Source organism: Roseomonas sp. USHLN139, assembly GCF_037145735.1.
Lineage (GTDB): Bacteria > Pseudomonadota > Alphaproteobacteria > Acetobacterales > Acetobacteraceae > Pseudoroseomonas.
On record NZ_JBBCWY010000013.1, the window covers coordinates 55,445 to 109,174 of the forward strand.

Annotated in this window: 46 protein-coding genes (1 of these 46 running past the window's edge); 10 read left to right on the forward strand and 36 right to left on the reverse strand. The window is 72.7% G+C overall.

Features of this window, described 5'->3' with window-relative positions:
• From WFI16_RS23925 to WFI16_RS23935, 3 genes are all read right to left on the reverse strand, one after another.
• On the reverse strand, window positions 1–645 hold the 5' portion of the coding sequence (locus tag WFI16_RS23925; RefSeq protein ID WP_419900371.1) for a 2-dehydro-3-deoxygalactonokinase. 324 nt of this gene lie to the left of the window's left edge; 645 of the gene's 969 nt are visible here — the first part of the coding sequence; the start codon lies at window positions 643–645; its stop codon lies off the left edge, out of view.
• Window positions 646–841: 196 nt separating this feature from the next.
• Window positions 842–1,012 carry a hypothetical protein gene (locus WFI16_RS23930; protein WP_419900372.1) on the reverse strand — a complete coding sequence of 57 codons (171 nt, stop codon included), beginning with the start codon at window positions 1,010–1,012 and terminating at the stop codon, window positions 842–844.
• Between the two features lie 180 nt (window positions 1,013–1,192).
• On the reverse strand, window positions 1,193–2,839 hold the full coding sequence (locus tag WFI16_RS23935) for a globin-coupled sensor protein (RefSeq protein WP_419900373.1): 1,647 nt from the start codon (window positions 2,837–2,839) through the stop codon (window positions 1,193–1,195).
• A 182-nt stretch (window positions 2,840–3,021) separates the two neighbouring features.
• Between WFI16_RS23935 and WFI16_RS23940 the strand changes: the two genes are divergently transcribed.
• Window positions 3,022–4,365 carry an MFS transporter gene (locus tag WFI16_RS23940; protein ID WP_419900374.1) on the forward strand — a complete coding sequence of 448 codons (1,344 nt, stop codon included), beginning with the start codon at window positions 3,022–3,024 and terminating at the stop codon, window positions 4,363–4,365.
• Entirely contained in the window at window positions 4,362–5,000 is a 639-nt protein-coding gene (locus tag WFI16_RS23945; protein ID WP_419900375.1) for a YciI family protein, read from the forward strand. Before WFI16_RS23940 ends, WFI16_RS23945 begins: the two co-directional genes overlap by 4 nt.
• A 25-nt stretch (window positions 5,001–5,025) precedes the next feature.
• Here the strand turns inward: WFI16_RS23945 and WFI16_RS23950 are convergent, their stop codons facing one another.
• The 13 genes from WFI16_RS23950 to WFI16_RS24010 form a co-directional block, all read right to left on the reverse strand.
• Window positions 5,026–6,648, reverse strand: a complete 1,623-nt coding sequence (locus tag WFI16_RS23950; RefSeq protein ID WP_419900376.1) for an ABC transporter substrate-binding protein — start codon at window positions 6,646–6,648, stop codon at window positions 5,026–5,028.
• Window positions 6,635–9,592 carry an ATP-binding protein gene (locus WFI16_RS23955; RefSeq protein WP_419900377.1) on the reverse strand — a complete coding sequence of 986 codons (2,958 nt, stop codon included), beginning with the start codon at window positions 9,590–9,592 and terminating at the stop codon, window positions 6,635–6,637. Before WFI16_RS23955 ends, WFI16_RS23950 begins: the two co-directional genes overlap by 14 nt.
• Window positions 9,593–9,699: 107 nt before the next feature.
• On the reverse strand, window positions 9,700–10,599 hold the full coding sequence (locus WFI16_RS23960; RefSeq protein WP_419900378.1) for a DMT family transporter: 900 nt from the start codon (window positions 10,597–10,599) through the stop codon (window positions 9,700–9,702).
• Window positions 10,600–10,735: 136 nt separating this feature from the next.
• Window positions 10,736–11,725 (reverse strand): tripartite tricarboxylate transporter substrate binding protein, encoded by a 990-nt coding sequence (locus tag WFI16_RS23965; protein WP_419900379.1) that lies wholly within the window; start codon window positions 11,723–11,725, stop codon window positions 10,736–10,738.
• A gap of 126 nt (window positions 11,726–11,851) precedes the next feature.
• The gene (locus WFI16_RS23970) at window positions 11,852–13,360 is read right to left on the reverse strand and encodes a tripartite tricarboxylate transporter permease (protein WP_419900380.1); all 1,509 of its coding nucleotides are present in this window, start codon (window positions 13,358–13,360) and stop codon (window positions 11,852–11,854) included.
• A gap of 7 nt (window positions 13,361–13,367) precedes the next feature.
• Complete coding sequence (locus WFI16_RS23975) at window positions 13,368–13,853, reverse strand: tripartite tricarboxylate transporter TctB family protein (protein WP_419900381.1); 486 nt, start codon at window positions 13,851–13,853, stop codon at window positions 13,368–13,370.
• A 163-nt stretch (window positions 13,854–14,016) separates the two neighbouring features.
• Window positions 14,017–14,232, reverse strand: coding sequence for a hypothetical protein (locus WFI16_RS23980; protein ID WP_419900382.1), 216 nt, complete (start codon window positions 14,230–14,232; stop codon window positions 14,017–14,019).
• A gap of 42 nt (window positions 14,233–14,274) precedes the next feature.
• Window positions 14,275–14,628 carry a hypothetical protein gene (locus WFI16_RS23985; RefSeq protein WP_419900383.1) on the reverse strand — a complete coding sequence of 118 codons (354 nt, stop codon included), beginning with the start codon at window positions 14,626–14,628 and terminating at the stop codon, window positions 14,275–14,277.
• 109 nt (window positions 14,629–14,737) lie between these two features.
• Window positions 14,738–15,949 carry an MFS transporter gene (locus WFI16_RS23990; RefSeq protein WP_419900384.1) on the reverse strand — a complete coding sequence of 404 codons (1,212 nt, stop codon included), beginning with the start codon at window positions 15,947–15,949 and terminating at the stop codon, window positions 14,738–14,740.
• Between the two features lie 133 nt (window positions 15,950–16,082).
• Entirely contained in the window at window positions 16,083–16,859 is a 777-nt protein-coding gene (locus WFI16_RS23995) for a VOC family protein (RefSeq protein ID WP_419900385.1), read from the reverse strand.
• A 37-nt stretch (window positions 16,860–16,896) separates the two neighbouring features.
• Window positions 16,897–17,313 (reverse strand): DoxX family protein, encoded by a 417-nt coding sequence (locus WFI16_RS24000; RefSeq protein ID WP_419900386.1) that lies wholly within the window; start codon window positions 17,311–17,313, stop codon window positions 16,897–16,899.
• Between the two features lie 102 nt (window positions 17,314–17,415).
• A complete protein-coding gene (locus tag WFI16_RS24005; RefSeq protein WP_419900387.1) occupies window positions 17,416–18,315 on the reverse strand; it encodes a LysR family transcriptional regulator in 900 nt (299 codons plus the stop codon).
• A gap of 57 nt (window positions 18,316–18,372) precedes the next feature.
• Complete coding sequence (locus WFI16_RS24010; RefSeq protein ID WP_419900417.1) at window positions 18,373–19,356, reverse strand: SMP-30/gluconolactonase/LRE family protein; 984 nt, start codon at window positions 19,354–19,356, stop codon at window positions 18,373–18,375.
• A gap of 313 nt (window positions 19,357–19,669) precedes the next feature.
• Here WFI16_RS24010 and WFI16_RS24015 point away from each other — a divergent pair, with 313 nt between their 5' ends.
• The 3 genes from WFI16_RS24015 to WFI16_RS24025 all read left to right on the forward strand — a co-directional run bounded on the left by WFI16_RS24015 (window position 19,670) and on the right by WFI16_RS24025 (window position 23,887).
• Complete coding sequence (locus WFI16_RS24015; protein WP_419900388.1) at window positions 19,670–21,736, forward strand: methyl-accepting chemotaxis protein; 2,067 nt, start codon at window positions 19,670–19,672, stop codon at window positions 21,734–21,736.
• A 165-nt stretch (window positions 21,737–21,901) separates the two neighbouring features.
• Window positions 21,902–23,149, forward strand: a complete 1,248-nt coding sequence (locus tag WFI16_RS24020; protein WP_419900389.1) for an MFS transporter — start codon at window positions 21,902–21,904, stop codon at window positions 23,147–23,149.
• A gap of 90 nt (window positions 23,150–23,239) precedes the next feature.
• Window positions 23,240–23,887 carry an invasion associated locus B family protein gene (locus tag WFI16_RS24025; protein ID WP_419900390.1) on the forward strand — a complete coding sequence of 216 codons (648 nt, stop codon included), beginning with the start codon at window positions 23,240–23,242 and terminating at the stop codon, window positions 23,885–23,887.
• Between the two features lie 50 nt (window positions 23,888–23,937).
• Here the strand turns inward: WFI16_RS24025 and WFI16_RS24030 are convergent, their stop codons facing one another.
• From WFI16_RS24030 to WFI16_RS24040, 3 genes are all read right to left on the reverse strand, one after another.
• Window positions 23,938–27,330 carry a M10 family metallopeptidase gene (locus tag WFI16_RS24030; protein WP_419900391.1) on the reverse strand — a complete coding sequence of 1,131 codons (3,393 nt, stop codon included), beginning with the start codon at window positions 27,328–27,330 and terminating at the stop codon, window positions 23,938–23,940.
• A 188-nt stretch (window positions 27,331–27,518) separates the two neighbouring features.
• Window positions 27,519–28,592, reverse strand: coding sequence for an Ldh family oxidoreductase (locus WFI16_RS24035; protein ID WP_419900392.1), 1,074 nt, complete (start codon window positions 28,590–28,592; stop codon window positions 27,519–27,521).
• Window positions 28,593–28,660: 68 nt separating this feature from the next.
• Window positions 28,661–29,638, reverse strand: a complete 978-nt coding sequence (locus WFI16_RS24040) for a Bug family tripartite tricarboxylate transporter substrate binding protein (RefSeq protein ID WP_419900393.1) — start codon at window positions 29,636–29,638, stop codon at window positions 28,661–28,663.
• Between the two features lie 102 nt (window positions 29,639–29,740).
• Here WFI16_RS24040 and WFI16_RS24045 point away from each other — a divergent pair, with 102 nt between their 5' ends.
• Window positions 29,741–30,652 (forward strand): LysR family transcriptional regulator, encoded by a 912-nt coding sequence (locus WFI16_RS24045; RefSeq protein ID WP_419900394.1) that lies wholly within the window; start codon window positions 29,741–29,743, stop codon window positions 30,650–30,652.
• A 56-nt stretch (window positions 30,653–30,708) separates the two neighbouring features.
• Here the strand turns inward: WFI16_RS24045 and WFI16_RS24050 are convergent, their stop codons facing one another.
• Genes WFI16_RS24050 through atzF form a run of 9 tightly spaced genes read right to left on the reverse strand, consistent with a single transcriptional unit; the run spans window position 30,709 to window position 39,815 of the window.
• The gene (locus tag WFI16_RS24050) at window positions 30,709–31,932 is read right to left on the reverse strand and encodes a metal-dependent hydrolase family protein (protein WP_419900395.1); all 1,224 of its coding nucleotides are present in this window, start codon (window positions 31,930–31,932) and stop codon (window positions 30,709–30,711) included.
• A 56-nt stretch (window positions 31,933–31,988) separates the two neighbouring features.
• Window positions 31,989–32,453 (reverse strand): GAF domain-containing protein, encoded by a 465-nt coding sequence (locus WFI16_RS24055; RefSeq protein ID WP_419900396.1) that lies wholly within the window; start codon window positions 32,451–32,453, stop codon window positions 31,989–31,991.
• Complete coding sequence (locus tag WFI16_RS24060; RefSeq protein WP_419900397.1) at window positions 32,450–33,355, reverse strand: branched-chain amino acid ABC transporter permease; 906 nt, start codon at window positions 33,353–33,355, stop codon at window positions 32,450–32,452. Before WFI16_RS24060 ends, WFI16_RS24055 begins: the two co-directional genes overlap by 4 nt.
• Window positions 33,355–34,218, reverse strand: coding sequence for a branched-chain amino acid ABC transporter permease (locus WFI16_RS24065; RefSeq protein ID WP_419900398.1), 864 nt, complete (start codon window positions 34,216–34,218; stop codon window positions 33,355–33,357). The genes WFI16_RS24060 and WFI16_RS24065 overlap by 1 nt, the downstream gene beginning before the upstream one ends.
• A gap of 4 nt (window positions 34,219–34,222) precedes the next feature.
• Window positions 34,223–35,431 carry an ABC transporter substrate-binding protein gene (locus tag WFI16_RS24070; protein WP_419900399.1) on the reverse strand — a complete coding sequence of 403 codons (1,209 nt, stop codon included), beginning with the start codon at window positions 35,429–35,431 and terminating at the stop codon, window positions 34,223–34,225.
• Between the two features lie 37 nt (window positions 35,432–35,468).
• Window positions 35,469–36,179 (reverse strand): ABC transporter ATP-binding protein, encoded by a 711-nt coding sequence (locus tag WFI16_RS24075; protein WP_419900400.1) that lies wholly within the window; start codon window positions 36,177–36,179, stop codon window positions 35,469–35,471.
• Window positions 36,176–37,003 carry an ABC transporter ATP-binding protein gene (locus WFI16_RS24080; protein WP_419900401.1) on the reverse strand — a complete coding sequence of 276 codons (828 nt, stop codon included), beginning with the start codon at window positions 37,001–37,003 and terminating at the stop codon, window positions 36,176–36,178. Before WFI16_RS24080 ends, WFI16_RS24075 begins: the two co-directional genes overlap by 4 nt.
• Window positions 37,004–37,057: 54 nt before the next feature.
• Window positions 37,058–37,933, reverse strand: a complete 876-nt coding sequence (locus WFI16_RS24085; RefSeq protein WP_419900402.1) for an alpha/beta fold hydrolase — start codon at window positions 37,931–37,933, stop codon at window positions 37,058–37,060.
• Window positions 37,934–37,985: 52 nt separating this feature from the next.
• Window positions 37,986–39,815: an allophanate hydrolase gene (gene atzF, locus WFI16_RS24090; RefSeq protein ID WP_419900403.1), complete on the reverse strand. Its 1,830-nt coding sequence runs from the start codon at window positions 39,813–39,815 to the stop codon at window positions 37,986–37,988.
• Between the two features lie 123 nt (window positions 39,816–39,938).
• Between atzF and WFI16_RS24095 the strand changes: the two genes are divergently transcribed.
• A complete protein-coding gene (locus WFI16_RS24095) occupies window positions 39,939–41,438 on the forward strand; it encodes an amidohydrolase family protein (RefSeq protein WP_419900404.1) in 1,500 nt (499 codons plus the stop codon).
• On the opposite strand, the gene WFI16_RS24100 is transcribed toward WFI16_RS24095, so the two are convergent.
• The gene (locus tag WFI16_RS24100) at window positions 41,439–42,308 is read right to left on the reverse strand and encodes a LysR family transcriptional regulator (RefSeq protein WP_419900405.1); all 870 of its coding nucleotides are present in this window, start codon (window positions 42,306–42,308) and stop codon (window positions 41,439–41,441) included. It lies immediately after the preceding gene.
• Between the two features lie 114 nt (window positions 42,309–42,422).
• Between WFI16_RS24100 and WFI16_RS24105 the strand changes: the two genes are divergently transcribed.
• Window positions 42,423–43,601 carry an MFS transporter gene (locus WFI16_RS24105; protein WP_419900406.1) on the forward strand — a complete coding sequence of 393 codons (1,179 nt, stop codon included), beginning with the start codon at window positions 42,423–42,425 and terminating at the stop codon, window positions 43,599–43,601.
• Here the strand turns inward: WFI16_RS24105 and rbsK are convergent.
• The 7 genes from rbsK to deoC form a co-directional block, all read right to left on the reverse strand.
• Complete coding sequence (rbsK, locus tag WFI16_RS24110) at window positions 43,598–44,506, reverse strand: ribokinase (RefSeq protein WP_419900407.1); 909 nt, start codon at window positions 44,504–44,506, stop codon at window positions 43,598–43,600. The genes WFI16_RS24105 and rbsK overlap by 4 nt on opposite strands.
• 9 nt (window positions 44,507–44,515) lie before the next feature.
• Window positions 44,516–45,598: an aldose 1-epimerase family protein gene (locus WFI16_RS24115; protein WP_419900408.1), complete on the reverse strand. Its 1,083-nt coding sequence runs from the start codon at window positions 45,596–45,598 to the stop codon at window positions 44,516–44,518.
• Window positions 45,599–45,602: 4 nt separating this feature from the next.
• Complete coding sequence (locus WFI16_RS24120; protein WP_419900409.1) at window positions 45,603–46,595, reverse strand: ABC transporter permease; 993 nt, start codon at window positions 46,593–46,595, stop codon at window positions 45,603–45,605.
• 13 nt (window positions 46,596–46,608) lie between these two features.
• Complete coding sequence (locus WFI16_RS24125; protein ID WP_419900410.1) at window positions 46,609–47,601, reverse strand: ABC transporter permease; 993 nt, start codon at window positions 47,599–47,601, stop codon at window positions 46,609–46,611.
• Entirely contained in the window at window positions 47,598–49,094 is a 1,497-nt protein-coding gene (locus tag WFI16_RS24130; RefSeq protein ID WP_419900411.1) for a sugar ABC transporter ATP-binding protein, read from the reverse strand. The genes WFI16_RS24125 and WFI16_RS24130 overlap by 4 nt, the downstream gene beginning before the upstream one ends.
• A gap of 73 nt (window positions 49,095–49,167) precedes the next feature.
• Complete coding sequence (locus WFI16_RS24135) at window positions 49,168–50,235, reverse strand: autoinducer 2 ABC transporter substrate-binding protein (RefSeq protein ID WP_419900412.1); 1,068 nt, start codon at window positions 50,233–50,235, stop codon at window positions 49,168–49,170.
• Between the two features lie 62 nt (window positions 50,236–50,297).
• Window positions 50,298–50,978, reverse strand: coding sequence for a deoxyribose-phosphate aldolase (deoC, locus tag WFI16_RS24140; RefSeq protein ID WP_442970734.1), 681 nt, complete (start codon window positions 50,976–50,978; stop codon window positions 50,298–50,300).
• Between the two features lie 146 nt (window positions 50,979–51,124).
• Between deoC and WFI16_RS24145 the strand changes: the two genes are divergently transcribed.
• Both WFI16_RS24145 and WFI16_RS24150 read left to right on the forward strand, forming a co-directional pair.
• Window positions 51,125–51,919: a DeoR/GlpR family DNA-binding transcription regulator gene (locus WFI16_RS24145; RefSeq protein ID WP_419900414.1), complete on the forward strand. Its 795-nt coding sequence runs from the start codon at window positions 51,125–51,127 to the stop codon at window positions 51,917–51,919.
• A gap of 32 nt (window positions 51,920–51,951) precedes the next feature.
• Entirely contained in the window at window positions 51,952–53,577 is a 1,626-nt protein-coding gene (locus WFI16_RS24150; RefSeq protein ID WP_419900415.1) for an FGGY-family carbohydrate kinase, read from the forward strand.
• The last annotated feature ends 153 nt before the right edge of the window (window positions 53,578–53,730 follow it).

The following is a 53,730-nucleotide window of genomic DNA, read 5'->3' on the forward strand; positions in this document are numbered from 1 at the left end:
GCGGGCCAGCTGCAGGCCGCGGGCGAAGGCGGCGGCGGCCTCGTCCGGATGCCCCTCCTCGCCCGCCGGCATCAGCCGGCCGAGCAGGGAATGCTGCCGCAGCACCGCGAAGAGCTCGCCGGTCATGTAGGTGGCGAAGCGGATGATGCGGCCATCCTCCACCGCCACCCATTTGGAATGCGTCCCCGGCATCAGGAAATGGCCGCGCGCCGCCAGCCCCGGCTGCTGGGCCAGGGCGCCGGCGATCTGGATCTCCTCGCCGCGGATCACGTCGGGGGTGCCGCCGGGCGGGTCGGCCAGGACGCCGGGGGCAATCAGCAGCCCGATCCCCTGGCGGGTCATGACGCCGACCGCCTGGCCGGCCAGGCGCTGCAGATCGGCGGGGCAGGCGACATAGGGCGCCTCGCGCCAGCCCTGGCCGCTGCCGACCATGCCGCAGGCCACCACCGGCAGGGTGGGATCCTCCTGCAGCCAGGCGCCGCACAGCGCCTCGAAGGCCAGGTCGAAGCCCTCCGGCGCGGGCGCCGGCAGGTTGGTGATGCCATGCGGGCTGGCGCGGCTGTCCAGCACGGCCCCGCTGGCATCCATCAGGAAGCCGCGCAGGCTCGAGGTGCCCCAGTCCAGGGCGATCAGCGCAGGCGTCATCGGTCTCGTTGCCCTCCCGCAACACGCCTAGGGCGGGCGGCCGGCGGCTGTCAAACCATCCGGGGCGGCGGGCGGTGCCGGCCGGGAGCAGCGGGGTGGGAGCAGCGGGGTGGGCCGGGCGCAGGGCCCGGAGGGGGGACGGCCGGCACGGCCGTCCCGGAAGCCGGACGGGCGGTCGGGACCGCCCCTCCGCGCGTCAGGACGCCATGAAGCCCGAAAGCTTCTCGAAGGAGACGACCGGGGCGGCCTCCTCCGGGGCGGGCTTGTCCGGCGTGGCCGGGCGCGGGGCGGCGGCCTGACGGGTCGCATCCTCGTGCCGGGACGGCGCGGCAGCATCCCGGCGGTCGTCATGGGGGGGGTTGGCCATGGCACTTGCTCCGCGTTGTTGCCGCGGAAGTTAGGGATCCTGCCAACAATCGCCAGCCCGTGTGTTGCGGCGCAGCATTGCGCCCTGCACAAGGCTCCTACGTAATCTTCATGCGGCTTTCACCTTTTTGCTCCATGAAGCCGCCGCTTTTCCGCCACCTTCCCGATGCAGCCCGCGCCTTCAGGCGGCCTGCTGCCGGCTCAGCAGGGCGAGAAGCTGCTGCTGCTGCCGCTCATCCGGCATCAGGCGCAACACCAGAGCCGGGCCGCGGCGGCCGACACAGCTGGCCGCAATGTCCAGCCCTTCCACCTGCAGCCGGCCCTGCGCCCCGGCCGCCGCCGGGCTGGCGCCGCTGACCAGCGCGCCATTGTCCGAGAGATTGGTGACGCGCACCGCCTCCCCCTGGCCGCCCCCCGACAGCGTCAGCCGCGCCGGCAGGTCGACATCGACACGGTCGCCCTCGCGGCGGTCGACGCTCTTGGTCGAGGTGCGGACGACGCGGATCACCGTCTGGCGCAGCTGCCGCACCGCCTCGTCCAGCACGCCGGCGGTCTGCCGCACCGCTTCCGACTGGCGGTCGGCCTCGCCGGCGGCGGCGCGGACGTCGTCGGTGCGCTGCGACATGCGGCTGGCGGCGCCGGCCGTCTCGGCGACGCTGCGGGCGATGGCGGCGGTGGCGGAGCCCTGCGCCTCCACCGCCGCGGCGACGGCCGAGGTGGTGGTGTCGATCTCGCCGATCAGCCCGACCACCTGGCTGACCTCGTCGGCGGCCAGCTGCGTCGCCTGGCGGACGGCGGCGATCTGCCGGGTGATGTCGGCGGTTGATTGCGCGGTCTGCGTCGCCAGCTGCTTCACCTCGCCGGCGACCACGGCGAAGCCCTTGCCGGCATCGCCGGCGCGCGCCGCCTCGATCGTCGCGTTCAGCGCCAGCAGGTTGGTGCGCGCGGCAATGTCGGCGATGATCTCGGCGATCCTGCCGATCTGCGCCGCCTGCTGCGACATCGCCTCGATGCTGTTGCGGGCGTCGCGGCCGGCGACCACGGCGCGCTGCGCCGAGGCGGTGCTGCCGCTGACCTGGCGGACGATCTCGTGGATCGAGGTGGTGAGCTGCTCGGCGGCGGTGGCCACCGTCTCGGCGGTGTGCCGGGTCTGGTCGGCGGCCGCGGCGGCCTCGCCGGCATTCTGCCCGGTGCGCGCGGCGGTGGCGGCCATGGCCTTGGCGGTGCCGGACATGTCGGCGGTCAGCTTGCTGACCTTCTCCACCGCCAGCCCCGCCTCCCGCTCGATCGCCTCCGCCATGTTGTTCAGCGCGGCGGAGCGGCTCTTCTGCTCGGCGGCGGTATAGACCTCGAGCAGCAGTTCCAGGTCGAACCAGGCGCCCTTGTTCAGCGCGCTGCGGATCGCCGCCGCGTTGCGCGGGCCGCCGCGGCCGAACCAGCCGGATTTCGCCCGGCCGGCCTCGTCGATGCCGAGGTCGCGCAGGATGCCGTTCATCACCGAGGCATGGCAGATCGCCAGCGCATAACCGGGCACGCCATGGTCGTAGAACAGCGAGGCCAGGGTCTGCGCCGAATCGGTGAAGCCCGGCCCGAGATCGCCGGTGGCCACCCGGCACCAGTGCGACACCCGGGCGCGATGCACCTCCGGCGTGGTCAGCGCCGCCTGGATCTCCGGCCAGCCGGCGAATTCGACATGCAGCTCCTGCAGCAGCTGCGGCAGGCGCGTCCGGCCGTATTCCGCCATGCCCTTCAGCACCGCGACATCCTCGGGCGTCACCTTGAAGGTGGTCAGTCGCTTCTGCAGCTCGCCATCGTTGCGGAGGGGCATGCGGTCCTCGCCAGCACTGTCCGCGCCAGTATCGCCGCATAGTTTCAATGAGCCGTGAAAGCCGGCGGCCGAACCGGCCGGCGGGGGACAGGCTTGGCAGGGCAGAGGGGCTCGGCCATGCTGGCGCCGCCGCCCGGCCTCCCCTGGCCCGGCGGCGGGATGGGAAAGCCAGCAAATTGTCCGTGCCTCCGAGCCCCCAGGGGCAGACCCCAGGGCAGCCGCCAGGGGAGACTCAAGGGGAAACCCAGGGGACGACCCAGGGCCACGCCCCGCCCCGGCTGCCGCTCTGGGCCAGCGCGCTGGTCGCCACCCTCTTCGTGCAGACGGTCAGCTCCTTCAGCAGCATGGCGCTGCCGCTGCTGGGCCCGCCGCTGATGGCGCGCAGCGGCCTGGCGCCCGAGAGCATCGGCTATGTCTCCGCCCTGACCTCGGGCGGCATCTCCTGGTTCCTCGCCTGCGGCGGGCCGATGCTCGGGCATTTCGGCGCCATCCGCAGCCTGCAGATCGGCCTGGCCTGCATGGCCGCCGGCCTGCTGCTGATGGCGCAGCCGGTCGGGATGGTGGCGCTGCTCGGCGCGCTGGCGATCGGCTTCGGCTGCGGCCCGAACACGCCGGCCGGCAGCCAGATCCTGATCCGCACGGCGCCGCCGCGGCACCGCACGCTGATCTTCTCGATCAAGCAGGCCGGCGTGCCGCTGGGCGGGGCGCTGGCCGGCCTCGCCATCGCGCCGCTGGTGCAGCATCACGGGCTGCAGGCGGCGCTCTGGACCATCACCGGCATCACCCTGGCCTCGATCCTGCTGGTGCAGCCCTTCCGCCGGCGGCTCGATGGTGGGCCGGCGCCGGCGGTCGGCGCCGGCCCGGCATCGGGCGCCTGGGGCCGCGCGCTGTTCTCGCCCCGGGTGGTCTTCCGCTCGATCGGCGTGCTGCGCGCGCATCCCTCGCTGCCGCTGCTGACCGCGCTCGGCGCCTCCTATTCGGTGATGCAGGCCTGCCTGATGGCCTTCACCGCCACCTATGCCATCACCCGGCACGGCGCGACGCTGGCGGAAGCCGGCGGCATCGTCGCGGTGATGCAGTTCAGCAGCATGGTGGGCCGCGTGCTGATGGGCTGGGTCGCCGACCGCCGCGGCCGCGCGCTGCGCCACCTGGCCTTCCAGGCGCTGGCCTCGGCCGCCGCCGTGGCACTGCTGCTGGTGGCCGGCGGCGGCTTCCCCCTGTATGCCTGCGCGGCGCTGGTCGGCTTCACCGCGATCGGCTGGAACGGCGTGCACATCGCCGAGCTGGCCCGCGTCGCGCCGCTGCCGCTGGTCAGCGACGTCACCTCGGCGGCCAGCCTGTTCGGCTTCCTGGGCTCGATCACCGGTCCGCTGGCCTTCGCCTGGCTGGTCGGCTGGACCGGCAGCTACGAGCTCGCCTTCCTGACCGCCGCGCTGCAGCTGGCGCTGTTCGGCGTGATCAGCTTTCTGGTGCTGGGCCGCCAGGCGGGCGCCGCGGCGGCCGCGCGCAAGGGAGAGAGCGAATGAGCGAATGCCGTCTGGTCCTGGCCCGCGCGGCGGCCGATGCGGCAGCGCGCCTGGGCGCGCATCGCGCGGCACATCTGGCGCTGATCCAGCCGATGGCGGCCTCCGGCGCGCTGATCCTCGGCATCCCGCTGCTGGGCGAGAGCGGCGGCTACCGGGGCTCGCTGATGCTGGTCGCGCCGGAGGCGCTGGACGGCTACCTGGCGCAGGAACCCTTCCTTCGGCACGGCCTCTGGGACAGCCATGCCGTGCACCGCTTCCGCATCGCCCCGCTCCCCTATCGCCCGCTGCCGAAGGGGCCGGCGCCGGCGCAGCCGAGCCATGCCGTCGCCATCGCCTTCGACGGCACCGATGCGGCGGCGCCGTCCCGCCGCCTGGCGGTGCGCGAGGCGCATCTGGCCCGCGTCCGCCCGGCCGCCGAGGAGGGCCTGCTGACCGTCGGCGGCGCCATCCTGGACGCGGCCGGCGGCATGGCCGGCTCGGTCGCCGTCACCGCCCATGCCAGCCTGGCCGAGGCGCGGCGCTGGTGGTCGGAGGACCCCTATCTGACCGGCGGCGTCTGGCAGCGGGTCGAATGGCATGCCAGCCGCTTCGCGCCGCTGCCCTATCGGCCGCTGCCGGGGCCGCTACCGGGCTGATCGCGCGCGCCCGCTTCGCCCCGCCTCAGGGCGCCGGCCGCAGCGCGGTGCCAATGGTCAGCCCGTCGCGCCGCGCCGGGAAGGCCAGGCCGCGCCGCATCGCCCAGAGGTTGACGCCGTGCAGCAGCGGCAGGATCGCCGCATCCTGCACCACCGCCAGCCGCACCGCCTCGCGCCACAGCGCCTGGCGCGGCGCGCTCGCGGCGGTCTCGACGGCGCGGTCGATCAGCGCGTCCAGCGCCGGATTGGCATAGCCGCCGGGGTTGAAGCTGCCGCGGCCGCGCGCCCGGTCGCGGCTGGCCAGCATCGCGGTCAGGTAGCTCTGCGGCTCGCCCGACAGGCCGAGCCAGCCGGAGAGCGAGACGGCGAAGCGGCCCTGCACGAAGCGCGGCAGCCAGGCGGCGGTGGGCATCGCCTGCACCTCGGTGGCGACGCCGATCTGGCCCCACATCTGCGCCACCGCCTGCAGCGTCTCGGCATCGTTGACGAAGCGGTCCTGCGGGCCGGCCAGCGTCAGGCGGAAGCCGCGCGGCCAGCCGGCCTCGGCCAGCAGGCGGCGCGCCGCGGCGCGGTCGGGCGCCGGCGGCGGCAGGCCCGGATCGGCCGAGACGCTGTCGTCGGGCAGCAGCTGCCCGGTGGCGCTGGCCTCGCCCTGCATCACCTGGGCGACCAGCAGGCCGCGGTCGATGGCCAGCGACAGGGCGCGGCGCACCCGGACATCGGCCAGCGGGTTGCGCGCCGGCAGCGTGCCGTCGGCCTCGCGCAGGCCGTCGGGCACCGCCGCGCGCTGGTCGAGGGCGAGGTAGATCAGCCGCGGGCTGGGCGCGCGGGCCAGCGCCACGTCGTCGCGCGCGGCGAGGAGGGCCGCGTCGCGCGGCGGCACCGCCTCGATCAGGGCGACATCGCCGGCCAGCAGCGCCGCCACCCGCGCCGCATCGCCCGGGATCGCCCGCAGCGTCAGCCGCGGCCAGGCGGGGTGCTCGGCGGCGGAAGGGTGGGCGGCGGGTTGCCACCAGCCGGGCGCGGCCTCGAACACCGCCCCCTCGCCGGGGCGAAAGCCGGCCAGCCGCCAGGCGCCGCTGCCGAGCGCCGCGCTGCCATCGTTGAAGGCGGCGGTGGTGGCGCCGGCCAGGCGGGCGGGGATCACCAGCAGCGTCGTCATGTTGGTCGGCAGCAGCGGCACCGGCCCGTCGGTGCGCAGCCACAGGGTGCGCTCGTCGACCACCTCGACCGCGCGGATGTCGCGGAAGAAGGGGGTCAGCGGCGAGGGGCTGTTCGGCAGGCTGCGCGCCCGCTGCAGGCTGGCGGCGACATCGGCGGCGGTGACCGGGCTGCCGTCGTGGAAGCGCGCGGCCGGGTCCAGCTGGAAGGCCCAGCCGCTGCCATCCGGCAGCGGCGCCCAGTCGCGCGCCAGCGACGGGAGCAGCGCGCCCTCCGGCGACCAGTCGAGCAGCGGCTCGAAGACATGGCGCTGCAGCGCGAAGCTCGGGGCATGCGCCTGGTAGTGCGGGTCGAAGCTGGCCGGCGGCGCGGCCAGCCCGATGGTCGGCTCCGCCACCGCCTCCTGCGCCCGCGCCGCGCCGGCCAGCGCCGGCAGCAGGGCCGCGAGCAGGAGCAGGGCCGGCAGCCCGGCCCTAGGCATGGTCATCCGCCATGCCACCGGCACCCGCCAGCAGGGCGGTGGCGCGGTGGTGGTCGGCAGTGGCGGCGCCGCCCTCGATCGCCCGCAGCGCCCGGCGCAGCAGCGCCACCGCGCCCTGCGGCGCCAGGCCGCGCAGCGCCGCCGGCAGCCGGCCGCCAGCGAACTGCGCCAGCACGCTGCTGGCCAGGCGCAGCTCCCAGGCGGGCACCCGCTGGCGGCGGGCCAGCCGCAGCCCCTCGGCCAGGTCGGCGGCGACCAGCCCCGGCGCCGCCCCGGCCCGCGCCCGGATCTCCGCGCGCAGGCGCAGCAGCTCGGGCTCGTACCAGTGGTCATGGATGCCGCGGGTGCGCGCCAGGATCGCCTCGATCTCGCCCATCGCCTCGGCATGGCGGCCGGTCAGGCTGTAGCCCTCGGCCAGGCCGCCGCGGAACTGGCCGGAGCGCAGCGCCAGGGCGGTGGGCGACATGCCGGCCAGGGCGGCGGCCAGCCGCGCGGTGCCCTCGGCGGCCGAGCCACCTTCGGCGGCGGCGGTGCGGATCGCCTCCAGCCCGGCGAAGATCTCGCGCCGCGGCTGCCAGACGCCGCGCTGGCCGAGGCGCTCCTGCAGCGGCGCCAGCGCCGGCGCGGCATGGTGCAGCCCGCCGCAGAGCAGCGCCACCGGCAGCGCCGCGTGGAAGACGGCGAAGCCCAGCGAGAAGGGATGGTCGAGGCTCAGCGCATCCTCCACCGCCGCCCGGGCCAGGGCCAGGCCGCGATCCGGCTGGCCCTGCAGCCAGAGGATCTGCGCCAGCGTGCTGGTCGAGAGGATGCGCTGGTCGAAATAGTTCATCCGCCCGAGATGCGAGGCGACCGGGCGGCGGGTGTAGCGCGCCAGCATCCGCTCGGTCAGCCGCCGCGCCTCGGCCTGCTCGCCCATGTGGTGCAGCACGAAGCCGGCCAGCCGGTCGGCCATGGCGGCGTCGTTCGGATCGGGCGCCGTCGCCGCCTCGGCGCGGAAGCGCTCGGCCATCGCCAGGGCCGCGCGGAAATCCTGGTCCATCGCCACCACGGTCAGCCCGTTCAGCGCGCGCAGCCGGTGCTCCTGGTCGTCCAGCCGCTCGGCCAGCGCCAGGGTGCCCTGCCAGCCGCGCGCCTGCGCCGGCACGTCGCCCATCAGCAGCGCCACCGTGCCGAAGGCGGCGTGCAGCCGCATCGCCAGGTGCGGCGGCGTCGCCGGGGCGCGCGGCAGCATGGCCAGCGCCGCCTCCAGCCGGCGGCGGCTCTCCTCCACCAGGCCGAGCACCGCCCAGAGCGGCGCCGCGGCCACCGCCAGGGCCAGGCCGGTCTCGATCGCGCCGGGCTCCGCCGCGCCCTCGCCCAGCGTCCAGTCGAGGGCGGCGCGCAGATTGTCGAGCTGCGGCGCCAGCCGGCGGCGCAGCACCGCCGGCGGCTCGCTCTCCCAGAGCGGCCCGGCCGCCTCGAACAGCCCGCGCAGCCAGGCGGCGTGGCAGGCGGCCAGCCGCGGCAGGTCGCCGCTCTCGGCCAGCCGGCCCAGCAGATAGGCGCGCGTCACGTCGAGGCAGCGATAGCGCATCCCGGCCGGCCCCGGCTCGGCCAGGATGAAGGATTTTTCCACCAGGTCGGTGAGGTGGCCGACCGGGCCGGCCTCGGGGCCTGGGCCCTGATACAGCGCGTCCAGCGCCAGCGCCGCCTCCAGGCTGAACGGGCCGCGGAAGATGGCGAGCATGGCCAGGAAGCGCTGCTGCGCCGGATCGAGCAGCCGGTGGCTCCAGTCGAGTGTCGCGCGCAGCGTCTGGTGCCGCGGCAGCGCGGTGCGCGCCCCCTGCATCAGCAGGGAGAAACTTTCGTCGAGCCGGCCGGCCAGCCCCTCGATGCCGAGCTGCGCGGCGCGGCCGGCGGCGAGCTCCAGCGCCAGCGGGATGCCGTCCAGCCGGCGGCAGATCTCGGCCAGGGCCGGCGCCTCGGCATCGCGCAGCGGCGCGCGGGTGCCGGCGGCCTGCATGCGCTGCAGGAACAGCCGCGCCGCCGGGAACTGCTGCACCGTGGCGGCATCGAGGCCCGCCGGCGCCGGCGGCACGCCGAGCGAGGGCAGCCGGTAGCGCCATTCCCCCTCGATGCGCAGCGGCTCGCGGCTGGTGGCCAGGATGCGCAGCGCGGGCGCCTGGTGCAGCAGCGTCTCCGCCGCCGCCGCCGCCGCGTCGATCACCGCCTCGCAGCTGTCGAGCAGCAGCAGCAGCGGTCGCGCCTGCAGCGCGGCGGCGACGGCGCCGAGCAGCTCGCCGCCGGCCGCGCCGAGCTCCAGCGCCGCGGCCAGCCGGCTGGCCAGCCGCGCCGGATCGGCCAGGCTGCCGAGATCGACGAAGCAGACCTCGCCGCCGGCGGCGCGCGCCACGGCGAGGGCCAGCGTGGTCTTGCCGATGCCGCCCGGCCCGGTCAGCGTCACCAGCCGCTGCCGGCCGAGCTCGGCGGCCAGCGCGGCAATGGTGGCCTCCTGGCCGATCACCGGGGTCAGCCGCTCGGGCAGCGGCGGCAGCCGTGCCGCAATTTTCTCTGCGCCGGCCTTCTCTGCCGTGGCCTCGGCGGCGGTCGGCTCGGGCCCGGTCATGACCGGGGCGACGAAGCCATAGCCGCGGCCGGCGATGCTGAGGATGGCGCGCTCCATCCCCTGCCCGGCCGCCAGGGCGCGGCGCAGCGTCGCGACCTGGGCGCGGAGATTGCTTTCCTCGACCTGCTGGCCGGGCCAGATCTCGGCCATCAGCTGGCGCTTGTCGACCACCCGGCCGGGCTGGCGGGTCAGCGCCACCAGCAGCGCCAGCGCCCGGCTGCCGAGCGGCACCGGCTCGGCCGGCTCGCCACGGGTCAGCAGGTGGCGCGACGGCCAGAGGGCGAAGCCGCCGAAACGGAGGGGATGCGGCCCGGCCGCCGCGCCGTCATCCTGCCGCCGTTCCACCATCGTCTTCCAGCACCCGTGAACCGGCTCGCCCGGCCCCGGGGGGGCCGGCGCGGCGGCGCAATCTGCCACGCCCCCCTGCCCGCGGCAAACCGCGCGGCCGTCGCCTATTGCGGATGCACCGGCGGCACCCGGCGCCAGCCCTTCGGCCGGCGGATGCCCTCGCGCCGGAAGGTCAGCACGCCGGAGAACAGGATGATGCCGACGCCGAGCGCCATCACCGGCTCGAGATGGTCGCCGAAGACCAGGTAGCCGAAGAGGATCGCCCAGATCATCTGGCTGTACTGCGCCGGCGCCACCAGGCTGGCCGGGATCCGCGCCGAGGCCAGCATCACCAGGATATTGCCCGCCGCCGCCAGCAGCCCGTAGCCCAGCAGCCAGATCCATTGCAGCGGTGCCGGCCAGACGAAGCCGGGCAGCATCAGCAGGCCGGTGGCCAGGATCGGCCCGGCCAACCCGGCGCCATAGAGCGACAGCCGCGTCTCGCTCTGGCCAAAGGCGCGCAGCGTCACCACGGTGACGGCGCCCGACAGCCCGCCGACCACGGCGCCGAGATGGCCGAGATTGAGCTCGCGGAAGCCCGGCCGCAGCACCACCAGCACGCCGGCGAAGCCCAGCAGCACCGCGCCCCAGCGCCGCCAGCCGACCGGCTCCTTCAGGAAGACGACCGACAGGACGGTGACGAAGGTCGGCATCAGGAACAGCAGACAGAAGGCCTCGGCCATCGAGAGATGGGTGAAGGCGGTGACGCTGCCCAGGCTGCCGGTGGCGGCGGCCCCCGCCCGCACCCCCCACATGACGCGGTTGTTGGCACGGAAGAGGTCGCGGTAGCGCTCGCCGCGCCGCTTCACCCAGGGGATCGCCACCAGGCCGGAGAGCGCGCCGAAGAACACCGCCTCATAGGCGCTGAGCGAGCCCTCCAGCAGCTTCACCGAGGCATCGGAAACCGCGTAGGCCAGATAGGCGAGGAAGGCCAGCAGGATGCCCTGCGTCGGCGTGCGGTCCATGGCGAGGGCGTCCCGGGGCGGAAAGCGGCCGGTTTGACGCAGCGCAGCATGGAGCGCCAGGGGGCGCAGATGACAAGAAAAAGAAAGCCAGCGGCGGGGGAAGGAATTCCCCCGCGCCCCCTTCTCTTTCTGTCAGTTAAGCCTTCGCCAGGCCCGCGGCCTTCATCGCCACGCCCATCGCCGCATCGGTCTCGGCCATCACCCGGCCGAAGCCGGCGCCATCCGCCCAGTCCATGCCGAAGCCGCGCGCCTTCATGAACTCGGAATACTGCTCGGACTTGTAGACCTTCTCCAGCGCCTCGGTCAGGCGGGCCGAAATCTCCGCCGGCAGCTTCAGCGGGCCGCCGATGCCGCGCCACACCGCCGTCTGGTAGTCGACGCCCAGGCTCTCCTTCAGCGTCGGGATGTCGGGGAATTGCGGGTCGCGCTGCGGCGCCATGATCGCCAGGCTGCGCGCCCGGCCCGCATCCAGCATCGCCCGCGCCTCGGGGATCGAGCAGGGAACGATGTCGATGCCGCCCGCCACCAGATCCTGCATCCCCGGCGCCGCGCCGTTGGAGGGCACCCAGCGCACATGGTCGGGCTTCAGCCCCATCGCCTGCAGCCAGCCGACCAGCGCCAGGTGCCAGATGCCGCCCTGGCCGGTGCCGGAGGCCTTCAGCCGGCCCGGCGGGCTGGCCTTGATGCCCTCGGCCAGCGCCTTGATGTCCTTGTAGGGCGAGCTGGCGCTGACCTGCACCCCCGGCGCGTCGCGGTTGACCAGGCCGAGCGGGGTGTAGTTGGCATGGGTCAGCTCGGTCAGCCCCTGCCAGTGCATCATGGTGATCTCCACCGTGATGATGCCGATCGAATAGCCGTCCGGCTGGGCGCTGGCGATCGCCGCATGGCCGACCACGCCGGAGCCGCCGGTGCGGTTCACCACGTTCACCGGCTGGCCCAGCTCCTTCTCCAGCAGGGCGGCGACGATGCGGGCGGTGGCGTCGGTGCCGCCGCCGGCGCCCCAGGGGCAGATCAGCTGCAGCGGCCGCGCCGGCCAGCGCGGCTGCGCCAGGGCCGGCGCGGCGAGCGGCGCGGCGGCCAGACCGGCGCCGGCACCGAGCAGCGTGCGACGGGAGAATGGGGACATCGGGACCTTCCTTCCTGGACTTGTCTGTCGTTTTCGTTGCTCCGGCATGGATGCCGGTTCATCTCGGACTATGAACGAAAGCCGCGGCCGCAGCCAGCCTCCACCGGCCGGCCGCGGCCGCCGGCCTCATGCGGGGCGCCGCTGCGGCGGCCGGCCGGCGGCGCGGCGGCGCAGCAGCCAGGCCGCCACCGGCCAGAGCAGGGCGCCGGCGGTGATCGCCGCCAGCACGCCGGAGATCGGCCGCTCGATGAAGGGCAGCAGGCTGTTGTCGGACTTGATCAGCGAGGTGACGAAGCTCTGCTCGACCATCGAGCCCATGACGATGCCGAGCACCAGGGCGGCGACCGGATAGCCGTTGCGCTCCATGATGTAGCCGACCACGCCGAAGCAGGCGACCAGCAGCACCGCGAAGAGGTTGTTGCCGGTGGCGAAGGCGCCGACCGCGCAGAGCATCAGGATCACCGGCATGATCGAGGCGCGCGGCGCCCTGAGCACATGCGCCGCCAGCCGGATCATCATGATCCCCAGTGGAATCATGATGATGTTGGCTAGAATAAAAATGATGTAGAGGGCGTACATGCTCGACGCCCGCTCGGTGAACAGCGTCGGCCCCGGGTTCAGCCCCTTCATGTAGAGCACGCCGATGGCGATCGCGGTGATGGTGTCGCCCGGGATGCCGAACAGCAGCGCCGGCACCCAGCCGCTGGCCAGCGAGGCGTTGTTGCTGGCCCCCGCCTCGACCAGCCCCTCGGGGTGGCCGGTGCCGAACTTCTCCGGCGTCTTCGAGAAGCGCTTCGACATGGCGTAGCTGACCCAGGCGGCCATGTCGGCGCCGGCCCCCGGCAGCACGCCGATGATGATGCCGATGACATTGCCGCGCCACATCGGCCACTGGTAGATCTTGGTCAGCAGCCACTGGCCGGCCAGGATGCTGCCGAACTTCCGCTTCGGCAGCGGCGGCGGCTCGAAGGTGGCCAGCGCCCGCATCACCTCGGACAGCGCGAAGACGCCGACGAGCGCCGGCAGCGGCTCGATGCCGCCGAGCAGGTCGGGCATGCCGAAGGTAAAGCGCGGCGCGCCGGCCGGATTCTCCATGCCGATGCAGGAGACCAGCAGGCCGAGCAGCATCGAGGCGATCGCCTTGACCGGCGAGGAGCGCGCCACCAGCGTCGCGCACATCAGCCCGAGCACCGCCAGCCAGAAGTATTCATAGGACGAGAAATTCAGCGCCACCTCGGCCAGCAGCGGCGCCATCACCACCAGCGACAGCGTGCCGATGATGCCGCCGATCGCCGAGAACCACAGGCCGATGCCGAGCGCCATTTCCGCCTGGCCCTTGCGGGTCATGGCATAGGCCTCGTCGGTATAGGCGGCGGAGGCCGGCGTGCCCGGGATGCGCAGCAGGCAGCCCGGGATGTCGCCCGAGAAGATCGCCATGGCCGAGGCGGAGATGATGGTCGCCACCGCCGCGATCGGCGACAGGTAGAAGGTGACCGGCACCAGCAGCGCGGTCGCCATGGTGGCCGAGAGGCCGGGCAGCGAGCCCACCACCAGCCCGTAGATGGAGGAGGCCAGGATGGCGATCAGCACATCCATCTGGCCGACCAGGCGGAAGCCTTCGATCAGGTCGTTCATGGCGTGCTCACCAGGGCAGCGGCAGAAGGCCGTCGGGCAGCGGCACCCGCAGCAGCTTGACGAAGACGGTGGCGATGCCGAGCGGGGCGAGGACCGCCAGCGGCAGCGCCAGCCGCCAGCGCGCGCCCAGCGCGAGGGCGACCACCAGCACCATCGCCGCCGCCGTCGGCAGGAAGCCCAGCCAGTCGGCCACCAAGGTGTAGAAGACCAGCAGCAGCGGCGGGATGAAGGCGCGCAGCTCGGCGAAGCGCGGCGGCTGCGGCAGCTCCTCGCCGGGCGCGGCCGGGATGATGTCGTCGGGCGCCTCGAAGCTGTGGCCGATCCGCAGCAGGATCAGCAGCCCGCAGCCGACCAGCCCGAGGCCGATGATGGTGGGGAAGACGCTCGGCCCGACATCCTGGCCGGGCACGCCCGGCTGCAGGCTGGCGCCATAGACGGTGATGCCGCCGAGCGCCACCAGGAGGGCCCCGGTGACTCTGTCCGAAAGCTGCAATGCCTCAATCCTTCCCTGGCCCTCCGTGGTGCTGGCGAAGGCCTGGGCGGCCCCGCCGGCCCCGGTTGCGGGCTTCCTCTTTCTTGGCCCGGGAAGTGTGACGGCGCCGAAAGATTCCGGTCAAGCACTTGTCTGACAAGAAGACAGGAAGCGCTGACCCGGATCAGGCGGCGCGCGGCGCCTTCATGATGACGTAGCCGCCGCGCTCCAGCATGCGCAGCACGGCCTCCGCGGTGCGGTCGGCGGTGAACTCGCCCAGCGCCTTGCCGGGCGCGAGCGGGCGGAGATGGCCGCGCTCGTCATAGCGCAGGGCGAAGGAGATCTGGCCGGCGATCTCGGCGGGGTCGGCCAGGCGCAGTGGCACGCGGGGCTCGGACATCGGAGGGTTCCTCATGGTCGCGACGAAGCGGGTCGGGTCAGGTCAGGGCAGCGCCGAGCCCAGCACCGGCTGGATCACCTCGCCGCCGGCACAGGCCCGGCGCAGCGAGACATCGGCGGCGGCCTGGCCGCAGACGCCGCAGCGCAGCGTGCCGGCCAGGGCGCGGAGGGAGAGGTCGCCGCGCGCCGCCAGCAGCCCGGCCACCGGCAGCGGCCGGACCGGCGGACAGCCGGGATCGGCGCAGCGGAAGCGCAGCGACCAAGCGGTCCAGCGCGACAGCGGGCTGGCCAGCACCGGCCCGTGCGGCAGTTCCTTTGGCGGTTCCTTCGGCGGCCCCTTCGGGGGAACGGCCGGAACGGCGGTTGGCGCGACGGCCTGCGCAGAAGCCATGCTCATCATGTCCTCCTCGGCGGCGGCCACCCAGCCCGGGGCTGCCGGTGGCCCAGATCTACCACCTGGAACAGAACATGAACAAGTCGATTCCGACGCGGCCGGCCCGGGCGCCTCAGCCGCGCAGCAGGCGGGGCACCATCGGCAGGCCCATGGCGGCCGGCAGGGCGGCCATCAGCAGCAGCGGCAGGGTCCAGCCGAAGCCGGCGACCAGCAGCGCGAAGCCGAAGGGCGCGGCGAAGTAGCAGAAGAAGACCAGCAGGGTGACGCCGGAGGTGGCGTCGCTGATGCGGCTGGCGGGCGCGACGCGGGCGACCTCGGCCAGGGCGATGCCGTTCCAGCTGGCGGCGACGAAGCCGCAGGCGGCGGCCATGGCGCCGAGCAGCCAGGCCGGCGTGCCGACCGGGGCCAGCGCCAGCACCGCCGCCAGGGCCGAGCCGGCGAAAGCCTGCACCGCCAGCACCAGGCTGGGCCGGCCGCTGCGGTCGGCCAGCCAGCCCAGCAGCAGCCGGGCGGCGACGCCGCTGCCCTGCATCACGGCGAAGACCAGCCCGGCCTGGGTCAGCGGCAGCCCGTGCTTGGCCACCAGCCAGGTGACGACGAAGGCGAAGAGCGACCCCTGCAGGCAGGCGAAGGCGCCGCTCAGCAGCGCCAGCGGCAGCAGCAGCGGGTGCAGCGACAGGGCGGAGAAGGGCGCGGCCAGGTTGCTCGGCGCCAGCAGGGCGCGCGGGCCGATCGGCCGGGTGGCGTCGCGCCCGGCATCGAGGCCGGCGCGCCAGGGCTGCACCACGGCGCCGGCGGCCAGCCCGAAGACCAGGCCGAGCAGGCAGACCGCCTCCCAGCCGTGGCGCAGCGCCACCGCCGGCCCGACCAGCCCGGCGATCACCGCGCCGAGCGGCGCGCCGGCCTGCTTGACCGAGAAGATCAGCGTGCGGTGTTGCGGCGGCGCGGTGGCGGCCAGGATGCGGCTGCCGGCCGGCGGCGTCGGGCCATAGCCGATGCCGAGCAGCAGGGCGGCGGCGAACAGCACCGGCGCGGCGCCCAGCGCCGCCAGGCCGATCGCCAGCCCGGCCAGCGCCACGCCCAGCTGCAGCGTGCGCACCGGCCCCCAGCGCAGCAGCAGCGGCGCGCCGCAGGCGAGGAACAGGGCGGTGCCGAGCGAGCCCAGCCCGGCCAGGTAGCCGATGCTCTGGCCGGACAGCCCGAGCGCTTCCGTCATCACCGGCGCCACCACCGGCAGGGTCTGGCCCAGCGCGGCGGCGGCGGTCTGCATGGTCAGCGTGACGCCGAGCGCCGCCGGCCAGCGCGGCGTCCCCGGCGCGGTCACCCGGCCAACCAAGCTGGCGGCCGGGCCGCGGGCCGGCGGGGGCAGGCTTCGGGTAGCGCGGCGCGGCGGGGCGGGAGCATGCGGCGCAGCATGGGCCGCGCCCCCTGCCCCGGCAAGACAAGGCCGGCCGCGCTCAGCCGCGGCGGAGGGTGATGGCGGTGCCCCAGGGATCGCGATGCCGCTCGTCGCGGTCACCGATGATGGTGACCTCCGCCAGTCCGGTGCAGGGCCGGTCGCGCGGCCCGGCGCCGGCGCTGTTCCAGACATTGGCGGCCAGCTGGTGGTGGTAGCCATCGGCGCCGAAGAAGCTGCCGCCCGGATAGCGGGCGGTGACGCCGAAGCCGAGCGTGCCGGCATAGAAGGCCTCGGCCGCCGGGATGTCGCCGACCTGCAGATGCACATGGCCGATGGTCGTGCCCTCCGGCGCGCCGCGCCAGGCCGGGCCCTCGCCCGCCGCCAGCAGCGCCGGCAGGTCGAGCGGCTCGGTGCCCATCACCACCTGGCCGTCCTGCCAGCGCCAGGCGGCCTCGGGCCGGTCGGCATAGACCTCGATGCCATTGCCCTCGGGGTCGGCGAGATAGACCGCTTCGGACACCGCGTGGTCGGAGGCGCCGGCCAGGCGCTGCCCGGCCGCCGCGGCATGGCGCAGCCAGCGGCCGAGATCCGCGCGTTCGGGCAGCAGGAAGGCGGTGTGGAACAGCCCGGCCTCGCGGCGGCTGCTGCGGCGGGCGGCCGGGTCCTGGCGCAGCGTCAGGAAGGGCGTGGCGCCGGCGCCGAGGACGGCCTCGCCGCCGCCCTGGGCCAGCCGGGACAGGCCGATGACCTGCTGGTAGAAGCCGCTGACCCGGTCCAGGTCATGCACCACCAGGGTGACCTGGCCGATGCGCGGCGCGAAGAGGCGGTTGGCCATTGTCCTGTCCTTTCAGGCGGTTTCTGCAGGCTGTCTTTCAGGCGGGGCGGCGCAGCGGGGTCGGGCGCAGCGCATGGGCACCATCGCCGGTCAGGGCGAGCGCCACGAGGCCGGCGATCCAGAAGCCCAGGAATTCCCAGCCGCCCTTGGGGTTGGTGAAGAAGAAGCCGGCCGGGCCATGCACGGTGACGATGGCGCCGAGCAGCACCGGGATCATGGCGATCGCCGCCAGCCGCGGCCAGACGCCGAGGATCAGCGCCACGGCGCCCAGCACCTCCCAGCCGATGGTGACATAGGCGAGCCACCCCGGCAGGCCGAGCGAGGCGAAGAACCCCGCCGTGCCCGCGGGGGTGAAGACAAAGACCTTCAGCCCGGCATGGGCGAGGAACAGCCCGCCCAGCGCCAGGCGCAGCAGCAGGGCGGCATAGGGGGCGGTGCGGGGATCGGTGGTCATCGGCGGCGGCTCCAGGGGGCAGGGCTGCCGGCACCATGACCGCTGCCGCTCCGCGCGATCAGCCGGGCATTCCGGGGCTTACTTCTTCCGGATTGGAAGAAGTCACCAGCCCTGGTCCCAGGGCGGGGTCGCCGCGAAGGCCTTGGCCAGGAAATCGACCAGCACCCGCAGCTTCAGCGCCAGCTGCCGCGCCGGGGGGTAGAGGGCATGCAGGCCGAGCGGCGGCGGCTCGGCCGCGCGCAGCAGCGGCACCAGCCGGCCGTCGCGGAAGGCCGGGCCGGCGACGAAGCTGGGCAGGCGGGCGATGCCGAAGCCGGCCTCGGCGGCGCGGGCGCAGGCCTCGGCATTGGCGAAGCGCAGCCGGCCGGCCACCGCCAGGCTGACGCCGCCGGCGAAGCGCCAGTGCAGCGGGTCGCGCAGATTGCCGTCGATGATCAGCGCATGCCCGGCCAGCTCGGCGGGGGTCGCTGGCATGCCCCGCGCCGCGAGATAGCCCGGCGAGGCCGCGCAGACGATGCGGATGTCGCAGAGCCGGCGGGCGATCAGGCTGCTGTCCTCCGGCTGGCCGATACGCAGCGCGGCGTCGAAGCCCTCATCCACCAGGCTGACCGGCCGGTCGGCGAAATGCACGTCGAGCGCGATCGCCGGATAGGCGGCCGCGAAATCGAGCAGCCGCGGCGCCAGCTGCGCCGTGCCGAAGCTGATCGGCACCGACAGCCGCAGCCGCCCGGCCGGCGCGCCCGAGGCCTGGCGGATCGCGGTGTCCAGCGTGTCGAACTCGGCCAGCAGCGGCCGCAGCCGCTCGTAATAGGCCTGGCCGAGCTCGGTCGGCGCCAGCGCCCGCGTGCTGCGCTTGATCAGCTGCACGCCGAGCCGCGCCTCCAGCCGCGCCACCAGCTTGGAGGCCTGGCCGGAGCTGGTGCCGAGACGCGCGGCGGCGGCCGAGAAGCTGCCGGCCTCCAGCACCGCGACGAACATCCGGTCGCACTCCAGCCTGTCCATTTTTCTGTCGGTTCCGTCGCGCCGATGGCGCGACGGGTTCTAAGGGCCCGGCCGGGTTCAGACCAGCGCGGCGCCCTGGGTGTTGACGTAGAGGGCGTAGAGGGACTTGCTGGCCGCCATGAACAGCCGGTTGCGATGCCGGCCGCCGAAGCAGAGATTGGCGCAGCGCTCCGGCAGGGCGATATGGCCGATCGGCTTGCCGTCGCGGTTGAGGATGCGCACGCCGTCCAGCGCCTCGCTGCCCATGCCCCAGCCGCACCAGAGATTGCCGTCGACATCGACGCGGAAGCCGTCCGGCGTCTCGCCCTCGGCGCAGGTGAACAGCGCCCGGCCGGCACCGATCCCCTGCCCGTCCGGCGTGACGTCGAAGCTGCGGATGACGCGCGGCGTCAGCCCGCCCTCGATGACATAGAGCAGCTTCTCGTCCGGCGAGAAGGCCAGGCCATTCGGCCGGTTCATCCTGTCGCTGACCAGCGTCACCGCCCGCGTCGCGGGATCGATGCGGTAGAGGCTGGTGGGCAGCTCGACCGGCGCCGGCTCGCCCTCGTAATGGCCGAGGATACCGAAGGGCGGGTCGGTGAACCAGACCGAGCCGTCCGACTTCACCACCACGTCGTTCGGCGAATTCAGCCGCTTGCCGTCGAAGCTGTCGGCGAGGACGGTAATCGAGCCGTCGAACTCGGTGCGGGTGACGCGGCGGGTCAGGTGCTCGCAGCTGATAAGCCGGCCCTGGCGGTCGCGCGCATTGCCATTGGCGAAGTTGGACGGCTTGCGGAACTCCTCCACCGCGCCGCTCGCCTCGCTCCAGCGCAGCAGGCGGTTGTTCGGGATGTCGCTCCAGATCAGCGCGCGCTGGTCGCCCAGCCAGACCGGGCCTTCCGACCAGCGGGCGCCGGTCCAGAGCCGCTCCACCGCGCCGGCGGCCAGGCGATACCGGGCGAAGCTCGGGTCGAGCAGCCGGATCGCCGGGTCCGGATAGCGCTCGGCCGGCGCCCATTGCGCGCGGGCCGGCCCGGCGAGCAGCCCGGCCCCCAGGCCCATCCCGAGCCCCAGCCCGCCCCCCAGCAGCGCGCGGCGCCGCATCGGATCCTGCATGCATCCCTCCCTCGGTTTGGCATCCGGCCGCCGGCCGGCGCGCCGCAGCGGTAACATTGTATGACGTCATACATGAAGCAAATTCGGTCCCGCTCGCGGCGGTTATCTCGCAACTGCGAAATCGGTTAATTTTATGTCAGCAACCCCGCCCTAGTCCCGCGGCCCTGGACACAGCCTTCGAAACACAGCGCCCCCGCCAGCGGGGCAGGCCCAAAAGGGGATGGCCATGGCAGAGAGCAGGGAAAGGTCCGCGCGCGGCATGTCGGTTCGGGGCATCCTGGGTGCTGTGATCGGCGCGCTCGGCGTGCTGGGCGTCGCTGGCAGCGGCGCCGATGTCTGGGAGGGCTGGCGCCTGCGCGGCCAGGCCGAGCGCGTGGCGACGCTGTCGCGCATCGACGCCGCGCTGTTCGACACACTGAACGCCGCCCGCGTCGAGCGCGCCGCCATGCTGGCGGCGCTGGCCGGCCAGGGCCCGGCCGAGGCCGCCGCCACTGCCCGCATCGCCGAGTTGCGCGGCCGCGCCAATGCCGCCTTCGCCGAGGCGCAGCGGCGCATGGCCGGCGCCGGGCTGGACGCCGCGCTGACCGAGGCCCTGGCGGGCGCGCAATCCGCCATGACCGGGCTGCGCGGCCGTGTCGACATCGCACTCGCCGCCGCCAGCCGCGCGACCGAGGCCTCCGCCGCCGTGGCGCGGGAAAGCCAGGCCTATCTGGACGCGCTGACCCGCGCGGATGCGGCGCTGACCGACATCATCCTGCGCGCCAATCCGGGCATCGGCCAGCTGCTCGGCATGAAGCAGGCGGTCTGGTCGGCGCGCCTCGCCGCCGGCGGCATCGGCGGCATGTCCGAGGTGCTGCTGGCCGCCCGTCGCGCGCCCAGCCCGGCCGAAATCGCCACCGCCGCCGAGCTGCGCGGCCAGACCGCCGCGATGTGGGCCCAGGCGCAGGCCATCGCCGCCCGCCCCGAGATGCCGCAGAGCCTGCGCGACGCCCTGGCGCCGCTGGCCGAGCGCTTCCCGGCCGGCTTCATGGCCCGCCAGCGCGCCGTCGCCGAGGACCTGGCCGCCGGCCGCCCGGCCATGCCGCTGGCCGAGTTCCAGCGCGCCAGCGCCGGCGACGTCACCGCCGTCGCCGAGGTTTCCCTTCTTGCCCTGCGCGAGCTGGTGGCGCGCGCCGATGCCGAGGCGGCCTCCGCCACCGCCAGCCTGGCGCTGTCGGCCCTCGTCCTGCTGGCGGCGCTGGCCCTGATGCTGGGCGGGCTGCTGCTGGTCAGCCGCCGCGTGGTGCGGCCGATCGGGGCCATGACCGCGACGATGCAGAGGCTGGCCGCCGGCGAGCTGGCCATCGCCATCCCCGGCCTCGGCCGCGGCGACGAGATCGGCCGCATGGCCGCCGCCACCGAGGTGTTCCGCAGCGGGCTGCAGACCGCCGCCCGCCTGGCCGCGGAGCAGGAAGCCGAGCGCGCGGTGAAGGAGCAGCGGGCCGCTGCCCTGGCCCGCCTGGTGCAGGGTTTCGAGGGCCGGGTCGGCGAGCTGGTGGCGCTGCTGGCCAGCGCCGCCGGCCAGCTCGAGGGCACGGCGCGCGGCATGTCCGACACGGCGGGCGCCACCGACGACCAGGCCGGGCGGGTCTCGGTCGCCGCCGGCGAATCCAGCCGCGGCGTGCAGACCGTCGCCGCCGCGGCCGAGGAGCTCTCCGCCTCGATAGCCGAGATCAGCCGCCAGGTGGCCCAGGCCAGCGGCGTCACCACCCGCGCCGTCGAGGATGCCCGCCGCACCGACACCGCCATGCGGGCCCTGTCCGAGAACGCGCAGCGCATCGGCGAGGTGGTCGGGCTGATCAGCAGCATCGCCGGCCAGACCAATCTCCTCGCCCTCAATGCGACCATCGAAGCCGCCCGCGCCGGCGAGGCCGGCAAGGGCTTCGCGGTGGTCGCCTCCGAGGTGAAGAACCTGGCCAGCCAGACGGCGCGCGCGACGGAGGAGATCGGCGGGCAGATCGCCACCATGCAGGCGGCGACCCGCGAAGCGGTGGGCGCGCTGGAGGGCATCAGCGCCACCATCGCCGAGGTCAGCGCCACCACGGTCAGCATCGCCAGCGCGGTCGAGGAGCAGACCGCCGCCACCGCCGAGATCGCCCGCACGGTGCAGGCCACCGCCGAGGCCACCGAGCAGGTGACGGTCAACATCGCCTCGGTCAGCGAGGGCGCGCAGCAGACCGGCACCGCCGCCGGCCAGGTGCTCGCCGCCGCGACCGCCCTGTCCGGACAGTCCGGCCAGCTGCGCGCCGAGGTCAACGACTTCGTGCACCAGGTCCGCGCCGCCTGAGGCAGCCCCGGCCGGCCGGCGGGGGCGGTGGCGGGACGCCCGCCCCGCCGCCGCCGCCGGCCATCCTGCCGGCAACCGCCGGGCCGCCCCGTCGTTGAGCGAAAGCACGGACTTGGCCTGGCAGGCCAGATACCGCGCCAACACCCGGCGGAGCGCTCCCGATCCATGGCCTCTCAACGCAGCCAGCGCGGACTGGACTGGCTGACCTTCTTCGCGGCCGATGTGCAGACCGGCTTCGGTCCCTTCATCGCCGTCTACCTCACGGCAAAATCCTGGAGCGAGGCGGAGATCGGCCTGGCGCTCAGCGTCGGCAGCCTGACCGCGATGCTCAGCCAGGTGCCGGCCGGCATGCTGGTCGATGCGACGCCCTACAAGCGGCTGGCCGCCCTGCTGGCGCTGATCGCCATCGCCGGCAGCGCCGTGCTGCTGGCGCTCTTCCCCTCGACCTGGCCGGTGCTGGCGGCCGAGGTGCTGCACGGCTTCGCCAGCTGCGTGCTGGTGCCGGCGCTGGCGGCGATCAGCCTGAACCTGGTCGGCCGCAAGAAGCTGCCCGAGCGGCTCGGCCGCAACGGGCGCTATGCCTCGCTCGGCAATGCGGCGGCGGCGGCGCTGCTCGGCCTGACCGGCGCCTATGTCTCGGGCGAGGCGGTGTTCTGGTTCACCGCGGCGCTGACCGTCCCGGCGATCCTGTCGCTGCAGCTGATCTCGGCCAAGGACCTGGAGGCGCGGATCAAGCGCGCCCGCGGCAGCGGCAGCGGCGAGGGCGGCATCAAGGCGCTGCTGCTGCAGCGCGGCGTGCTGGTCTTCGCCGGCGCCTGCCTGCTCTTCACCCTGTCGAATGCCGCCATGCTGCCGCTGGCCAGCGCCGGCATGACGCATGAGGCGGGCGAGAAGGCCAATCTCTTCGTCGCCGGCGGGCTGGTGGTCAGCCAAGTGGTGGTCGCCATGATCTCGCCCTGGATCGGCCGGCTGAGCGAGCAGCATGGCCGCCGGCTGGTGCTGCTGGCCGGCCTCGCCGTGCTGCCGGTGCGCGGCGCGCTGCTGGCGACGCTGTCCGGCCCCTCGGTGCTGCTGGCCTCGCAGGCGCTGGACGGGCTGACCGCCGGCGTCTTCGCCGTGCTGGTGCCGCTGGTCGCCGCCGACCTGACGCGCGGCACCAACCGCTTCAATCTCTGCATGGGGCTGTTCGGCCTGGCGGTCGGCATCGGCGCCACCATCAGCACGGCGGCCGCCGGCGCCATCGCCGCCTGGATGGGCTACTGGGTCGCCTTCGGCCTGCTCGGCGCCGTCGGCCTGGCCACCTTCCTGCTGGTGCTGCTGGCCATGCCGGAGACCAAGGCCGGCCGCGGCATCCCCGGGCTGGAGGAGGGCGCGCCGGCCGGTGCCCAGGCGGCCGCCCAGCCGGCCAGCTGAGGCAGGCCGGGTGAAACAGGGCTGGACGCAAGTGCGCATCAGTCGCAATAAGGCGCCCCGCCCGATCGACGATTGCTGGAAGGCCGACCGATGCCGCATGCCCCCTCCCCCCGCCTGCCGCTGCGCGGCGCCGCGCTCGGCCTGCTGCTGGCCGCCGCCCCCGGGATGATCCCGGCCGCCCTGGCCCAGCAGCCGCGCAACGCCCCGGCGGCCACCCCCGCCCCGCGCGCTGGCACCCCCGCGGCGCCGGCCACCCCCGCCCAGCCCCCGGCCGCGGCGCCGGTGACCTTCCCCGGCGGCGCCCGCTCCGTGAACGAGGAGCATGGCGACTGGATGGTCAATTGCGGCGGCCAGGACGGCCGCAAGGTCTGCGCCATCTCGCAGAGCCAGGGCAACAACCAGACCGGCCGCCGCATCTTCACCATGGAGGTGCGCACCCTGCCGAATGACGAGCTGAACGGCATGCTGCTGATGCCCTTCGGCCTGCGGCTGGATGCCGGCAACACGCTGGTGCTGGACGACCAGCCCTTCGGCCCGGTGCGCGCCTTCAACACCTGCATCGAGGCCGGCTGCCTGGCGCCGCTCAACCTCGACGCCGCCGGCAGTCGCGCGCTGCAGCGCGGCAAGGTGCTGAAGGTCACCGCCGAGAACCTGGGCAGCGGCGAGGCAGTGACCTTCAACGTCTCGCTGGACGGCTTCACCTCGGCGCTGCGCCGCGCCCAGGAACTGGCGAAGTAGTTTTTTTCAGGGGCCGGCCGCCCGATGGCGGCCGGCCGCGTTTTGACCGGTCAGGCGAAGACGAGGTCCTGTTCGGGCCGGGCCTCGGCCATCAGCGGCGCGGCCTCGATCCCGGCGGTCCAGGGAATGTACTTCGTCCGCATCGTGATCATGTAGTCGCCGCCGACATGGGCATCGTCGCTGACCGCCAGGTGGTAGGTGCCGCTGCTGAGCGGCGAGAAGTCGAACTGTACGCGGTCTGAACCGGTCCTTTCGACGGCCTGGACCACCTCCCTGCCGTCCGAATGGATGAGGACGAGGCGAAACTGCCCCTCTGTGCCCCAGCTGGTCGTGCTATCCATTACGAAAGTGTAACGAATGTAGTTTTGGAGATCGACCCTGAAGACATCCCGGTCGAAGCCGGTCTCCAGACGCCCGTCTTTAAACAGATCGTCGAAACGCCCGAGCGGCTCGCTTTCGTCCGTGACGGTGTCGCGATAATCGTCAAGCCTGCCGCGCTCCTCCGAGATGGCGGTCAGCGTGTAACTGCCCGCGCTTCGGCTGTTGGAGACCACCCGGACGTAGAATGTGCCCGATGTCATCGGCGAAAGATCCAGCACGGCGTCCTGGCCGTCGAAGGCGGTGTTGCTGGCGACCCGCGTGCCGTTGCCTCGGTAGAGCTCCAGCCCAGCATCCCGGCCCCCGCCGGCCTCCAGATGGAAGCGGTAGCTGAAGGAGGAGGAGAGGGTCACCGCGAAAACATCGGCATCGCTGCCGCTGTCCATCACCGCCTGGATCGCCGAGCCGTTCACCGCGAGCGGCACATACGCGCCGCCCTCGACCACCTGGTCGGCATGGTCGTCGAAGACACCGCCCAGGACCGTGAGCTGGTAGCCGCCTGTCATGGTCGCGCCGCTGACCAGCAGGTTGTGGCTGCCGCTGGTCTCCGCCTGGTAGACCAGGCGCAGGCTGCCATTGGACAGGGTCGAGGCGCTGGCGAGGGTGACGCCGCCGCCTTGCGACAGCTGCAGGGCGACGTTCCCGAGGCCGGCATGCGTCAGCACCGCCTCATAGGAGGTGCCGGCCCGCAGGGAGACAGCGAACAGATCCGCATCCCCCACGGTTTCGATCTGGCCGCTCTGCGTGGTGCCGAGCGCCAGGGCGCCGACCGGGTCGGTCCGGTCCGCCCGGCTGTCGGCGAAATCATCCGGCACGCCGGCGACCAGCGTGTAGCTGCCGGTCGCGCTGCCGACGCCGCGCGCCTTGAGGTAGTAGATCCCGTCCGCCGCCGCGGTGAATTCCAGCCCGGCATCGCGGGTCGCGCCATTGTCGTTGCGCGCCACCAGCAGGTTGTTGGCGTCGCGCAGCTCGAGATAGCCGTCGCCCAGCGTGCCGACGCCAGCGCCAGCGCCGCGCAGGTCGAAGGCATAGGCTTCGCCCGCCGTCAGCCGGATCGCGAAGATGTCGGCATCGCCCAGCTTGCCGATGCTGCCGCTGACGCTGCCGCCGCGGACCAGGGTGCCCAGCGCCGCCGTGCCGTCGGCCAGGGTGTCGCGGAAATCGTCGCCGTCGCCGGCCGCGGCGCGCAGCGTGTAGCTGCCGATCTGGCCGGAGGAGGCGAAGCTGGCATGCAGCTCGTAGCTGCCGGTCTGCGCCGCGGTGACGGCCAGGAAGCCGTCGCCAGTCAGGCCATGGGTGGTACCGGCCTGGAGGCGGGTATTGCCCTGCCAGAGCTCCAGCGTCACCGGCACCGCCTGGCCGCTGCCGTCCAGCATGCCGCGCAGGTCGAAGACATAGCGATGCCCGGCCTGCAGCGTGACGCCGAAGAGATCGACATCGCCGCCCGCCTCGATCTCGCCGCGCTGCGACTGGCCGGGGGCGAGGCTGCCCAGCGGCGCCGTGGTCTCGCCGGGGACGTCGCGGTAGTCGTCGGCCAGGGTGGCGGTGATGGTATAGACGCCGGTGGTCCCGCCCGAGCTGCGCGCCTGCAGGTAGTAGGTGCCATCGGTCGCGATGCGGTGGTCGATATGGGCGTCGCGCGTGCGGTGGTTGTCGTTCATCGCCAGCAGGTTTCCGCCGGCGTCGCGCAGCTCCAGGAAGGAATCCGCCAGGTTGCCGCCGAGCAGGTCGAGGCCGCGCAGCTCGAAGCTGTAGCTGCGGCCACCCTGGAGGGTGATGGCGAAGACGTCGGTGTCGTTCCAGGCCTCGATGCGGCCGCGCGCGGCGCCATCGACCCAGAGCGCGCCCATCCGCTTGCTGCCGTCGCCGATGGCGTTGCGGAAATCGTCGGCGCCGATGATGTTCTCGATGCTGTCGGCGGCGCCGCCATTCTCGAAGCGGACGTATTCGACGCGCAGCAGGCTGTCGAGCACGCCGAAGCCCTCGGCGGTGACATAGCCGCTGGTGCCGTCCATCAGGTAGTCCGAGCGGCTGCCAGCCAGCACCACGGTGTCCCAGCCGCCGCGGCCGTCGATCACATTGCCGGCGCTGTTGCCATAGACGGTGTCGTTGGACTCGGTGGCGATGGCGTTCTCGATCAGCGAGCGGGTGTCGCCGTTGTAGAGCAGCGCATTGGCGACGTTGCCGCGCGCCTTGTAGCCGTCGCCCAGATCGGCGCGCTGCCAGTCGGCCGTGGTGGTCCACTGGCCAGGCCGCAGGTCGATGGTGACCGAGTTCCAGTAGTTGGACAGGTCGTAGGTGTCGGTGCCGCCGCCGTCCCAGACCGTCATGAAGACGCGGTTGTCGCCGGGGCGCGCGGCGCCGACGCCGTTGACGAACATCTGCCCGGTCTCCGGGCTCCAGCTGTAATGCGTGTTGTCGGCGCGCGTGCCGAAATCGGCGCCGTACATCACCTGCAGCGCGGCGATGTCGTTCATCATCAGGGTCTGGGCGAAGCCCCAGGCCTCGTTGCGATAGCCATCCAGCGAGGCGCCGACATGGCCGCGATAGCTCATGACCGAGTATTCCATCGAGTCATGGTCGTAGGAGAGCGTCGTGCCGCTCTCATGCGGGTGCTTCAGGCCGAGCGCATGGCCGGTCTCGTGCAGGATGGCGAGATAGGCATAGTTGCCGAAGCCGGGATCGTCGTACTGGCGGCTGGAATTGTTGTACCAGCTGTCGCCGCCGAGGCCGAGGAGGCTGGGGTAATAGGCATGGGCGGTATCGGGATAGTCCGACATGCCGTAGCGCAGGTCGCCGGTCTGGGTGACCCTTTCGCCGGTCTCGAAGAAGCTCAGATTGGTGACCGCGGAAATGTCGCTCAGGTGCTGGCGCACCACGGCGCGCTGCTGCGCGCTGAACGGCTCGAAATTGTAGTTCGGCTCGCCCTGGCCATAGCCCCATTCGAAATAGGCGCCGTAGCCCGGGAAGCTGTAGCTGAGGTTGGTGGTCCCCCAGCGCAGGCCGGAGAGCAGGCCGTCGATGTCCCGATTGCCCGTGAGGGCGACGTAGCTGACTGATGGCACGGCGTGCTGGCCCTGTGTCCCGGCGGATGATGCATGCGCCTGCTGCGGGACCGGTGCGCCCCGGGCTTGCGCGGCAGGGAGCGCCGGCAGGCCCAGGCTTGAATGAATGCTTAGCAATGCTGCGGACCGGCGTCAGCGTGTCATTGAACACGGCACGCAAAAAAATTGCGCAGCCGGATCGGGAAGCCTCAGTCCAGCACCCCGGCGGCGACGCCCAGCCGCGTGGCCCAGCTCTTCAGCGCGCCGATCGTGGTCTCCGACAGCGGGACGCCGTCGCGCTGGGCCTCGGCGATCCGGCGGTCGGCCTGCTCGCCGGGCAGGCGGACGGGGCGGTCGGGATCGATCGGCGCATTGGCGTGGCACTGCGCCGCCAGGAAATCCATCTGGTCGAGGAAGGCCTCGCGCCCCGAGAAGGCGGCCGGATCGATCAGCTGCAGATAGACGCTGGCGCCCCAGCGGGCCGGGGCGTCGCGGCGGCCATGGCCGGCCAGGCCCTGGGTCAGCGCCTCGACCATCAGCGCCAGGCCGAAGCCCTTGTGCCCGGCCTCCTGGCCGCCCAGCAGCAGCAGGCTGCCGCGATCGGTGGCGCGCTCCATCACGGCGGGGTCGCGGGTCGGGCGGCCCTCGCTGTCGAGCAGCCAGGGATGCTCGAACAGCGTGCCGGCGGCGACCTTCTCGCGCGTCATCGAGACGGTGGTGATGGACGCCGAGATGTCGACGAGGACCGGAAAATCGCCGGTCGGGAAGCCGATGGCGAAGGGGTTCGGGCTGAACAGGGCTTCCTTGCCGCCATGCGGGGCGACGATGCGGCTGTGCGGGCCGGAGGAGGCGAGCATGACGAAGCAGCCGGCATCCGTCGCCTGCTTGGCCAGGGCGGCGAGGCAGCCGATATGGTGGCTGCGGCGCATGGCGAAGGTGACGACGCCGTGCTCCTGCACGCGGGACAGGGCCTCCGTCATAGCCTGCTCGACCAGCCAGGGGCCGGGCAGGTAGTGGCCGTCCCAGACGAAGGTCGAGCCGGTGTCGCGCAGCACCTCCGGCGTGCCGGCCTTGGTCATGCCGCCATTCCCGAGCTGTTCGAGATAGGCCTTCACCTGGGCCAGGCCATGGGTGTGGCGGCCCATCATGTCGGTCAGCACCAGGATGCGGCCGAGGCTTTCGGCCTTGTCCGGCTGCAGGCCTGCGGCCTCGAAGAGCCGGGTGGCGAGGGAGACGAGGTCGGCCTGTGGCCGCCGCAGCCCCGCGGCCATCGCGATCGTCATGCCGTCTTGCTCCAGGAATAAGAAAGAGGAAGAGGGTCCGGGGGAATTCCTTCCCCCGGCCTTGCCGCCTATTCCGGCTTGATGTTGTGCTTGCGCACGATGTCGCCGAAGCTCTGCGTCGCCTGGGTCAGCCAGGTGCGGAAATGGTCCGGCCCGTCGGTGCGCGGCACGCCGCCGAGATCGGCGATGCGCGTCGCGATGGCCGGCTGCGCCACGACCTTGCGCAGCTCCTGGTCCAGCTTCTCGATCAGCGGCTTCGGCGTATTGCCCTGCACCAGGATGCCCTGCCAGGTGCCGGCGTCGGCCATCGGCCAGCCGAGCTCCTTGAAGGTCGGCACATTGGGCAGCGCGGCCAGGCGCTGCGGCCCGGAGACGGCGATGCCGCGCATCTGGCCGTTGACGACATAGGGCTGGGTGGCGGTGGCGCCGTTGATGATCATGTCGGCCTCGCCCGAGGCCACCGCCAGCAGCGCCGGGGCGCCGCCGCGATAGGGCACCTGCACCAGCTCGCCGCCGAGATGCGCGCCCAGCTCGACCGCGGTCAGATGGGTCATGCTGCCGACGCCGGCATTGGCCAGGTTGATGCTGTTGCGGCGGTCCTTCAGATAGGCCGTCAGCGAGGCGGCGTCGGTCACCGGCAGGGCGTTCTTGGTGGCCAGCAGATAGGGCGCGTAGATCACCATCGAGACCGGCGCCAGGTCGCGCTGCACGTCGAAGGGGATGCGCGGGAACAGCGCCGGGTTGATCGCCAGCGTCGAGACATCCATCAGCAGCAGGCTGTGGCCGTCGGGCGGGCTCTTGGCGACCGCATCGGCGCCGATATTGCCGGCCGCGCCGGCGCGGTTCTCGACCACCACCGACTGGCCGAGCGCCCTGGTCAGCTCGGGCGCCAGCAGGCGGGCCAGGATGTCACTGGTGCCGCCCGGGGCGTTGGGGACGATGATGCGGATGGTGTGGTCGAAGCCCTGGGCGCGCAGCGCCGGGGCGGCGAGCGGCGAGACGGCAGCCGCGGTCAGGCTGACCTGCAGCAGGTGGCGACGTTTCATCCTTGGACCCTCCGGCGGTCATTCTTATGCCACCAGCTAAGCGCGGCCGCCCGATACCCGTCCAAGCTTGTTTTGGCATCGGTTGATACCGATACTGCATCAATGTTCGAATTCAGCCAGCTCCGCTGCTTCGTCGCCGTGGCCGAGGAGCTGCATTTCCACCGCGCCGCCGCCCGGCTGAACATGACGCAGCCGCCGCTCAGCCGGCAGATCCAGCAGCTGGAGCGGCAGCTCGGCCTGGTGCTGCTGCTGCGCGGCAGCCGCGCGGTGCGGCTGACCCCGGCCGGCGAGGCCTTTCTGCGCGATGCCCGCCGGCTGCTGCAGGCGGCGGAGGGTGCGGCGCAGCAGGCCCGCCGGGTGGCACAGGGGCAGCGCGGGCAGATCACCATCGGCTTCACCGCCTCCTCCGGCTATGGCGTGCTGCCGCGGCTGGTGGCGGTGGCGCGCGCCCGGCTGCCGGAGATCGAGCTCAGCCTGCGCGAGATGGTCTCGCAGGACCAGGTGGCGGCGCTGCAGGCGGGGCAGGTGGACCTGGCGCTGCTGCGGCCGCAGCCGCCGGCGCCGGGGCTGCGCAGCGCGCTGGTGCAGCGCGAGGCGCTGCGCCTGGCGCTGCCGCGCGGCCATGCCCTGGAGGGCGCCGCGGCGGTCGGCATCGCCGAGCTGGAAGGCGAGGCGCTGATCACCTTCCCCCCCGTCGAGGGGCGGTATTTCCACGAGCTGATCCTCGGCCTGTTCCGCCAGGCCGGGGTGGCGCCGGTCCGGCTGCAGTTCATCAGCCAGACGCATTCGATCCTGGCGCTGGTCGGCGCCGGCCTCGGCATCGCCGTGGTGCCGCAGGCGGCGGAGCGGCTGCGCCAGGCGGAGGTGGTGCTGCGGCCGCTGGCCGGCCCGGACCTCCCGGCCGCCGAGCTGATGCTCGCCTGGCGGGAGGGCGCCGACAACCCGGCCTGCGCGGCGCTGCTGGCGGTGCTGCAGCAGGACTGGTCGCAGCTCAGCCCGGAGGAGCCCGGCTGAGGCACAGACGCCGCAGCGGGGGGAGGCACTCCCCCCCCGGTCAGGTTCGCGCCGGCCTAGTGCTTGACGATCTCGCCGTTCTTCATGATCACCGACATGGCGCGGCCCTGGCCGGTCAGCAGCGAGAGATCGGCCAGCGGATTGCCGTCGACGACGATCAGGTCGGCGAAGGCGCCCTCGGCGACGACGCCGATCTGCCCTTCCATCCGGCACAGCTTCGCGGCGATATGGGTCGCCGAGGCGATCACCTGCTGCGCCGGCAGCACGCGGCCGCGGATGACGAATTCCTCCGACTGGTGGCGGTGCATCGGGCCCAGCAGGTCGCTGCCATAGGCCATCGGCAGCCCGGCCTCGGCCATGATGGAGAGCGATTCCATGCCCTTCAGCCGGACGGTATCGACCTTGCCCACGGCCTCGGCGCCGATGCCCAGCGCCTCGCCTTCCTCGGAGAGCTTGTCGTAGGTGACCAGCGTCGGCACCGCGACGGCGCCCTGCTCCGCGGCGAAACGCGCGGTCTCCAGCGTGATCAGGTTGCAGTGCTCGAGCGAATGGACGCCGCATTCGACGGCGCGGCGGATGCCCTCGTCGGTGTAGAGATGCGCGGAGACGTAGCCGCCGGCATTGCGCGCCTCCTCCACCGCCGCGGTGATCTCCTCGCGCGAGAAGCCGAGGAAGTGGATCGGGTCGGTCGGCGAGGCGACGCCGCCATTGGCCATGATCTTGATGAAGCGGGCGCCGGACTTGATTTCCTGGCGGGCGGCGCGGCGGACCTCGGCGACGCCGTCGCAGAGCCGGCCGAGCGCGCCGAGGCGGCCCTCGAACTGGCTCGGCGCATTGTCGAAGGGGCCGCGGAAGTCGCAATGGCCGCCGGACTGGCTGAGCGCCTTGCCGGAGATCACCAGGCGCGGGCCGCGGACATAGCCCTGCTCGGTGGCGACCACCTGGCCATGGTCGGCGCCGCCGACGTCGCGGACGGTGGTGAAGCCGCGGTCGAGCATCTCGCCCAGCAGCCTGATGGAGCGGGCCATGATCAGGCTGTCGGGCAGGGTGGCGTTGCGGGCCAGGCTGGCCTCGACGGCGACGACGTGGACATGGGCGTCGATCAGGCCGGGCATCAGGGTCTTGCCAGCGACGTCGATCACCGTGGCGCCGGCGGGCGCCTTGGCGGTGGCCGAGACTTCGCGGATGCGGCCGCCTTCGACGACGACGCCCTGGGGTTCGGCGGGCTCCGCGGCGGTGCCGTCGACGATCCGTGCGTTGCTGAAGAAGGTGATGCTCATTTTTTAATTTCCAGAAATAGAAGGGGGCACGGGGGGATACTTCCCCCCGTTCTTGCTTACTTCCTTCTCGCCTCCAGGAAGGCGGGGATCAAGAGCGGCGCGAGGTGCGTGATCTTGTTCAGCGCTTGGTCGTCATAGTGGTGCTCGACATCCAGCAGGTTGCAGGTGCCGATGGTCTCGCCGTCATAGCGGACGGGCAGGTTGATCACCGAGCCGAGGCCCATGCTTTCGATCAGCGCGTGGTCGTAGAAGGCCCAGCGGATGCCGGCCTTGTCGCGCCCGAGATAGGGCTTCCCTCCGGCCAGCACATGCGCCCCCCAGGGTGTCGCGCCCATCGTCTTGCGGCCGGAAGTCGGGTATTCGGCCGGGTGGCTGGACCAGACGCGGGCGACATCGGCGCCGTCGACATAGAGCAGGGTGAAGAGGCGATGCCCGACAAGCTTCTGCGTCTCCTCCTGCAGGGCGCGGTAGAGGGTCTCGGGCTGGCCGGGTTCGGCCAGGCGGGCGAGCAGCTCGGTCATCGGGTGGCCTTCGGGGCGGGAGGGATGCGCTCGGGCAGGAAGCCGCGGGGCCGCAGATGCAGCGCCAGCAGCAGGCAGAGGCCGACCAGCGCCTCGCGCAGCGCCGCGACCTGCACCGGCTCGATGCCCGGCACCAGGGCGGCGAGGAAGCGGGTGGCCTCCAGGAAGGCGACCACCGCATAGGCGCCGAGCACCGCGCCGAGGGGGCGGCCGATGCCGCCGGCGGTGACGGCCAGGAAGATGTAGATGGTGATCAGCGGCTGGAAGTGGTCGGGCGAGATGTAGGACTGGAAATGCGCGTAGAGCGCGCCGGCCAGCGCCGCGATGGCGGCCGAGAGGGCGAAGGCCTGGTATTTCAGCCGCAGCACGGGCTTGCCGGCGAAGCCCGCCAGCTCCTGGTCCTCGCGCACGGCGCGCAGCGCGCGGCCGAAGGGGCTCTGGTCCAGCCGGCGCAGCAGCAGCCAGACCAGGACGACCAGGATGGTGACGCCCGCCGCCCAGGCCTGGTTGAAGCCAATGGTGCCGAGCGCCGCCTTGCCGGGCGCCAGGATGCCGGACATGCCGTCGGCGCCCTTGGTCAGCCAGCGCTCGTTCAGGGCGACGAGGCGGACGATCTCGCCGAAGCCTAGGGTGACGATGGCCAGGTAGTCGTCGCGCAGCCGCAGCGTCAGGCCGGTGATGGCGAGCCCGGCCAGCACGCCGGCGGCCAGGGCGGCGAGCAGGCCGATGGCCAGCGGCGCGCCGGCGCCGGTCGCCAGCGCGGTGGCATAGGCGCCGATGCCGAAGAAGCCGGCGAGGCCCAGATTGACCAGCCCGGCGCCGCCCCAGGCCAGGTTGAGCGCCAGCGACAGCAGCGCGTAGAGGCCGCCGATGGTCAGCGAGAAGAGCAGGTAGGACAGCATCAGGCCGCCCTCTCGCCCAGCAGGCCGCGCGGCCGGAAGGTCAGGATCAGCAGGATGGCGACGAAGCCAACGCCGGTGCGGTAGGTGGCGGGGACCACCAGCAGCGCCAGTTCCTCGGCGATGCCCAGCGCCAGCGCGCCGGCCACCGCCCCGGGGATCGAGCCCAGCCCGCCCAGCACGGCGGCGGCGAAGACCGAGAGCAGCACGCGATAGCCGGTCAGCGGATCGATCGAGGTGTCGAGGCCGAGCAGCACGCCCCCTGCCCCGGCCAGCCCGGCGCCAAGCGCCACCGCGATGGCGGCGATGCGTGCCGGGTCGATGCCCTTCAGCCGGGCGAGGTCCGGGTTGTCGGCGACCGCCCGCATGGCGCGGCCGAAGCGGGTGAACATCAGGAAGGCGAAGACGCCGGCGACCACGGCCACGGCGAGGACCAGGTTCCAGATCTGCTGGAGACCCACGAAGAGGCCGCCGATGATCAGGTCCGGCTGGATCGGCAGGTCGAAGCCGCGCAGGTCGTTGCCGAAGCAGAACCGCAGGATGTTTTCCAGGATGAGGTTCACCGCGATCGAGGCGATAGCGACCGTCAGGGCGCCCGCCGGCATCAGCCGCCGCAGCGCGCCGAGCTCGCAGACCAGCCCGGCGGCGGCACCCGCCCCGAAGGCCACCAGCACCGCCAGCGGCGCGCCGAAGCCCAGCGCGGTATTGGCCCACCAGCCGGCGAAGGCGCCGACCGAGACATAGCCGGCGATGGCGAAGCTGGGGTAGCGCAGGATGGCGAAGATGGCGGTGAAGCCGACCGCCGGCACGGCGATCAGCGACCCCGCCAGCAACCCGTTCACCACCGCCTGCAGCAGGGCTTCCATGCGGTCAGGCGATGCGCAGCAGGGTCAGCTTGCCGGACTTCACCTGCTCGTAGCGGAACTGGCAGTCGAGGATGTCGCCATTCTCGGTGAAGTCGCAGGGACCGCTGGCGCCCTCGTAGTTGATGCTATGCCCGGCCTTCAGCGCCGCCAGCCCCTCGGTGATGTTGCCGACCCTGGTCCCCCCCGGCGCCTGGCTGATTTTTCTCAGGTTGTCGCGGATGGCGGTGCCAGTTGCCGTGCCAGCGGCCTGCATCGCCAGCAGGATCAGATTGGCCTGGTCGTAGCTCTGCGTCGAATAGGGGTCAGGGGAATCCGTGCCGGCGATGCTCGCCATGTGCTTCCAGGCCGGCGAGCCCTCCGCCGGCGAGGGGGCGATGGTGAAAATGCCCTCCACCGTGTCGGCGGGGACGCTGTCGATCAGCTTCTGGTTGACCGAATAGGCGAAGGCGATGCGGGTGCCGGTGAAGCCGGCGCGCAGCAGATCCTTCACCAGCACCGTGGTGTCGGGCAGGTAGCCGCCGAGCACGATGGCATCCGGCCGGCCGCGCAGCACCTGCTGCACCTCGGTGCGGTAGGAGGGCTTCTTGTCGTCATAGATCAGCAGCTCGGCGCTGCCGCCGGCCGGCTTCAGGGCGGCGGCGATATTGTCGAACTGGCTCTGCGCGAAGGGCGTCTGCGGCGACAGCATGACCACCTTCTTCGCCCCCTGGCTGAGCGCGAACTCGCCGAATTTCCTGCCCTGCAGCGTGGTGTTGGGCTGGGTGCGGGCGAAGAAGCCGCGATGCGGCAGGGCGGTCAGCGCATCGGCGCCGGCGGTGGCCATCATGAAGGTGCCGCTCTCCCAGCAGAGCGGTGCCACGGCGCTGGCGACCGAGGAGGCCCAGACGCCGCAGATGGCGGCGACGCGGTCGACATCGATCAGCTTGCGCGCGGCGCGGACCGCGGCCTCCGGGTTGGTCTGGTCGTCCTCGGCCACCAGCTCGACCGGGCGGCCGAGGATGCCGCCGGCCTTGTTGGCCTCCTCGACCACGGCGCGGATCGCCTTGACCATGGCGGGGCCATAGCTGCCGCCGGCGCCGGTCAGCGGCGAGAGGGCGGCGATGCGGAGCGGCCCCTGGCCCTCGGCGCGGGCCAGCCGCGGCAGGGCCAGCGGCGCCAGGGAGGACGCCGCCAGCAGCGAACGGCGCGACAGATGCGTGCGGGACGCGGTCATCTCACTCTCTCCCCTCGCCCGTCGCCGGGCATCTTGCTCAACCACCCAGGAACAGCCGGCGGATTTCCGGATCCGCGGCCAGCGCCGGCCCCTCGCCCTCGACGCTGTTGCGCCCGGCGACCAGGACGTAGCCGCGATGCGAGATGCGCAGCGCCTCGACCGCGTGCTGCTCGACCATCAGCACCGGCAGGCCGGCGCGGTTCAGGTCGATCACCGCGGCGAACAATTCATCCGCCGCGCGCGGCGACAGGCCGGCGGTCGGCTCGTCCAGCAGCATCATCGAGGGCCGCTGCATCAGCCCCATGGCCATGGCCAGGATCTGCCGCTGCCCGCCCGAGAGGCTGCGCGCCAGCGCCCGCCGCTTCCCCGCCAGCATCGGATAGCGGGTATAGATTTTTTCCAGCTCGGCGGCCGATCGCTTCGGATCGAGGAAGCCGCTGATCGACAGATTCTCCGCGACGCTGAGGCGCGCAAAAACATTGGCCTCCTGCGGCACGAAGGCCAGGCCGGCGCGCGCCCGGCCGATGGCGTCATCGCCGGTGACGTCGCGGCCGGCCACCGCGATGCGGCCGGCGGAGACGCGCAGCAGCCCCGCCACCGCCTTCAGCAGCGTCGACTTGCCGGCGCCGTTCGGGCCGATGATGGTGACGATCTCGCCCGGCCGGACCTCGACCGAGGCGCCCTTCAGGATCTGCTCGGCGGCGCCATAGCCGGCAACCAGCCCCTCGGCCCGCAGCGCCGCGCTCAATGCCGGCGCCCCAGATAGGCTTCCTGCACCTGGGCGTTCTCCACCACCTCCTCGAAGCGGCCGGTGACCAGGGTGCGGCCCTCCGCCATGACGACGACGTGGTGGCAGAGCTGGCGGATCAGCGCCATGTCATGCTCGACGAGACAGAGCGAGATGCCCTCGGCGTTCAGCGCCTGCAGATGCGCGGCGATCTCGGCGCCAAGCGAGGGATTCACCCCCGCCATCGGCTCGTCCAGCAGGATCATGCGCGGCTCGGCCATCAGCGTGCGGCCGATTTCCACCAGTTTCTTCTGTCCCCCCGACAAGGCGGTGACGGGGGCGTCCAGCAAGGGAGAAAGACGCAGCCGCGCGGCGATGGACAGCGCCCGCTCGGCGAGCTCCGCCTCGCGGTCGCGGGCGGCACGCGACCACATCGGCGCCTGCAGCAGCCGCTCGCCCGGCTGGCGCGGGCCGTAGAGCATCAGGTGCTGGAAGACGCTCATCCGCGGGAAGCCGCGGGCGATCTGGAAGGTGCGGGTCAGGCCGCGCGCCGCCAGGCGGTGCGGCTTCATCCCCGTGACATCCTCGCCGCCGAAGCGCACCTGCCCGGCATCGGGGCGCAGCAGGCCGGAGACGACATTGAGCAGGGTGGATTTCCCGGCGCCGTTCGGCCCGATCAGCCCGGTGATGCGCCCGGCCGGCAGCGCGAAGCCGACGCCATCCAGCGCGGCGACGCCGAAGAAGCGGCGGGTGAGGCCGGCCACTTCCAGCACCGATCCCGCCCCGCCCGCATTCCCGGGCAGGGGGGCTGAGGCGCGGTCGGCCGGCAGCACGGTTTCCACCATGCGGTCAGCGAAGGCGGAAACAAGCCAGGGCGCAAGAGGCTTTCTGCGAAGCGCTCAGCCCGCCGGCCGCAGCAGCGCGGCGGCGCCGGCCGGGTTCTCCAGCGGCAGGAAATGCGTCGTGCCCGGCAGCACCAGGGCCTGGCCGCCGCAGGCCGCCGCCGCCAGCGGCTGCACCCCGCGCAGCCAGTCGCCCGCCTCGGTGTCGCTGGCGACGAAGCGGCAGGGCACCGCCACCCCCGGCAGCGACTCGAAGGTCGCGGCATTGCCGACGGCCTCGTAGATGGCGGCCTCGGTCTCCGGGGCGCAGCGCAGGCGCCAGCCGCTGCCCTCCGGGCGCAGCAGCGCGGCGGCATGGGCCTGCAGCGCCGCATCGCCGATCAGCGCATAGGCCGGGTGCGGGCGCAGCCGCGCGAAGAGCTGCGCCGGACCGTCCCACAGCCGGCGGCGGAACAGCGTGGCGGCGACGCGCTGGCGCATGGCCTCGCGGATCGCCGGCCGTTCCAGCAGGGCCGGCGTCATCAGGGGCGGCTCGAACAGCGTCAGGTCCGGCCAGGGCACTCCCGCCCGCAGCATGGCGAGGCCGGAGAAGGAATGCGCCGCGCCGCGTGGCCAGGCGCCGGTGGCGTCGCGCACCGCCTGGGCCAGCTGCCGCGCATCGGCGGCCAGCCGGTCCAGCGCCACCGCCGCGGCGAGCGGCACGCCCTCCGGCAGGCTGGATTCGCCATGGCCGCGCGCATCCCAGGCCCAGAGATCGTGGTCGCGCGCCAGCCCGGCCAGCAGCGCCGGATAGGACCCGGTCGCGAAGCCATTGGCATGGCCCCAGAGCAGCGGTGGCGCGTCGCGGCGGCCGAGGCGGTAGAGGGCGAGGCGCGCGCCATCCGGCGTGTCCAGCAGCAGGGGCGGCGGCAGCGGCGGGGCGGCGGTGTCCATCGCGGCGTCTATAGGCCGGTGCGGCAGCCCCGCCCAGCGGCCCCGGCCGGCCTCAGGCGGCGGCGGTGGTCGCGGCGCGATAAGCCCGCCAGCCGCCATGGGCGCTGATATCCGCCGCGCCCTCGACGCCGCCCTCGCAGATGAAGCCCAGCGCCGGGCCGTCCTCGAGCCGCACCGGGCCGAGGCCGAGCGGCGCCGCGATGCCGGCCAGGAAGGCGGCCAGCGCCGCCGCCGGCAGCGCCCAGACCTCGCCGTCGACGGCGACACCGTCGCGCGCCGGCAGCAGGCCAGGCCGTGCCGGCACGCCCGGCCCGGGCGGCAGCGCCAGCAGGCGGTAGCAGGGCGCGGTGCGGCAGGCGCGGCGCAGCACGCCGCCCAGCGCCCGCAGCGCCGGGTTCAGCGGCTCGCCGTCGAGATGCGCGCCGAAGACGGCGATCTCGACCATCGGCTGGATCGCCGGCGGCGGCGCCGCGGCGGCTGGCGGCAGCGGCGCGCTGGTCGCCCCCAGCGGCAGGCCGGCGGCGCGCTGCAGGGCGGCGCCCAGGCCCGCCAGCAGCCCGTCATGGAAGGCCGGCGCCAGCAGGGTGACCCCGGCCGGGAAGCCGGCGGCGTCGAAGCCGCCCGGCACGGCCAGCGCCGCGAGATCCAGCAGATTGGCGAAATTGGTGTAGCGGCCGAGCGCGGTGTTGTGGCCGATCGGCTCGGCCGCCAGTTCGTCGAGGGTGAAGCCGCGCGGCGCGGTCGGCACCACCAGGCAATCGATGCGCGACCACAGCGGCAGGATCGCCTGGGCCAGCGCCTGCAGCCGCTGCCGGGCATCGAGGATGTCGAGGCCGGAATAGGCATGGCCCTTGGCGATGATCGCCTGGGTGACCGGATGCAGGCTGTCGGGCCGCTCGGCCAGCCATTCGCGGAGCGCATGGGTGCGCTCGGCGACGAAGGGGCCGTAGAGCAGCCGCGCCACCTCCTGGAAGGGCGCGAAGTCGATTTCTTCGACGATGCCGCCCAGCGCCGTCAGCCGGGCGATGCTGGCCTGGAACAGGGCTTCCCCTTCGGCATCGCCCAGGAAGTCGCGGTCGGCCGCGCGCGGGATGGCGAAGCGGAAACGCCTGGGCGCCGGGACGCGGCTGGCGAAGCCGGCGGGGGCGGCGCGCGACCAGGCATCGCGCGGATCGAAGCCGGCGATGACGGCGGCGACGGCGGCGGCATCCTCGACCGTCAGCGCAAAGACCGAGACGCAGTCGAGCGAGCGGCAGGCCGGCACCATGCCATGATTGCTGACCAGGCCGCGGCTGGGCTTCAGGCCGACGATGTTGTTGAAGGCGGCCGGGATGCGCCCCGATCCGGCGGTGTCGGTGCCCAGGCTGAAACTGGCCAGGCCGCGCGCCACCGCCACCGCCGAGCCGGAACTCGACCCGCCTGGGATCATCCGCGCGTCGAAGGGGTTGCGCGGCACCCCGTAGGGCGAGCGGGTGCCGACCAGCCCGGTGGCGAACTGGTCCAGGTTGGTCTTGCCCAGCAGCACCGCGCCGGCCGCGCTCAGCCGCGCCACGGCGGCGGCGGTCTCGGCCGGGTAGTGGGAGAAGTCGGGACAGGCGGCGGTGGTCGGCAGACCCGCCACGTCCAGATTGTCCTTCACCGCGAAGGGCAGGCCGTAGAGCGGCAGGACCTCCCCCGCCGCGCGCCGGCCAGGAAGGCGCGCCGCCTCGGCCAGGATCTCGGCCGGCGGGCGGCGGCTGATCCAGATCGCCGGGTCGGCCGCCGCCTCGATGCGGCGCAGCAGCTCGGCCAGCAGCGCCTCGGGCGCGAGGCCGGCGGCATAGGCCGCGGCCAGCCGGTGGAAATCCAGGCTGAGCGTCTCGAGCGGTGCCGCGGCGGCCATCGAAGATTTCCTGGATCGGGCAAGGGAAGGACGCCATTGAAGAGCAAGCCCCGCCGCGCCGCCAGGGGAATACGGCGGCGGCGGCCGCCACCCCGTCGCGCCGCCGCCCGAAGGAGAATCCGCATGGCCCAGATCCAACCCGGCTTCACCCTGATCGCCGGCGGACGGCTGACCGACCCGGCGCTGCGCCGGGCCGAGCCCGCCGATCTCCTGGTCGAGGACGGCATCATCCGCGCCGTCGGGCCGGACCTCGCCACGCCCGAGGGCGCGACCCGGATCGACGCCTCGGGGATGCTGCTGCATCCCGGCCTGGTGAACGCGCATACCCATGGCCATGGCGGGCTGGCGCGCGGCCAGGGCGACCGCTGGACGCTGGAGCTGCTGCTGGCGGCCGCCCCCTGGGTCGGCGGCAACCGGGCGCTGGCCGACAAGAAGCTGACGGCGCAGATCTGCGCCGCCGAGATGGTGCTGAAGGGCTGCACCGCCGCCTATGACCTCTACTATGAGTTTCCCGGCCCCAGCCGCGAGGGCATGGACGCCGCCGCCGAGGCCTATGCCGAGGTCGGCATGCGCGCCGTCCTGGCGCCGATGGTCGCCGATATCTCTTTCTACGATGCCATCCCCGGGCTGCGCGACAGCCTGCCCCCGGCGTTGCAGGCCGCTGTCGACCGGATGCGGCTGCCGGCCGGCGAGGCGACGCTGGCCGGCATCGACGCGGTGCTGCGCCACTGGCGCTGGAACGGCCAGGACATCCGCGCCGCGGTGGCGCCGACCATCCCGCTGCACTGCTCGACCGAATTCCTCTGCGGCTGCGGCCGGCTGGCGCGCGAGCATGGCGTGCCGCTGCACAGCCATGTCGGCGAGAGCAAGATCCAGGCCCTGGCCGGCAGGCAGCGCTACGGCCGCACCCTGGTCGCCGAGCTCGACGCGCAGGGGCTGCTCGGGCCCGACTTCACCGCGGCGCATGCGGTCTGGCTGGAGGATGACGATCTGCGCCGCATGGCCGATCGCGGCGCCTCGCTGGTGCACAACCCGGGCAGCAACATGCGGCTGGGCAACGGGCTGTTCCGGCTGCGCCAGGCGCTGGATGCCGGCGTCAATGTCGGGCTCGGCACCGATGGCGCCAGCTGCTCGGACAATCTGAACATGTACGAGGCGATGCGCGGCGCCTCGCTGGTCTCCAAGGGCCAGGGGCCGGACCCGCGCTTCTGGGCCAGCACCGGGGAGATCTACCGCGCCGCCACCGAGGGCTCGGCCCGGGCGCTGGGGCTGGAGGGGATCGGCCGCCTGGCGCCGGGGATGAAGGCCGACATCGTCTTCCTCGACCTCGCCTCGATCACCTGGGTGCCGCACAACGCCACGGTCAACCAGCTGGTGCATGCCGAGGACGCCACCTCGGTGCGCCATGTGATGATCGCCGGGCGGATGGTGGTGCGCGACCGCCAGCTGCTGACGCTGGACGTGGCGAAGCTGGCGCGCGAGGCGGAGGCCGCCCGCGAGCGGCTGGAAGCGCTCAACGCCTCCGGAAAGATCCTGTTCGAGCAGCTGGAGCCGGTGGTCGGCGCCTTCTGCCCGGCCTTCGCGCAGCAGCCCTATCCGATCAACCGCTATGTCTGCGACTGATCACAGCATCTCCAGCAGCGCGCGCAGCACCGGCGAGGTGTCGTCCCGGCGATAGGCCAGGGCGTGTTCCAGCCGCGGCGCCGGCCCGGTCAGCGGCACCAGCACCAGGTCCGGGCCGGCGAAGTCGGAAAAACTCTCGGCGGCCAGGGCCAGCCCGGCATCGGCCATGACCAGGCCGAAGGTGGTCAGGAAGTCGGTGCTTTCCGCCACGATGCGCGGGGCATAGCCGGCGGCGCGGAAGGCGCCCAGGATCTCGTCGCGCAGCGGCACCGGGGCGGGCGGCATGATCCAGCCCTCGCCGCGCAGCGCGGCGAGCGGCAGCGACGGGCTGCCCGCCAGCCGGTGCCAGGCCGGCAGCACCACCTGCATCGCCTCATCCGCCAGCACCCGCCGCGCCAGCCCGTCGGCGCGCGGATCGGCGGCGCCGAAGGCCAGGTCGACGCGGCGCTCCAGCAGCGCGGCGGGCTGCTCGGTGCTGGGCAGCACCCGCATCTCCACCACCACACCCGGGCGCGCCGCGCGGAAGCGGCGGATCAGCGCCGGCACCCCGCCATAGAGCGAGGGCACGCTGAGCCCCAGGCGCAGCCGCCCGGCCTCGCCGCGCAGGCTGCGCCGCGTCGCCTCCAGCGCGCCCTCGACCGCGGCCAGCGCCTCGCGCGCCTGGGCCAGCACCTGCTCGCCGAGCGGCGTCAGCGCCAGCGACAGCCGGTCGCGGTGCAGCAGCCGCTGGCCGATCATGTCCTCCAGCCGCTTCAGCAGCTGGCTGACCGCCGGCTGGGTGGTGCCCAGCCGGGCGGCGGCGCGCGAGAAGCTGCCCTCCTCGGCCAGCGCCACCAGGCAGCGCAGATGCCGCAGCTCAATCCCCTGCATAAGCCTGCCTTATCGTCATGCCGCCAAGCATTATTGGACGCCGGCCCCGGCGTCGAGAATCCTCGCCCGGACGCCCGCTGCGCGCGGCACCAGACTCCCCGGGATCGACACAGAATGAGCAGTTCCACCCCCGGCAGCCCCGCGCTGCCGGCCGGCACCCTGTTGTTGCTGATGGCGCTGACCGCGCTTGGCCAGATGGCGACCAACCTGGTGGTCCCCTCGCTCGGCCGCATCACCGCCGAGCTGGCGATCGGGCTGGAGCAGGCCGGGCTGATCCTCTCCGCCGTGCTGGTCGGCATCGGGCTGGGGCAGCTGGTGGTCGGGCCGCTGTCCGACCGGCACGGGCGGCGCCCGGTGCTGCTGGCCGGGCTGTCGCTCTACATCCTGGCCGGGGTGCTGGCGACGCTGGCGACCAGCGGGCCGATGCTGCTGCTGGCGCGCCTCCTGCAGGGGCTGGGGGCCAGCGCCGGGCTGGCCCTGCCGCGCGCCATCGCCCGCGACCGCTTCGCCGGGCCGGTCTTCCTGCGGGCGATGTCGCTGCTGACGCTGGCCATGGCGGTGATGCCCGGCCTGGCCCCGGTGCTGGGCAGCGGCATCGCCGGGCAGTTCGGCTGGCGCGCCTCGCTGGCGGTGACGGCGGCCAGTGGCGCGGCGGTGATGGTCGCCGTGCTGCTGGCGCTGCCGGAAAGCCATCACAGCCGCTCGCGCGAGGGCGGGCTGGCGGCGACGCTGGGCAGCTACCGCAAGGTGCTGCGCAACCGTTCCTTTCTGTCCTTCGCCCTCGGCACGGCGGCCGCCATCGGCGGCGCCTATGCGGAGGTGGCCGCGACGCAGCGGCTCTACGAAGGAATCTTCGGCTGGGGCACGCTGGCGGTCAGCCTGGTGCCGGCGGGCTATGCGCTGGGCTTCCTGGCGGGCGGGCTGCTGGCGCCGCGGCTGCGCCGCAGCCCGGCCCAGCTGGTGCAGACCGGCACGCTGATGATGCTGGGCGCGGCCGCGGCCTTCCTGGCGCTGTCCCTGGCCGGGCTGCTGTCGCCGGGCCTGGCGATCGGGCTGACGGTGCTGTCGCAGTTCGGCGTCGGCTTCATGGCGCCGCCGGCCATCGCGCTGGCGCTGATGGCGGTCGAGGGCGCCGCCGGCACCGCCAGCGCGGTGCTGGGCGCGCTGCACATGGCGGTGGGCGCGGTGGGCGCCGGGATGATCGGCGCCCTGCCGCTGCCGGTGCCGGTCGCCCTGCCCGGCAGCATGCTGGCCTTCGCCGTGGTGGCGGCGCTGGCCCTGCGGAAGCGCTAGCCCCGGAACTGCGCGCGGGTGGCGAAGGCCATCTGCGTGCCCGGCCGGGTGATGGAATCGGCGGCGTAGCGCGCGCCCCAGCGCATCGCTTCCAGCGTGTCGCCATGCGCCACGTAATGCTGGGCGAAGGCGCCGATGAAGGCGTCGCCGGCGCCGCTGGTATCGACCGGGGTGACGCGGACCGAGGGGACATGCTCGGCCGCTTCGGCGGTGACCAGCAGCGCGCCCTCGGCGCCCAGCGTCACCAGCACCTGGCGGATGCCGCGGGCGACCAGGGTCCTGGCGGCGGCCTCGGCCTGGTCGCGGGTTTCGGCGGGCATGCCGGTCAGGATGGTCAGCTCGGTCTGGTTCGGCACCAGGAAGCTGGCGCCGAGGATGCGCGCGACATCGAGCTCCGGCACCGCCGGCGCCGGGTTCAGCAGCACCGGGATGCCGGCCTCGGCCGCCCAGGCGATGGTGTGATAGACCGTCTCCAGCGGGATCTCGAGCTGCAGCAGGATCAGCGCGCAGCCCTTGAGGTCCTCGGCCGCGGCATCGACATCGGCCGGCAGCAGGTGCTCGTTAGCGCCCTTGACGATCAGGATGCGGTTCTCGCCCGAGGCCTCGACGAAGATCGGCGCGACGCCGCTCTGGGTTCCCGGCACGGCGCGGACATGCCTGGTGTCGATGCCCAGGTCCTGGAAGTTTTTGATGGTGCCGCCGCCGAACAGGTCATCGCCGACGCGGCTGACCAGCATGACCTCGGCACCGAGCTTGGCCGCCGCCACCGCCTGGTTGGCGCCCTTGCCGCCATGGCCCATGGCGAAGCGCGGCGCCGCCAGCGTCTCGCCGGCCGCCGGCATGCGGTCGATATAGGTGATCAGGTCGACCATGTTGCTGCCGACCACGCCGATGCGCGCGCCCATGGGCCGCTCCTACGTCAAAGAAGAGATGAGGGTGCCGCAGGCATCGGCCGCGGCGGGGTCGAGATAGCCGGCGCGCACGGTGAAGTCGGCGCGGCCACCGGGAGGCAGCCATTGCACATGGCCCTTCCGCGTCTCGGCGGCATGGCCCTCCGGCTGGCAGGTCGAGGGCAGCGCGAAGGCGGCCACCTGCTGGTCCGGATCGGCCATGATCCAGCGCACCGTCTGCGGGAAGCTCCGGGGCGAATAGGACAGGGCGAAGCCGTCGCCCTGAGGACGCCGCAGCATCAGATGCGTGTCGCCGGCGGCATCCGTGCCGAGGCCGAACAGATAGAAGACCTGCTCGGGGTCGTAGGCCTGGGGTTCCGACAGGCGCTGCATCCGCGCCGGATTGTGCGCCAGCTCCTCGATCAGCGCCAGATAGGCGGGGTTCGGCGTGACATGGGCGGGGACGGCGCGGCGGACCTGGGTGCGGTCGGGGGTGAAGGGCGCCGGCTGCTCGATGACGCCGTCGGGGACGAAGGCGAAATTGACGTGGCACATGTACATCAGTTCCATCGGCTTGCCGCCGGCGTTCTTCACGCCAAGGCCGATGTCGAACAGCGTCTCGGCCGGCCGCAGCGTCACCGAGGGCCAGGCGCGGTAATGCGCGCCGAAGCCCATGACATAGTGCCGCTCGCTGACCACGCGCAGGAAGCTGCCACGCTTGTCATGCCCGAGCTCCAGCCAGGCGCGCTGCATCGGCGCGCAGGGGAATTCGCCATGCGGGGCATGGTCGTCCTGCGGGCCGGGCACGCCGTTGCGCAGCAACCCGCTGTGGAAGGCGAAGCAGCCATAGGTCCCGGCGATGGTCTGGGCCGGCTGCGGCGCGTCGAAGCCGCTCTGCATGGCGAGGTCGACGCCGTCGAAGCGGGCCGACCAGACCATGCCGCCCATCCAGGGCAACACCACCACCTCGCCGCGCGCATTGGCGAGCCGCAGCGCCGGGATGCCGGTGGGGAAGCGGAACAGCGTCGCCGAAAGCTCCCCCTGGCGCAGGATCTCGGTCGGTGCCGTGCCGGCGAGGGCTTCGTGCAGCGGGATATGGGCGGTCATGGCGTCAGCGGCTCCGCATCCGCAGGGCAGCGAGCGCGATGGAAAGGAGCAAAAATCCGCCCCAGATCAGATCCACGAGAAAATTGCTGAAGCGCATGATCTGCAGGCCGGAGGAGAGCAGCATCAGCGCCACCAGCGCCAGCGCGATCCCGGGCACCGAGCCGCGGCCGCCGGCCGGGTTGGTCCCCGCCAGCACCGCGATCAGCACCGCCTGCAGCAGGTAGGAGACGCCGTAATCCGACTTGGCCGCATTGGTCCGGCCGGAGAGCAGGATGCCGGCCACAGAGGCCAGGGCGCCGGTCATGACATAGGACAGGAAAACGGTGCGCTGGGTGCGCAGCCCGGCGAAGACGGCGGCGCGCGGATTGGTGCCGATCAGCGTCAGGTTGATGCCGAAGGCGGTGCGGGCGAGCACGAACCAGACCAGCCCGGCGACCACGACGAAGACCACCAGGGGGGCGGCGATGCCGAAGACAGTGCCATTGCCGAACTGCCCCCAGATCGCCGGGAAGCCGACCACCGCCGGCCCGCCGGTCAGCACCAGGCAGATGCCGGTAAAGATCTGGCCGGTGCCGATGGTGGCCAGGATCGGGGTGACCCGCATCTTCGCCACCAGCAGCCCGTTGATGGCGCCCGCGACCACCCCGGTGGCCAGCGCGATGCCGATGCCGGCGAGCACCAGCGGCAGCGGCATGTTCACCAGCTCCGGCCCGCGCGGCGCGCCGACCGAATGGAAGAACAGCCCGGCCAGGATGCAGGAGAGGTTGGCGATGCCGATCACCGACAGATCGATGCCGCCGGTCAGCATGGCGACCATCATGGCGATGGCCAGCAGGCCGAGCTCGGGGGCGATGAAGGTGATGCTCTCGAAGACATAGGGGCGCAGGAACCGCTCGGGGTTCAGCGCCGCCATGCCGGCGAAGATCAGCACCGTCAGGATGACGAGCTGCAGCAGGTTGGTGTCGCTGCCGCGCAGCCGCTGGAGCAGGGTGCTCATCGGTGCCATTCCCTCAGGCGATGCGCTTGCGGTCGCGCCAGGCGGTGACCGCGGTCGCCGCGATGACGATGGCGCCCACCACGACGCGCTGCCAGGTGGTGTCGACGCCCAGGATGATCAGGCTGTTGGTGATGACCACCAGCGTCAGCACGCCGAGCAGGGTGCCGATCACCGTGCCGCGCCCGCCGAAGATCGAGGCGCCGCCCAGCACCACGGCGGCGATCACGTCGAGCTCCAGCCCCACCATGTCGCGCGGATTGGCGGTCCAGATCATGGCGCCGTGCAGCAGCCCGGCGAAGCCCGCAAGCGCCCCGGCCAGGCCATAGATGACGAAGGTGATGCGGCGGGTGTTGAAGCCGACGCGGCGCGCCGCCTCCTCGCCGCCGCCGAGCGCATAGATGCCGCGGCCCAGCATGGTGTGGCGCAGGATCAGGTGCACCGCGATGGCGAGCCCGGCATAGACCAGCACCATCGAGGACAGCCCGGCCTGGCTGCCATCCGCCTGGGTGACCGAAAAAAACTCGCCGCGGGCGAAGTTGATCAGCAGCGGCGGCATCTGGTCGATGTTGATCTGGCTGGTGCCGACCACGCCCAGGATGAAGCCGCGCACGGCGGTGCCGGTGCCCAGCGTCACGATCAGCGGGATCATCCGCAGGTAGTGGACGAAGACCGCATTGACCAGCCCCAGCCCCAGACCGATGCCACTGGCCATCAGGAAGGGCAGCAGCACCCCGTCGAACTGCCAGGCGATCATCGCCTTGACGGTCAGATACATCGCCGCGATGGCGAAGGCCGGGAAGGAGACGTCGATGCCGCCCGAGAGCATCACCAGCAGCACGGCCAGCGCCAGGATGCCGGTGATGACGCTGGCGCGCAGCAGGCTGAAGATATTGGCGGGCTGCCAGAAGACCGGGTTGATGCTGCCGATCACCAGCACGGCGATCACCAGCACGGCGGCCACCATCAGCTCCGGATGGCGGCGCAGCGCATTGGCCAACCCGCTCATTGCAGCGCCCCCAGCCGGGCCGAGAGGTCGGCCTCGCTGGTGGCCTCGGCCTCCAGCTCGGCGACCAGACGGCCGCGATGCAGCACCAGGATGCGGTTGCAGTTGTCCACCAGCTCCGGCAGGTCGTCGGAGATCATCAGCACTCCCAGCCCGCGGGCGCGGGCAAGTTCGCGGATCTTGCGATGGATGCCGGCCTTGGAGCCGACATCGACGCCGACCGTCGGGCCGTTCAGGATCAGCAGCCTTGGATCGTTCATCAGCCAGCGGCCGATCACCACGCGCTGGGCATTGCCGCCCGAGAGCTGCGTCACCGGCCGGTTGCCGGTCGGCGTGGCGATGGCCATCTCGCGGATCATGTCTGCCGATTCCTGCGCCGCCTGGCCGCCCTGCATGACGCCGAAGCGGCTCAGGCGGTCATGCGAGGTGGCCAGCATGTTGCGGTCGATGGTCGCCGCCAGGAACAGGCCTTCGGTCAGCCGGTCCTCGGGCACATAGGCGATGCCCTCGGCGATGGCGGCCTGGACACCGTCCAGGCGCAGCGGCCGGCCCGACAGGCGGATATCCCCGGCATAGCCGCGCTTCATGCCGAACAGGGCGAGCGCCAGCTCGGTGCGGCCGGAGCCGAGCAGGCCAGAGACACCGACGATCTCGCCGGGCTTCAGGCTGAAAGAAATATCCTCGAGCTGGCCGGGGACGGTGAGGCCCTGCACATCGAGAAGCGGCGCCTGGGAAGAATCCCCCGCCCAGCGGTAGCCTTCCGAGGCCAGCTCCTGGCCGGTCATCGCGCGGGTGATGCGGGCCTCGTCGAAATCGCCGATATCGCCGCTGGCCACCACCTCGCCGCTGCGGATCACGGTGATGCGCTCGCTGATCTCCAGCATCTCGCGCATCTTGTGGCTGACGAAGAGCACGGCGATGCCACGGCTCTGGATGTCGCGCACCACGCGGAACAGCGCCTCGACCTCGCGGCCGGTCAGCGCGGTGGTGGGCTCGTCCATGATCAGCAGGCGAGGGTCGGACATCAGCGCGCGGGCGATGGCGACCAGCTGCTTGCCGGCGGTGGGCAGCGTCTCGACCAGGGCGTCGAGGTCGAGGGCCACGCCCAGCTTCTTCGTCGCCTCCTCGGCGATCTGCCGCACGCGGCGCCAGGAGACCAGCTTGCGGCCGGCCTGCAGCTCGGTCGACAGCGCCAGGTTCTCGGCGACGCTGAGGTTCGGAAACAGGGAAAAGTCCTGGTAGATGACCTGGACGCCGCGGGCGATGGCCTGGCGCGGCGACATGTTCTCGATCTTCTCGCCGTCGATCAGGATCTCGCCGCGATCCGGCTGGTTGACGCCGGAGATCACCTTGATCAGCGTCGACTTGCCGGAGCCGTTCTCGCCGGCCAGGCAGTGGATCTCGCCCCGCCCGATGGTCAGCGAGACATCCTTCAGCGCGTGCACGGCCCCGAAGCTCTTGCCCAGGTGGCGCAGTTCGATCAGCGGAGCGGTCATGGAACCCCGTCACCCTTGAAAGACGCAGCCGGCGCGGGGGACGGAAGCCCCCCGCGCCGGAACCGACAGACAATCAGAAGTTGTACTGCGCCATGTTGTCCTTGGTGACGCCGACCCAGCCCTGGCCGACCAGGATGTTCGGCCGCGCCGCGTCGGGGGCTTCCAGCTTGGAATAGCCGGCCAGGCCCAGGTCGAGCCCGGCGCCGATCGACTTCTTGGCCAACGCCATCACCGCCATGACGTTCATGGCATAGCCGGCCACCGCCGGATCCCAGAACTGGATGTAGTTGATGTCGCCGTTGCGCAGATACTGGCCGGCGACGGAGACGAGGCCGGTGCCACTGAAGAACAGCTTGCCGGCCAGCTTGCGCTCGGCGATCAGGCGGCCGGCGCCGGCCGAGGTCGGCATCGGCGCGCCCAGGATGCCCTTCAGGTCCGGATAGGCGGTCAGCACTTCCTTCAGCTTGTTGTAGTCGGTGGTCGCATCGTCATAGGTCTCGATGCGGCGGGTCACCTCCTGCATGCGCGGGAAATGCTGCTTCTGGTAGGCGACGGCGCCGTCGATCCATTCCATCTGCGACTGCGAGGTCAGGCTGCCGACGGTGGCGACATACTTGCCCTCGCCGCCCATGTCGCGGCCGAGCACTTCCATCAGCTTGGCGCCGTAGGCGTGGTTGTCGAAGGCCTCGATGTCGTAGTCGATGTTCTTCAGCCCCGAGGCCTCGTGCGAGATCACCACGATGCCCTGGCGCCGCGCCTTCTGCAGCACCGGCTCCACCGCCTCGACCGAGAAGGGGACGATGCAGATGGCGTCCACGCCCTGGGCGATCAGGCTCTCGACCAGCTGCACCTGGGCCGCGGCATCGGCCTGGCTGGGGCCGACCATCCAGGTGTCGTGGCCCTGGTCCTCGCCGAACTGCTTGACGCCGGCGCGCATGCGGTCGAACCAGGCGATGCCGTCGACCTTGACGACGGTCGCGATGACCTTCTTGCGCGCGGTGCGGGCGTTGATCTCGGCCGAGACCTTGCTGGCATCGACCGCCTTGGCCGCCTGGGCGAAGGCCGGGCGGGCGCCGAGCCCCCCCGCCAGCATGCCGCCCGCCGCGAGGGCGCCGAAGCCGCGCCGGTTGATCATGACCATGATGCTGTTTCCTTCCCTTGGAGCCACGCCCGGCTGCGGGCGCGATGGCCTCTGGCCGGTGGTCAGTAGGAGCCGGACGTCGCCGGCGCCGCACCGATCAGCGCGACGCCGGAACTGGCGCCGATGCGCGAGGCACCGGCCGCGATCATCGCCTCCGCCTGGGCGCGCGTCCTGACGCCGCCCGAGGCCTTGACGCCCAGGGCAGCACCAACCACGCCGCGCATCAAGGCGATATCCGCCTCGGTGGCGCCGCCGCTGGAGAAGCCCGTCGAGGTCTTCACGAAATCGGCACCGGCGGCGACCGACAGCGCGCAGGCGGTGCGCTTCTGCGCGTCGGTCAGCAGGCAGGTCTCGATGATGACCTTCAGCACGCGGCCCGGGCAGGCGGCGCGGACGGCGGCGATATCCGCCTGCACCTCGTCCAGCCGCCCGTCGCGCAGCGCGCCGATATTGATCACCATGTCGATCTCGTCGGCGCCGTCGGCGACGGCGCCGGCCGCCTCCTGCGCCTTGGCCGCGGCGGTGCTGGCGCCGAGCGGGAAGCCCACCACCGAGCAGGTCTTCACCCCGCTGCCCGCCAGCAGGCCGGCAATCCGCTGCACATGCACCGGGTTGACGCAGACCGAGGCGAAGCCATGCCTCCGCGCCTCGGCCGCCCAGCGCGCCAGCTCCTCGGCCGAGGCCTCGGGCTTCAGCAGGGTGTGGTCGATCAGCTTGGCCAGCTCGGCATCGGTCAGGGGCACGGCGTCATCCTCGTCGCCGCGGCGGAACATCCGGCCGGAAGAATCCCGGCCCGGGCCGCCAGCGCGCGTTTGTCAGATTAGTAACAGTTGTTATAATCCTCACATCCGGGCCCGCCGCCGTCAAGCGGGACCGCAGGGAGGACAGCGTGGCCCAGGCCGACCGCAGCCGCCGCAGCGACCAGCGGCTGGCGCAACTGGAGGAACTGCTGCGCCAGACCGGCACCGCCCGGCTGGAGAATGCGGCGCAGTGGCTCGGCGTTTCCTCGATGACGCTGCGGCGCGACCTGGCGCGGCCGGGGCTGCGGCTGACCCTGCTCGGCGGCCATGTCGTGCCGGTCGGCAGCCTGCAGCGCAACGGCCCCTACGCGCTCGAGGTCGAGCAGGACCAGCACGCCGCCGCCAAGCGCCAGGCGACCGCCCATGCCGCGCGGCTGGTGGCCGATGGTGACAGCATCTTCGTCGATTGCGGCACCACCATGCCGCATCTCGTCGAGAGCCTGCCGCCCGGGCCGCAGCTGACCATCGTCTGCTACGCGCTGAACATCGCCAACCTGGCGGCGCGGCGGCCGAACACCCGGCTGATCCTGCTGGGCGGGCTGTTCCACGCCAACGCCCATACCTTCGCCTCGGATGAGGGGCTGGCCAGCCTGCGTCGCCTGCGGCTGAACAAGGCCTTCCTGTCGGCCGGCGGCGTCGATGCCGTCCAGGGCGTCACCTGCACCAATTTCAACGAGGTGCCGGTGAAGCAGATGGCCCTGGCCAGCGCCGCCGAGGCGCTGCTGGTGGTGGACGGCTCCAAGCTCGGCCAGCTGAAGCCGGCCTATTTCGCCCCGGTCGCCGCCTTCGCCCGCATCCTGACCGACGCCACCCTGCCCGAGGCGCCGGCCGCCGCCCTGGCCGCCGCCGGCTGCCGGCTTGACGTGGCCCCCCCCGCTCCGTAACCCGCCGGCTCGTCGGCACAGGAGGCCCCCGCATGCAGGACATCGTCATCGGCATCGACGTGGGCACCGGCAGCGCCCGGGCCGGCGCCTTCACCCTCGACGGCCGCCTGCTGGGCCAGGCCGCGCAGCCGATCCGCGCCTGGCGCCCGGCGCCCGACCATGTGCAGCAGAGTTCCGAGGATATCTGGGCCGCCATCGCCAGCGCCATCCGCGCGGCACTTCTCGGCATCGGCCAGGTCACGGTGCGCGGCCTCGGCTTCGACGCCACCTGCTCGCTGGTGGTGCTCGACCGCGACTTCCGCCCCGTCACCGTCAGCCCCGACGGCGCGGCGGAACAGGACATCATCGTCTGGATGGACCACCGCGCCGCGGACCAGGCCGCCCGCATCAATGCCGGCGACCATGCCGTGCTGCGCCATGTCGGCGGCCGCGTCTCGCTGGAGATGCAGACGCCCAAGCTGCTCTGGCTGCGCGAGCACCTGCCCGACAGCTTCGGCCGGGCGGCGCATTTCTTCGACCTGCCCGACTACCTGACCTGGCGCGCCACCGGCAGCACCGCCCGCTCGCTCTGCTCAACGGTCTGCAAATGGACTTTTCTGGGACACGAGAACCGCTGGGATGAGGGCTTCTTCCGATCGATCGGCCTGGGCGTCCTGGCCGATGAGGGCTTCGCCCGGCTGGGCACGACGATCCTGCCGCCCGGCGCCCCGGTCGGCAGGCTGCGCCCCGAGGCAGCGGCCGAGCTCGGCCTGCCCGCCGGCATCCCGGTCGGCGCCTCGGCGATCGATGCCCATGCCGGCGGCCTCGGCGTCATCGGCGCGGCGCTGCCGGGCGAGCCGGCGCTGAACCGGCGGCTGGCGCTGGTCGGCGGCACCTCCTCCTGCCACATGGCGGTCTCGCCCGAGCCGCGCTTCGTCCCCGGCGTCTGGGGCCCCTACCATTCGGCGATGCTGCCCGGCCTCTGGCTGAACGAGGGCGGCCAGTCGGCGACCGGCGCGCTGATCGACCACGTCATCACCACCCATGCCGCCTACCCGGCCGAGCGCGCCGCCGCCGAGGCCGCCGGCCAGACCATCTACCAGGCGCTGAACGCCCGGCTGGCGCGTCTGGCGCAGGGCCTCGACCACCCGGCGCGGCTGACCGCCGGGCTGCACGTCATGCCGGATTTCCACGGCAACCGCTCGCCGCGCGCCGATGCCTCGCTCACCGGCATGATCGCCGGCCTGACGCTCTCGGCCACCGCCGACGACCTGGCGCGGCTCTACCTGGCGACGCTGCAGGCGGTGGCCTATGGCACCCGCCACATCATCGAGACGATGAACGGCCAGGGCTACGCCATCGACATCGTGCTGGCCTGCGGCGGCGGCACCAAGAACCCGGTCTTCCTGCGCGAACACGCCGACGCCACCGGCTGCACCCTGGTGCTGCCGCGCGAGCCGGAAGCCATCCTGCTGGGCGCGGCCATGCTGGGGGCAGTGGCCGGAGGAGCCCATGCCACGCTGGACGCGGCCATGAACGCCATGAGCGGGGCGGGCGAGACGATCCGGCCGGATCAGGGCATCCGCCAGTACCACGACAGCAAATACGCGATCTTCAAGGAGATGTATGAGGATCAGATTAAGTACAAAAAAATAATGACAGAAAGGCCAGGGGAATGAATTCCCCTGGACCCCTTCTTTTTTCTGTCCGTGCTGCCGCGCGCTAGAGCATGATCCGACCTGTTTGACTCGGACGGGGATTCCCGGGCGGCTGGAAATCTGATTCACCCTGTTGGCCGGGAGGAGGCCGGTGGTGATGAGCAGAGCGCTGTC

Excerpts from the sequence above, each read along its gene's own strand:
- WFI16_RS23935 (WP_419900373.1), bottom strand. The coding sequence starts at position 2,839 with ATGCCCCTCCGCAACGATGGCGAGCTGCAGAAGCGACTGACCACCTTC.
- WFI16_RS24015 (WP_419900388.1), top strand. The coding sequence starts at position 19,670 with ATGTCGGTTCGGGGCATCCTGGGTGCTGTGATCGGCGCGCTCGGCGTG.
- WFI16_RS24040 (WP_419900393.1), bottom strand. The coding sequence starts at position 29,638 with ATGAAACGTCGCCACCTGCTGCAGGTCAGCCTGACCGCGGCTGCCGTC.
- WFI16_RS24150 (WP_419900415.1), top strand. The coding sequence starts at position 51,952 with ATGCAGGACATCGTCATCGGCATCGACGTGGGCACCGGCAGCGCCCGG.
- WFI16_RS24045 (WP_419900394.1), top strand. The coding sequence starts at position 29,741 with ATGTTCGAATTCAGCCAGCTCCGCTGCTTCGTCGCCGTGGCCGAGGAG.
- WFI16_RS24025 (WP_419900390.1), top strand. The coding sequence starts at position 23,240 with ATGCCGCATGCCCCCTCCCCCCGCCTGCCGCTGCGCGGCGCCGCGCTC.
- WFI16_RS23970 (WP_419900380.1), bottom strand. The coding sequence starts at position 13,360 with ATGAACGACCTGATCGAAGGCTTCCGCCTGGTCGGCCAGATGGATGTG.
- WFI16_RS24085 (WP_419900402.1), bottom strand. The coding sequence starts at position 37,933 with ATGGACACCGCCGCCCCGCCGCTGCCGCCGCCCCTGCTGCTGGACACG.
- WFI16_RS24005 (WP_419900387.1), bottom strand. The coding sequence starts at position 18,315 with ATGGACAGGCTGGAGTGCGACCGGATGTTCGTCGCGGTGCTGGAGGCC.
- WFI16_RS24035 (WP_419900392.1), bottom strand. The coding sequence starts at position 28,592 with ATGACGATCGCGATGGCCGCGGGGCTGCGGCGGCCACAGGCCGACCTC.
- WFI16_RS24000 (WP_419900386.1), bottom strand. The coding sequence starts at position 17,313 with ATGACCACCGATCCCCGCACCGCCCCCTATGCCGCCCTGCTGCTGCGC.
- WFI16_RS24100 (WP_419900405.1), bottom strand. The coding sequence starts at position 42,308 with ATGCAGGGGATTGAGCTGCGGCATCTGCGCTGCCTGGTGGCGCTGGCC.
- WFI16_RS23960 (WP_419900378.1), bottom strand. The coding sequence starts at position 10,599 with ATGGACCGCACGCCGACGCAGGGCATCCTGCTGGCCTTCCTCGCCTAT.
- WFI16_RS23995 (WP_419900385.1), bottom strand. The coding sequence starts at position 16,859 with ATGGCCAACCGCCTCTTCGCGCCGCGCATCGGCCAGGTCACCCTGGTG.
- WFI16_RS24055 (WP_419900396.1), bottom strand. The coding sequence starts at position 32,453 with ATGACCGAGCTGCTCGCCCGCCTGGCCGAACCCGGCCAGCCCGAGACC.
- WFI16_RS23945 (WP_419900375.1), top strand. The coding sequence starts at position 4,362 with ATGAGCGAATGCCGTCTGGTCCTGGCCCGCGCGGCGGCCGATGCGGCA.
- atzF (WP_419900403.1), bottom strand. The coding sequence starts at position 39,815 with ATGGCCGCCGCGGCACCGCTCGAGACGCTCAGCCTGGATTTCCACCGG.
- WFI16_RS24135 (WP_419900412.1), bottom strand. The coding sequence starts at position 50,235 with ATGGTCATGATCAACCGGCGCGGCTTCGGCGCCCTCGCGGCGGGCGGC.
- WFI16_RS24010 (WP_419900417.1), bottom strand. The coding sequence starts at position 19,356 with ATGGGCCTGGGGGCCGGGCTGCTCGCCGGGCCGGCCCGCGCGCAATGG.
- WFI16_RS24060 (WP_419900397.1), bottom strand. The coding sequence starts at position 33,355 with ATGCTGTCCTACCTGCTCTTCTCGCTGACCATCGGCGGCCTCTACGCG.
- WFI16_RS24095 (WP_419900404.1), top strand. The coding sequence starts at position 39,939 with ATGGCCCAGATCCAACCCGGCTTCACCCTGATCGCCGGCGGACGGCTG.
- WFI16_RS23985 (WP_419900383.1), bottom strand. The coding sequence starts at position 14,628 with ATGAGCATGGCTTCTGCGCAGGCCGTCGCGCCAACCGCCGTTCCGGCC.
- WFI16_RS24065 (WP_419900398.1), bottom strand. The coding sequence starts at position 34,218 with ATGGAAGCCCTGCTGCAGGCGGTGGTGAACGGGTTGCTGGCGGGGTCG.
- WFI16_RS24070 (WP_419900399.1), bottom strand. The coding sequence starts at position 35,431 with ATGACCGCGTCCCGCACGCATCTGTCGCGCCGTTCGCTGCTGGCGGCG.
- WFI16_RS23950 (WP_419900376.1), bottom strand. The coding sequence starts at position 6,648 with ATGACCATGCCTAGGGCCGGGCTGCCGGCCCTGCTCCTGCTCGCGGCC.
- WFI16_RS24105 (WP_419900406.1), top strand. The coding sequence starts at position 42,423 with ATGAGCAGTTCCACCCCCGGCAGCCCCGCGCTGCCGGCCGGCACCCTG.
- WFI16_RS23930 (WP_419900372.1), bottom strand. The coding sequence starts at position 1,012 with ATGGCCAACCCCCCCCATGACGACCGCCGGGATGCTGCCGCGCCGTCC.
- WFI16_RS24020 (WP_419900389.1), top strand. The coding sequence starts at position 21,902 with ATGGCCTCTCAACGCAGCCAGCGCGGACTGGACTGGCTGACCTTCTTC.
- WFI16_RS24080 (WP_419900401.1), bottom strand. The coding sequence starts at position 37,003 with ATGGTGGAAACCGTGCTGCCGGCCGACCGCGCCTCAGCCCCCCTGCCC.
- WFI16_RS24120 (WP_419900409.1), bottom strand. The coding sequence starts at position 46,595 with ATGAGCACCCTGCTCCAGCGGCTGCGCGGCAGCGACACCAACCTGCTG.
- WFI16_RS24130 (WP_419900411.1), bottom strand. The coding sequence starts at position 49,094 with ATGACCGCTCCGCTGATCGAACTGCGCCACCTGGGCAAGAGCTTCGGG.
- WFI16_RS24125 (WP_419900410.1), bottom strand. The coding sequence starts at position 47,601 with ATGAGCGGGTTGGCCAATGCGCTGCGCCGCCATCCGGAGCTGATGGTG.
- WFI16_RS24050 (WP_419900395.1), bottom strand. The coding sequence starts at position 31,932 with ATGAGCATCACCTTCTTCAGCAACGCACGGATCGTCGACGGCACCGCC.
- WFI16_RS23965 (WP_419900379.1), bottom strand. The coding sequence starts at position 11,725 with ATGTCCCCATTCTCCCGTCGCACGCTGCTCGGTGCCGGCGCCGGTCTG.
- WFI16_RS23980 (WP_419900382.1), bottom strand. The coding sequence starts at position 14,232 with ATGTCCGAGCCCCGCGTGCCACTGCGCCTGGCCGACCCCGCCGAGATC.
- WFI16_RS24115 (WP_419900408.1), bottom strand. The coding sequence starts at position 45,598 with ATGACCGCCCATATCCCGCTGCACGAAGCCCTCGCCGGCACGGCACCG.
- rbsK (WP_419900407.1), bottom strand. The coding sequence starts at position 44,506 with ATGGGCGCGCGCATCGGCGTGGTCGGCAGCAACATGGTCGACCTGATC.